43 protein-coding genes and 1 pseudogene are annotated in these 44,460 nt (G+C 53.1%); 11 read left to right on the top strand and 33 right to left on the bottom strand.

What is annotated here, in order from left to right; genetic code table 11:
* Nucleotides 1-25: 25 nt before the first annotated feature.
* A pseudogene (locus BM261_RS10685) lies at nucleotides 26-757 on the top strand (TonB-dependent receptor plug domain-containing protein); the annotation flags it as partial.
* 47 nt (nucleotides 758-804) lie between these two features.
* A complete protein-coding gene (locus tag BM261_RS10680) occupies nucleotides 805-1,080 on the top strand; it encodes a TonB-dependent receptor (RefSeq protein WP_083426685.1) in 276 nt (91 codons plus the stop codon).
* Nucleotides 1,081-1,158: 78 nt separating this feature from the next.
* Here the strand turns inward: BM261_RS10680 and prfH are convergent, their stop codons facing one another.
* The 12 genes from prfH to sdhC form a co-directional block, all read right to left on the bottom strand.
* Nucleotides 1,159-1,776 (bottom strand): peptide chain release factor H, encoded by a 618-nt coding sequence (gene prfH, locus BM261_RS10675; protein WP_074898105.1) that lies wholly within the window; start codon nucleotides 1,774-1,776, stop codon nucleotides 1,159-1,161.
* 3 nt (nucleotides 1,777-1,779) lie between these two features.
* Complete coding sequence (locus BM261_RS10670; RefSeq protein WP_074898102.1) at nucleotides 1,780-2,466, bottom strand: hypothetical protein; 687 nt, start codon at nucleotides 2,464-2,466, stop codon at nucleotides 1,780-1,782.
* A complete protein-coding gene (locus tag BM261_RS10665) occupies nucleotides 2,463-3,599 on the bottom strand; it encodes an RNA ligase RtcB family protein (protein ID WP_074898098.1) in 1,137 nt (378 codons plus the stop codon). Before BM261_RS10665 ends, BM261_RS10670 begins: the two co-directional genes overlap by 4 nt.
* A gap of 347 nt (nucleotides 3,600-3,946) precedes the next feature.
* Nucleotides 3,947-5,380, bottom strand: a complete 1,434-nt coding sequence (lpdA, locus tag BM261_RS10660) for a dihydrolipoyl dehydrogenase (protein WP_074898096.1) — start codon at nucleotides 5,378-5,380, stop codon at nucleotides 3,947-3,949.
* Between the two features lie 169 nt (nucleotides 5,381-5,549).
* The gene (gene odhB, locus BM261_RS10655) at nucleotides 5,550-6,734 is read right to left on the bottom strand and encodes a 2-oxoglutarate dehydrogenase complex dihydrolipoyllysine-residue succinyltransferase (protein ID WP_074898092.1); all 1,185 of its coding nucleotides are present in this window, start codon (nucleotides 6,732-6,734) and stop codon (nucleotides 5,550-5,552) included.
* A gap of 63 nt (nucleotides 6,735-6,797) precedes the next feature.
* A complete protein-coding gene (locus tag BM261_RS10650; protein WP_074898090.1) occupies nucleotides 6,798-9,629 on the bottom strand; it encodes a 2-oxoglutarate dehydrogenase E1 component in 2,832 nt (943 codons plus the stop codon).
* Nucleotides 9,630-9,796: 167 nt separating this feature from the next.
* Entirely contained in the window at nucleotides 9,797-11,080 is a 1,284-nt protein-coding gene (gene gltA / locus BM261_RS10645; RefSeq protein WP_003775343.1) for a citrate synthase, read from the bottom strand.
* A 61-nt stretch (nucleotides 11,081-11,141) separates the two neighbouring features.
* On the bottom strand, nucleotides 11,142-11,390 hold the full coding sequence (locus tag BM261_RS10640) for an FAD assembly factor SdhE (protein WP_049249178.1): 249 nt from the start codon (nucleotides 11,388-11,390) through the stop codon (nucleotides 11,142-11,144).
* 2 nt (nucleotides 11,391-11,392) lie between these two features.
* The gene (locus BM261_RS10635) at nucleotides 11,393-12,100 is read right to left on the bottom strand and encodes a succinate dehydrogenase iron-sulfur subunit (protein WP_074898087.1); all 708 of its coding nucleotides are present in this window, start codon (nucleotides 12,098-12,100) and stop codon (nucleotides 11,393-11,395) included.
* Nucleotides 12,101-12,112: 12 nt separating this feature from the next.
* Nucleotides 12,113-13,876, bottom strand: coding sequence for a succinate dehydrogenase flavoprotein subunit (gene sdhA / locus BM261_RS10630; RefSeq protein ID WP_074898085.1), 1,764 nt, complete (start codon nucleotides 13,874-13,876; stop codon nucleotides 12,113-12,115).
* 16 nt (nucleotides 13,877-13,892) lie between these two features.
* Complete coding sequence (gene sdhD, locus BM261_RS10625; RefSeq protein WP_074898082.1) at nucleotides 13,893-14,237, bottom strand: succinate dehydrogenase, hydrophobic membrane anchor protein; 345 nt, start codon at nucleotides 14,235-14,237, stop codon at nucleotides 13,893-13,895.
* A complete protein-coding gene (gene sdhC / locus BM261_RS10620; RefSeq protein ID WP_003775332.1) occupies nucleotides 14,231-14,614 on the bottom strand; it encodes a succinate dehydrogenase, cytochrome b556 subunit in 384 nt (127 codons plus the stop codon). The genes sdhD and sdhC overlap by 7 nt, the downstream gene beginning before the upstream one ends.
* A gap of 617 nt (nucleotides 14,615-15,231) precedes the next feature.
* Here sdhC and BM261_RS10615 point away from each other — a divergent pair.
* From BM261_RS10615 to BM261_RS10605, 3 genes are all read left to right on the top strand, one after another.
* Nucleotides 15,232-16,209, top strand: a complete 978-nt coding sequence (locus BM261_RS10615) for a malate dehydrogenase (protein ID WP_003775330.1) — start codon at nucleotides 15,232-15,234, stop codon at nucleotides 16,207-16,209.
* A 126-nt stretch (nucleotides 16,210-16,335) separates the two neighbouring features.
* On the top strand, nucleotides 16,336-16,536 hold the full coding sequence (locus BM261_RS10610) for a hypothetical protein (RefSeq protein ID WP_049251429.1): 201 nt from the start codon (nucleotides 16,336-16,338) through the stop codon (nucleotides 16,534-16,536).
* A gap of 23 nt (nucleotides 16,537-16,559) precedes the next feature.
* Nucleotides 16,560-17,000: a DUF4124 domain-containing protein gene (locus tag BM261_RS10605; RefSeq protein ID WP_074898080.1), complete on the top strand. Its 441-nt coding sequence runs from the start codon at nucleotides 16,560-16,562 to the stop codon at nucleotides 16,998-17,000.
* A gap of 77 nt (nucleotides 17,001-17,077) precedes the next feature.
* Here the strand turns inward: BM261_RS10605 and BM261_RS10600 are convergent, their stop codons facing one another.
* Nucleotides 17,078-17,464: an MAPEG family protein gene (locus BM261_RS10600; RefSeq protein ID WP_074898078.1), complete on the bottom strand. Its 387-nt coding sequence runs from the start codon at nucleotides 17,462-17,464 to the stop codon at nucleotides 17,078-17,080.
* A 117-nt stretch (nucleotides 17,465-17,581) separates the two neighbouring features.
* On the opposite strand from BM261_RS10600, the gene BM261_RS10595 reads away from it, so the two are divergent.
* Nucleotides 17,582-18,553 (top strand): phosphatidate cytidylyltransferase, encoded by a 972-nt coding sequence (locus BM261_RS10595; protein ID WP_074898076.1) that lies wholly within the window; start codon nucleotides 17,582-17,584, stop codon nucleotides 18,551-18,553.
* Between the two features lie 145 nt (nucleotides 18,554-18,698).
* The gene (locus BM261_RS10590; protein WP_074898074.1) at nucleotides 18,699-20,015 is read left to right on the top strand and encodes a sulfate adenylyltransferase subunit 1; all 1,317 of its coding nucleotides are present in this window, start codon (nucleotides 18,699-18,701) and stop codon (nucleotides 20,013-20,015) included.
* A 109-nt stretch (nucleotides 20,016-20,124) separates the two neighbouring features.
* Here the strand turns inward: BM261_RS10590 and BM261_RS10585 are convergent, their stop codons facing one another.
* Both BM261_RS10585 and BM261_RS10580 read right to left on the bottom strand, forming a co-directional pair.
* Complete coding sequence (locus tag BM261_RS10585; protein ID WP_074898072.1) at nucleotides 20,125-20,643, bottom strand: hypothetical protein; 519 nt, start codon at nucleotides 20,641-20,643, stop codon at nucleotides 20,125-20,127.
* Nucleotides 20,644-20,772: 129 nt separating this feature from the next.
* The gene (locus BM261_RS10580) at nucleotides 20,773-22,158 is read right to left on the bottom strand and encodes an alanine/glycine:cation symporter family protein (protein ID WP_074898070.1); all 1,386 of its coding nucleotides are present in this window, start codon (nucleotides 22,156-22,158) and stop codon (nucleotides 20,773-20,775) included.
* 141 nt (nucleotides 22,159-22,299) lie between these two features.
* Here BM261_RS10580 and ybaK point away from each other — a divergent pair, with 141 nt between their 5' ends.
* Complete coding sequence (gene ybaK, locus BM261_RS10575) at nucleotides 22,300-22,782, top strand: Cys-tRNA(Pro) deacylase (RefSeq protein WP_074898120.1); 483 nt, start codon at nucleotides 22,300-22,302, stop codon at nucleotides 22,780-22,782.
* 90 nt (nucleotides 22,783-22,872) lie between these two features.
* Here ybaK and BM261_RS10570 read toward each other — a convergent pair whose 3' ends face one another.
* From BM261_RS10570 to gshB, 16 genes are all read right to left on the bottom strand, one after another.
* Nucleotides 22,873-24,198 carry a DUF2868 domain-containing protein gene (locus BM261_RS10570; RefSeq protein WP_074898118.1) on the bottom strand — a complete coding sequence of 442 codons (1,326 nt, stop codon included), beginning with the start codon at nucleotides 24,196-24,198 and terminating at the stop codon, nucleotides 22,873-22,875.
* Between the two features lie 223 nt (nucleotides 24,199-24,421).
* A complete protein-coding gene (locus tag BM261_RS10565; RefSeq protein ID WP_074898068.1) occupies nucleotides 24,422-25,234 on the bottom strand; it encodes a class I SAM-dependent methyltransferase in 813 nt (270 codons plus the stop codon).
* Nucleotides 25,235-25,487: 253 nt separating this feature from the next.
* A complete protein-coding gene (gene lpxA, locus BM261_RS10555; protein ID WP_074898066.1) occupies nucleotides 25,488-26,264 on the bottom strand; it encodes an acyl-ACP--UDP-N-acetylglucosamine O-acyltransferase in 777 nt (258 codons plus the stop codon).
* Nucleotides 26,265-26,376: 112 nt separating this feature from the next.
* Nucleotides 26,377-26,841 carry a 3-hydroxyacyl-ACP dehydratase FabZ gene (gene fabZ / locus BM261_RS10550; protein WP_049249167.1) on the bottom strand — a complete coding sequence of 155 codons (465 nt, stop codon included), beginning with the start codon at nucleotides 26,839-26,841 and terminating at the stop codon, nucleotides 26,377-26,379.
* A 77-nt stretch (nucleotides 26,842-26,918) separates the two neighbouring features.
* Complete coding sequence (lpxD, locus tag BM261_RS10545; RefSeq protein ID WP_074898063.1) at nucleotides 26,919-27,962, bottom strand: UDP-3-O-(3-hydroxymyristoyl)glucosamine N-acyltransferase; 1,044 nt, start codon at nucleotides 27,960-27,962, stop codon at nucleotides 26,919-26,921.
* A gap of 80 nt (nucleotides 27,963-28,042) precedes the next feature.
* Nucleotides 28,043-28,528 carry an OmpH family outer membrane protein gene (locus BM261_RS10540; protein ID WP_172459030.1) on the bottom strand — a complete coding sequence of 162 codons (486 nt, stop codon included), beginning with the start codon at nucleotides 28,526-28,528 and terminating at the stop codon, nucleotides 28,043-28,045.
* A gap of 39 nt (nucleotides 28,529-28,567) precedes the next feature.
* Nucleotides 28,568-30,970 (bottom strand): outer membrane protein assembly factor BamA, encoded by a 2,403-nt coding sequence (gene bamA, locus BM261_RS10535; protein WP_074898059.1) that lies wholly within the window; start codon nucleotides 30,968-30,970, stop codon nucleotides 28,568-28,570.
* A gap of 3 nt (nucleotides 30,971-30,973) precedes the next feature.
* Complete coding sequence (gene rseP / locus BM261_RS10530) at nucleotides 30,974-32,311, bottom strand: RIP metalloprotease RseP (RefSeq protein ID WP_074898112.1); 1,338 nt, start codon at nucleotides 32,309-32,311, stop codon at nucleotides 30,974-30,976.
* A 2-nt stretch (nucleotides 32,312-32,313) separates the two neighbouring features.
* Entirely contained in the window at nucleotides 32,314-33,501 is a 1,188-nt protein-coding gene (gene ispC, locus BM261_RS10525) for a 1-deoxy-D-xylulose-5-phosphate reductoisomerase (RefSeq protein WP_074898057.1), read from the bottom strand.
* An 87-nt stretch (nucleotides 33,502-33,588) separates the two neighbouring features.
* Nucleotides 33,589-34,341: an SIMPL domain-containing protein gene (locus tag BM261_RS10520; protein ID WP_003775292.1), complete on the bottom strand. Its 753-nt coding sequence runs from the start codon at nucleotides 34,339-34,341 to the stop codon at nucleotides 33,589-33,591.
* Nucleotides 34,342-34,355: 14 nt separating this feature from the next.
* The gene (locus BM261_RS10515; RefSeq protein ID WP_074898055.1) at nucleotides 34,356-35,153 is read right to left on the bottom strand and encodes a phosphatidate cytidylyltransferase; all 798 of its coding nucleotides are present in this window, start codon (nucleotides 35,151-35,153) and stop codon (nucleotides 34,356-34,358) included.
* 3 nt (nucleotides 35,154-35,156) lie between these two features.
* Nucleotides 35,157-35,903, bottom strand: coding sequence for an isoprenyl transferase (locus BM261_RS10510; RefSeq protein WP_074898053.1), 747 nt, complete (start codon nucleotides 35,901-35,903; stop codon nucleotides 35,157-35,159).
* A gap of 58 nt (nucleotides 35,904-35,961) precedes the next feature.
* On the bottom strand, nucleotides 35,962-36,519 hold the full coding sequence (gene frr, locus BM261_RS10505; protein WP_049249160.1) for a ribosome recycling factor: 558 nt from the start codon (nucleotides 36,517-36,519) through the stop codon (nucleotides 35,962-35,964).
* 254 nt (nucleotides 36,520-36,773) lie between these two features.
* A complete protein-coding gene (locus BM261_RS10500; protein WP_074898050.1) occupies nucleotides 36,774-37,274 on the bottom strand; it encodes a copper chaperone PCu(A)C in 501 nt (166 codons plus the stop codon).
* A gap of 128 nt (nucleotides 37,275-37,402) precedes the next feature.
* Entirely contained in the window at nucleotides 37,403-37,819 is a 417-nt protein-coding gene (locus BM261_RS10495; protein WP_049249158.1) for a diacylglycerol kinase, read from the bottom strand.
* A 52-nt stretch (nucleotides 37,820-37,871) separates the two neighbouring features.
* Nucleotides 37,872-38,822 carry a glutathione synthase gene (gshB, locus tag BM261_RS10490; protein WP_074898047.1) on the bottom strand — a complete coding sequence of 317 codons (951 nt, stop codon included), beginning with the start codon at nucleotides 38,820-38,822 and terminating at the stop codon, nucleotides 37,872-37,874.
* 92 nt (nucleotides 38,823-38,914) lie between these two features.
* Between gshB and BM261_RS10485 the strand changes: the two genes are divergently transcribed.
* Nucleotides 38,915-39,388, top strand: a complete 474-nt coding sequence (locus BM261_RS10485) for a YchJ family protein (RefSeq protein ID WP_074898045.1) — start codon at nucleotides 38,915-38,917, stop codon at nucleotides 39,386-39,388.
* Nucleotides 39,389-39,450: 62 nt separating this feature from the next.
* Here BM261_RS10485 and argC read toward each other — a convergent pair whose 3' ends face one another.
* Nucleotides 39,451-40,500, bottom strand: a complete 1,050-nt coding sequence (argC, locus tag BM261_RS10480; RefSeq protein ID WP_074898043.1) for an N-acetyl-gamma-glutamyl-phosphate reductase — start codon at nucleotides 40,498-40,500, stop codon at nucleotides 39,451-39,453.
* Between the two features lie 199 nt (nucleotides 40,501-40,699).
* Here argC and BM261_RS10475 point away from each other — a divergent pair, with 199 nt between their 5' ends.
* Nucleotides 40,700-41,116 carry a hypothetical protein gene (locus BM261_RS10475; protein ID WP_143095777.1) on the top strand — a complete coding sequence of 139 codons (417 nt, stop codon included), beginning with the start codon at nucleotides 40,700-40,702 and terminating at the stop codon, nucleotides 41,114-41,116.
* 74 nt (nucleotides 41,117-41,190) lie between these two features.
* On the opposite strand, the gene adhP is transcribed toward BM261_RS10475, so the two are convergent.
* A complete protein-coding gene (adhP, locus tag BM261_RS10470) occupies nucleotides 41,191-42,231 on the bottom strand; it encodes an alcohol dehydrogenase AdhP (RefSeq protein ID WP_074898039.1) in 1,041 nt (346 codons plus the stop codon).
* A gap of 359 nt (nucleotides 42,232-42,590) precedes the next feature.
* On the opposite strand from adhP, the gene BM261_RS10465 reads away from it, so the two are divergent.
* A complete protein-coding gene (locus BM261_RS10465) occupies nucleotides 42,591-44,066 on the top strand; it encodes an aldehyde dehydrogenase family protein (RefSeq protein ID WP_074898108.1) in 1,476 nt (491 codons plus the stop codon).
* Nucleotides 44,067-44,460 lie beyond the last annotated feature (394 nt).

Genomic DNA, 44,460 nt, shown 5'->3' with positions numbered 1-44,460 from the left:
ATCCAAATTCCCCTCACGGCCGAAAATCCTCGCCGTCAGCCTCGCAGGCATCCTCATTGCCCTGCCCGCCTATGCCGCCGACAACCCGCCCGCCGAAGTAACCGAAAGCAGCAACATCGAAGCGCTGACCGTTACCGGCAAACGCAGTGCCGACCAAAAAGGCACGGACGACGTGTATTACAAAAACGTCTCCAACGCCTACGTCGGCAAAGAATACCTCGAACGCTACCGCGTCCAATCCGCCGGCGACGTGCTCAAAGGCCTAAACGGCGTGTACAACATGAACACCCGCACCGCCGGCGGCGCGATTACGCCCAATATACGCGGCATCACCGGCAAGGGCCGTATCCCCGTAACGCTGGACGGTACGGAGCAAACGGTTGATGTCTGGCTCAACAACTACGGCGTGGGCGACCGCAACTACCTCGATCCCGCCCTGTTCCGCAGCATCGCGGTGGAAAAAAGCCCCGCCATGACGCGCGGCGTGAAATCGGGCGTCGGCGGCGCGATGTCCATCCGCACCATCGAACCTTCCGACATCATCCCCGAAGGCAAAAACTGGGGAATCGAAGTCAAAACCGAATTTTCCGGCAACACCGTGGCGCAGAAAAACGACTTGCGCCAATTCTTAGGCCGCGACTACCGCACCCTCTCGCCCATAGGCGCGACGGCGGACGGCACGGGCGGCAGTTCTGATGCCAACTCCATCCTCAGCGGCAAACCTTCCCCCACTTCCCTACGTCTCGATCCCGGCATACCCTCGATGTCGGTACACGCTTCTTTAATGAAAAACTGGAACTGGGCATGCGCGCCATCCATCACAGCAAGGCGGATCGGAAAAACTACACCCGCATGATGGCTTTGGGCGTGGGCGACGTGTACGACAGCAGCGGCAAGCCTTATAGCTGGCACGCCGCCACCCTGCTCGATGCCTATGCCCGCTACCGCATAGGGAAACATATAGACTTGAATTTCGGCGTTACCAACCTTGCCAACCGCTATTACCTAGACCCGATATCCAGCACCCCCGTCCCCGGCCCGGGCAGGACGATTACCTTCGGTATCAAGGGGAAATTCTAGCCGCAAGATAAGATAAATTAGGCCGTCTGAAAACTTGAAATCAGTTTTCAGACGGCCTTTAACGTACCGGCGGCATAATCAGGCGTGCCGTTCGCGGAAGCCCGGTCCTTCGAATACACGTTTCGGATTACCGCGCTCTACCTGATACAAACCGCTGTGCTGCTGTTTGGCATAGTCGGCATTTTGTGCGGTTTGATGTTCGGCCAGTTTGTGTGTCAGAAGTTCCAACGCACGTTTTTTGTTGGCATGCTGGCTGCGTCCGCTTTCCACCCGCACGGAAATACCGCTGGCTTTGTGGGTGGCGCGGACGGCCGACTCTGTTTTATTGACGTGCTGCCCGCCTTTGCCGCCCGAACGGCAGGTTTGAAACTCGATTTCGCTTTCAGACGGCATTTCGGGTTTTTCCGGCAGGCGGAATATGCCGATATACCAGTTTTTACGCGGATGTTTCGGGCGGACGGGGCTGGCACACACCCATTGCAGCGTGCCCTGCCAGCTTTGCGCCAACGTGTCGGCAGCCGCTCCCTCCAGCATCAGGACGGCCGACAGGATGCCGTATTTATCAGCCGTTTCGCCGGCAATCTCTGCCTTCACATTCCGCGCTTCGGCTTCGGCCAGCAGTTTTTTCAGGACGAAGCGGGCGAAGATGCGGCATTCGGCAGGCCCTTGGGCGGTAGAAATTTGCAGATAAATCATGATTTATTTCCTTTTCATCTTCGGGCGGAAGGAATATTTTTCGTCAAATCCCTTGTTGCCGATTTTGGCTTTGTCGGGCACGTTCGGGCTGGTTTCGGACTCGCTTTTAAGCTGCGACAGGTATTCGCTGATGTTCTGCCACACGATATCGGGATCGATGTAGATACCGAGTGCGGAAAGTTGCGGGTTGGCGTAATACGCAAATATCCCTTCCCGCCGGATGCACAATTCAGTGTCACACACCAGCAGCAGCGGTACGGCGTGTAGGGACGGCATATTTTCACCGACCTGCCGCTGGAACATGGTTTCGGCCTGGAATTTCTCGTCCGCGCTCAAGAAGTAGTCTGCATATTTCGGCAGATAATATTCGCTGCCGTCATTGAAACGGATTTTCGGGCAAACATCACGGCTGAAATGCGGCTGCGTGCGGCGGAAAACTTCGGCCACGTCAAACGAGGTATAAACACACGCGCCCGTGTTGAACAGGTACACGCGCAATCTGCCCACATACAGCACTGATACGGCCGCGCACGCGCCGTATTCTTTTTCCCACTCGGCCGGCGGCTTGGGCAGACTGTGCAGGATTTCGGCATCGGACGGATGGCGGCGGTCGAACACCAATACGGGGTCTATGCCGTATTTGGCTACTTTGTGGTCGTAAAAATCTTTAAACTTACTGATGATTTTCATGCTGCACCTCCGCAGTTGCCGCCGGTTTTATAAGTCAATACGGGTTTCAGCCGCGCCACGGGTTCGATGAGTCCGGCATTCGCCATGGCGGCAATGATGCCGTCTATGCTTTTATATGCCTGCGGGGCTTCTTCAAAAATCAAAGCTTTGTCTTCGCACACCACGACGCTGCCGAAGGCGGTACGGCGCAGGCTGTCGGCAGAATATTTGTGCGACAGGCGGCCTTTGCATTCGCCGCGCTGCCATTTCCGCCCTGCGCCGTGTGCCAATGAGTTTAGGGAATGGGTGCAGTCGGCAGCGGGTTTGACCAGGTAGCTGTAATCGCCGCGCGAACCGGGTATCACGACCATGCCGCAGTCGGAAGGGGTTGCGCCTTTGCGGTGCAGCCAGCCGGTTTGGCCGCCGATTTCGGCCTGTTGCAGGAAGTTGTGGTGTACATCGAGCAGACACGCTCCGCCGCCGTGCCACTGCGCCAGCATTCTTTCGGCAATCAGTATGCGGTTGGCGCGGGCAAAGTCGAGGGCGGATTGGTGTTCCACCAGATAATCTGCCGCATCGGCGCTGCTTTCGGCCAAGCCGTTATGGCCGAACCGTTCGACATGGCGGCGCAGTATTTCCTGCCCCAAGCCGCGCGAACCGCTGTGTACCAGCAGTTGCAGGCGGTCGGTTTGGAAACCTGCGGGCAGCAGGCCGGCGTGGTAGACGGTATCGACTGTTTGCAGTTCGGCAAAGTGGTTGCCGCCGCCGATGGTGCCTAAGGCCGTCTGAAAAGGATGGTTCGGCAGGATTTCGTCAATCCGTGCCTGCCAGCCTACGTCCGGCGGTGCATCTATGCTGCCGAGCTGCCTGGCCAGTTTGGCGGGTTTGGCTTTGGCGGCAGGAAGGTCGGTCTGCCACAGGGCCATGCCGCAGCCGATGTCGTTGCCGATGAGCGCGGGATAAAAGCGGCCGACGCTGAAAAATGCCGCCCCCACGGGATAACCGCGTCCGGGATGCAGGTCGGGCATTCCGGCCACACGCAGCATCTGCGGCAGTTTGGCGGTGGTTTCGAGTTGTTGGACGGCTCGCCCCTCTATCCATGTGTCGGAATCGGCGATGATGGTAATGTTGTTGTTTGAAATGGGATTGCCCATGTTGTGCTACTTTCTTGCGGGCGCAAAAAACGTCGCCTGTTTTTTCAGACGGCCGCTGTTGCGCGGAATGATGGAAAGCAGCCCGATGCGGGCGGAAGGGATGCGGCTGATTTACCGCAATAGAAAAGGTGTATGCCTAAACGACCGGGCTGCAAAGTTTGATTGAGCAGGTGATGGTTTGGGTCATGATGTGCTCCTTTCTTTGCAGTGGGTGGATGAAAGAGGCGGATTATAGGTTTGGGAGACCTTATTGGCAAGCATACGGCGTTTTACACGCCATTAACTGTGGCAAAAGGCAAACAGGCCGTCTGAAAGTCTTTCAGACGGCCTGCTGCTTTCAGACGGCCTTAACCGTGCAATGCACGTTTGTCGGCAGCCAATGCGGCTTCATGCACCACTTCGGACAAGGTCGGGTGGGCATGGATGATGCGGGCGATGTCTTCGCTGCTGGCGAAGAATTCGAGCGCAGTGACGCCTTCGGTAACCAATTCGCTGACAACCGGGCCGATCATGTGTACGCCCAAGATGCGGTCGGTTTTGGCATCCGCCAACACTTTGACCGTACCTTTTGCCTTACCCATTGCCAACGCGCGGCCGTTTGCGCCGAAGCCGGAAGTGCCTTTTTTGTATTCCACGCCTTCGGCTTTGAGCTGCTCTTCGGTTTTGCCGACCCAGGCGATTTCAGGGTCGGTATAAATCACGAACGGTACGCTGTTGAAATCGATATGCGGTTTCTGACCGGCGATGCGCTCGGCAACAGCAACGCCTTCGTCGCTGGCTTTGTGCGCCAGCATCGGGCCGCGAACCACGTCGCCGATTGCCCAGACATTAGGCAGGTTGGTGCGGCATTCGCCGTCCACTTTGATAAAGCCACGCTCGTCTTTTTCCAAGCCGACGGCTTCGGCATTCAGACCTTTAGTATTCGGAATACGGCCGATGGCGACGATGAGTTTGTCGAATACTTCGGTTTTGGCTTCGCCTGCGGCAGTTTGGTAGGCAACGGATACGCCTTTGCCTTCAGATTTGATGTCGCCGATTTTCACGCCCAGTTCGATGTTCAAGCCCTGCTCTTTGGTGAAGTATTTAAAGGCTTCTTTGGCGATTTGCTGGTCGGCGGCGGCAAGGAAGGTCGGCATGGCTTCAAGGATGGTGACTTGCGAACCGACGCGGTTCCACACCGAACCCATTTCCAAACCGATCACACCCGAACCGATGACGCCGAGTTTGGCAGGCACTTCGGTCAGGTTCAATGCGCCTTCGTTGTCCAATACGTTTACATTGTCGATGGCAATCTGCGGCAGCGGACGCGGCACGGAACCGGTCGCTACGATGACGTGTTTGGCTTCGATAACGGTTTTTTCGCCTTTGTTATCGACTTCGATTTGGTAGGCATCGCCGTTTTTGCCTTTGAACGAACCTTTGCCGTGCAGGCTGGCCACTTTGTTTTTTTGAAATAAGAAGGCAATGCCGCCGGTGAGTTTGGTAACGATGGCGTCTTTGCGCGCAATCATTTTCGCCGCATCGAATTTAACGTCGCCGACGGTAATGCCGTGTTCGGCAAAATCATGTTGCGCGGCGTGGAAATGTTCGCTCGACTGCAACAGGGCTTTGGAAGGAATGCAGCCGACGTTCAGGCAGGTTCCGCCCAGCGCGGGCGCGTCGCCCGCTTTATTGACGCCCGCATCGATGCAGACGGTTTTAAAACCCAGTTGTGCGGCGCGGATGGCGGCAACATACCCGCCCGGGCCTGCGCCGATTACGGCGACATCGTATTGAGACATTGTTCTATATCCTTTAAAAATATTGTTATTTGCGTTGAAACATGGTTTTCAGACGGCCTCTTTCAGGTTGAGGCCGTCTGAAAGGCGATATATGCCTTATATGCCCTGTATGGCTTGGACGGTAAATTTCAGACGGCCTGTCTGTAACAACAGGCCGTCTGAAAAACGCTTACAAATCCAGCAACAGGCGTGCAGGGTCTTCCAACAGGTCTTTGATGGTTACCAAAGTCAGCACGGCTTCGCGGCCGTCGATGATGCGGTGGTCGTAAGAGAGTGCCAAATACATCATCGGGCGGACAACGACTTGGCCGTTTTCTACCACGGCGCGCTCTTTGGTCGCGTGCATACCCAAAATGGCAGATTGCGGCGGGTTGATAATCGGGGTGGACATCATGGAGCCGAAAGTGCCGCCGTTGGTGATGCTGAAGGTGCCGCCGGTCAGGTCTTCGATGGCGATTTTGCCGTCTTTGGCTTTTTTCGCGTAATCGACGATGGCTTGTTCGATGTCGGCAATGCTCATTTGATCGGCATCGCGCAGAATCGGCACAACCAGGCCGCGCGGGCTGCCGATGGCGATACCGATATCGAAGTAACCGTGATACACGATATCTTTGCCATCAACAGAGGCATTGACCACCGGATATTTTTTCAGCGCGGCTACGGCTGCTTTAACGAAGAAAGACATGAAGCCCAGTTTGACACCGTGTTCTTTCTCGAATTTTTCTTTATATTTCGCACGCAAGTCCATGATCGGTTTCATGTTGACTTCGTTGAAAGTAGTCAGGATGGCGTTTTCCTGTTGCGAAGCCAGCAGGCGTTCGGCCACGCGTGCACGCAGGCGGCTCATCGGCACGCGTTCTTCAGGACGTGCGCCCACAGGAATCGGAGCGGCGGGGGCGGCGGCTTTCGGAGCAGCAGAAGCGTTTTGCACGTCTTCTTTCAATACGCGGCCGTCGCGGCCCGAGCCTTGGATACTGCCGACATCCACGCCTTTTTCAGCAGCCAGTTTGGCTGCGGCAGGCATGGCGACACCGGCCTGTGCATTGGAAGCGGCGGCAGGCGCGGCCGCTTCGGCGGCAGGCGCAGCTTGGGCGGGAGCTGCAGAAACGGCTGCGGCTTCGGTATCAATTTTGGCCAAAACCTGTTGCGAGGTAACGGTATCGCCTTCGTTTACGATGACTTCAACCAAGACACCGGCTTGCGGGGCAGGTACTTCCAATACGACTTTGTCTGTTTCGATATCGACTAAAATTTCGTCGCGGGCAACGGCTTCGCCGATTTTTTTATGCCAGGCAAGCAGGGTGCCTTCTGTAATACTTTCGGCGAATACGGGAACATTTACTTCTACTATCATTTTTTACTCCTAGGTGTGGTTGTATGCGGCCCGGAAATCATCCGAGCCGCGCCTGTACGGCAGTTAGTTGAATGTGAAGGCATCTTCCACCAGCTGTTTCAGCTGTGCGGCGTGTTTGCTGCCATAGCCTACGGCAGGAGATGCGCTGGCTGGGCGGCCTGCATAAATGAGTTTCTGGCCTTCTTTCGCCAAAGCTTCCAAGCGGTGGCGTGTCTGATACCACGCGCCTTGGTTTTTCGGCTCTTCCTGAGCCCACATGATTTCGGTCGCATTCGGATATTTGGCCAATTCTGCTTCCGCTTCGGCATATGGGAAAGGATAAAGCTGTTCGGCACGCACGATGGCCACTTCTTCTTCCAAACCGCGCTCGGCACGTCCGGCAGTCAAATCGTAATAAACCTGACCTGCACAAAGGATGACGCGTTTTACTTTGCCGTTGTCGGCACGTTGTACGGTATCACCGATAACGGGGCGGAAAGTCGTGCCTTCCAGGAAGTTTTCCAGCGGGCTGGTTGCATCTTTAAAGCGCAACAGGCGTTTGGACATGAAGATAATCAGCGGGCGGCGCATTGTCCGTAAAACCTGACGGCGCAGGATGTGGAACATCTGCGAAGCTTCAGACGGCATGATGACCTGCATATTGTGTTCGGCACACAGTTGCAACCAACGCTCCAAACGTCCGGACGAGTGTTCCGGGCCCTGGCCGTCATAGCCGTGCGGCAGGATGACTGTCAGACCGCACAAACGACCCCATTTGGTTTCACCGGAAGAGATGAATTGGTCAATCGCCACTTGCGCGCCGTTGGCAAAATCGCCGAATTGCGCTTCCCAAATGGTCAGCATATCCGGAGCAGAGCAGGCATGGCCGTATTCATAAGCCAGTACGGCCTCTTCATTCAGGATGGAGTCGATAACGGTAAACGGTGCCTGGCTGTCGCTGATGTGCTGCAGCGGAATATAAATGCCGGCATCCCATTTTTCGCGGTTTTGGTCATGCAGTACAGCCTGACGGTGTGAGAAAGTACCACGGCCGGAATCTTCGCCGGAAATACGTACGCCGGTGCCTTTTGTTACCATGCTGGCATAAGCGATGGTCTCCGCCATGCCCCAGTCGATATTCTGTTCGCCGGCCGCCATTGCTTTGCGGTTCTCCACCAGCCGTTTGGAGGTGTTGTGCAAGCCGAACCCTTCGGGAACATAGGTAAATTTATCGGCCAAGCGTTTGATGTCTTCGGCAGACAAGCCGCTTTCCACAGCTTCACGCCAGTCTTTGCCCTGATATTTTGTCCAATCAACGCTGTGTTTGCTGGTGTAATCCGACAGACGTGTCTGCTCGACGTGTTCGCCGCGATCCAAGGCATCACGATAAGCTTGAACATACGAATCGGTTTGTTCTTGGCTGACAACACCTTCTTGAACCAATTTTTCCGCATAAAGTGCGCGTGTGCCCGGATGTTTGGCCACGGCTTTGTACATCATCGGCTGGGTCAATGTCGGATCATCGCTCTCGTTGTGCCCGTTTTTGCGGTAGCACACCACATCGACCACAACATCTTTATGGAATGTTTTGCGGTAGTCCATTGCCGCCTGCATGACCATGCAAACTGCCTCAGGATCGTCTCCATTCACATGGAAAATCGGCGCATCGACTATTTTGGCAATGTCTGTACAATAAACGGTTGAACGGGTATCGCGCGTATCGGAAGTAGTAAAGCCAATTTGGTTGTTCACTACGACGTGCACGGTTCCACCCGTAGTGTAGCCACGGGTTAGCGACATATTGAATACCGCTTGGTTTACACCCAAGCCGATAAAGGCCGAATCGCCGTGAATCAACACCGGCAAGACCTGCTTCTGACCATTTTCACCGCGGCGCGTTTGTTTGGCACGGCTTGAACCTTCAACCACGGGATTGACGATTTCCAAGTGTGAGGGGTTGAATGCCAAGGTAACATGTATCGGGCCTGTTGGCGTGGCAATATCGGAGCTGAAACCGGTATGGTATTTCACGTCTCCGCTCGGCAGTTTGATTTCAGCACGGCCTTCAAATTCGGCGAACAAATCGCTCGGCTTTTTACCCAAGGTATTGACCAATACATTCAGACGGCCTCGGTGCGCCATACCGACAATCACTTCTTCCACACCATCTTTACCGGCATTTTGTACCAAATAGTTTAATGCCAGAATCGAACTTTCTCCGCCTTCCACGCCGAAACGTTTTTGGCCGACATATTTGTTTTGCAGATAACGTTCCAATGTCTCCGCAGCTGTCAGCTGTTTCAAGATATAGAGTTTTTGTTCGGAATCATATTTCGGCGTAGAGGAAATGCTCTCGAAATAATCACGAATCCAGCGGCGCTCGGTGCGGTTGGTTATATGCATGTATTCAATACCAACCGAACCGCAATAAGTCTGCTTCAATTTACTCAGGATTTCCGACAAAGTCAGCTTCTCGTACTGCCCGCCGAAATCTCCCGGGCCTACATTGAATTTAACCGCCATATCCTCATCAGAAAGGCCATGGAATTTGGGATCCAAACCTTCGATATGGATAGGCGGTTTACGTTTCAAGGGGTCCAGCTGCGCCGCACCGACACCCTGAATGCGGTAAGCAGAAATCAAGCGCAAAACACCCACTTGTTTTTTCAGCATATTTTCATCAACAGTACCCACTGCAATCGGACGGGATTTTGCCAATTTGACAAAAGATTCCTGAATGGGGCGGTGAGCCACATCACGTTCGGCAAAGCCGGGCTGAGCAGCCAGTTCGGAAAAATATTGCCTCCAATATTCTTCCACCGAATCGGGATTGTTCAGAAATTCTTCATACAACTCCTCAATATATGGAGCGTTTGAACCGAAAAGATAAGAGAAGTTTTGTTTTTCATCCATCATGGCATGGCCTTTTCTGCTTGAGAAAATTTAATTTGGGAAACTGAATTTACCACGTTAAAACACATTACTCGCATAACGGTAATATTTTACTCGTTATACCTTTCTATGACTACCACGCAGCAAAAAAGAAAGCAGGATGACTCCCGCTTTCCTTGTTTTATATCAGATTACCGCTTGTCTACCGGAGTATAGTCTCGACGCGGCGCACCAGTATACAATTGGCGCGGACGGCCAATTTTCTGATTCGGATCAGAAATCATCTCATGCCAGTGGGAAATCCAACCTACTGTGCGCGCCAAAGCGAAGATAACGGTAAACATGGAAACCGGGATACCCAATGCGGACAATACGATGCCTGAATAGAAGTCAACATTCGGATACAGTTTTTTCTCAATGAAATATGGATCGTTCAATGCGATTTTTTCCAATTCCATTGCCAGCTTGAATTTCGGATCGTTTTCCAAACCCAATTCGCGCAATACTTCGTCGCATGTTTTCTTCATGATGGCGGCACGCGGATCCATATTTTTGTACACACGGTGTCCGAAACCCATCAGGCGGTATTTCTTGGCTTTCACCCCTTCCATGAATTCGGCAACTTTCGATACATCACCGATTTCGTCCAACATATTTAACACAGCTTCGTTCGCACCGCCGTGAGAAGGACCCCACAGGCTGGCGATACCGGCTGCAATACAGGCAAAGGGATTCGCTCCAGAAGAACCTGCCAAGCGGACAGTAGAAGTAGAAGCGTTTTGCTCATGGTCAGCGTGCAAGATAAAGATTCTGTCCAATGCGCGAACCAATACCGGATTTGGCTTGTATTCTTCACATGGCGTTGCAAACATCATGTGCATAAAGTTTGCCGTGTAAGAGAGGTCGTTCTTCGGATAATTGAACGGCAGGCCGTTGGAGTAGCGGTAACACATCGCCGCAATAGTCGGGATTTTGGAAATCAGGCGGTAAATGGCGACTTTGCGGTGTTCGGGATCGGCAATTTCCAAGCTGTCTTGATAGAAGGCGGACAAAGCGCCAACCACGCCAACCATCATTGCCATCGGATGCGCATCGCGGCGGAAGCCGCGGAAGAACCATGTCAACTGTTCATGTACCATAGTGTGGTGCATGACTGTATTAACAAACTTTTCCTTTTGCTCAGCATTAGGCAGTTCGCCATAAATCAAAAGGTAACAGGTTTCCAAATAATCACCTTGTTCGGCAAGCTGCTCAATCGGATACCCGCGATAATAGAGATAGCCTTTATCGCCGTCGATAAAGGTAATCTTTGACTCACAACTGGCTGTTGAAACAAAACCCGGATCGAAAGTAAACATTCCGCTGCCTTTGGTAAACGTGCGAATATCGACCACTTCGTTGCCCAAAGTACCTTTCAATACCGGCAGTTCAAGAGGTTCTTTACCTGCGATTTCTACTTTAATTGACTGAGACATCTCTTACTCCTTTATTCTTCTAAAAATACAAGGTGGCATTTTCAGACGGCCTTACCATAGCTCAGCTTCGCCTGATTTTATCCAGCAGCAATGCAAACTGAGGATTGTCTGTTGTTTCTTTCTGATTGACCAGAGCCAAAAACTCCTGATCCGGCAAATCCAAAATTTCAACGAATACCGACAATTCAGCATCGCTAAGATGCTGGAATTCTTTTTCCATAAACCGCTTGAGCACGATATCGAGCTCAAGCAGTCCACGGCGTGTCAGGAAACGGATGCGCCGTTTCGCTGCATCATCAAAAGTTATCATATCTATACTGCTCGTTTCAACATGATTTCTTTGATTTTTCCGATTGCACGGGTAGGATTCAAATGTTTCGGACATACATCAACACAATTCATGATGGTATGGCAACGGAACAGACGGTATGGATCATTTAAATTATCCAACCGTTCATTGGTAATCATGTCGCGGCTATCGGCAATAAAACGGTAAGCATTCAGCAAACCGGAAGGACCGACGAATTTGTCGGGATTCCACCAGAACGATGGACAAGAAGTCGAACAACAGGCGCACAAAATGCATTCGTACAAGCCATCCAACTCTTTACGCTCTTCCTGGCTTTGCAAACGTTCTTTACGAGGATCAACCGGAGTATCGTTCACCACATAAGGCTTGATTGAATGATATTGCTTGAAGAACTGAGTCATATCAACAATCAAGTCACGTATAACCGGCAGACCGGGCAGCGGACGCAACACAATGGGTTGCGTCAAGCTGCGGATATCGACCAGACACGCCAAACCGTTTTTCCCATTGATGTTCATGCCGTCTGAACCACAGATACCTTCCCGGCATGAGCGGCGGAACGACAAACTATCGTCTTGCGCTTTCAATTTGATAATCGCATCAAGCAATTTGACATCCGTTGGTTCGATTTCCAACTCGTAATCTTTCATGTACGGCTTGGCATCCACATCGGGATTGTAGCGATACACTTGCAGACGTATTTTTTCCATGTGTGCATTCCTTTAGTAAACGCGCTTGGCCGGTTCGATATAATCGACTGTAAGCGGTTTGGTATGAACCGGTTTGTAATCCAAACGGTTGTCGGCCGAATAAAAGAGAGAGTGTTTCATCCAATTGACATCATCACGATCCGGATGGTCGTCCGAAGCATGGGCACCGCGGGATTCTTTGCGTGCTTCTGCCGCAATCATGGTCGCTTTGGCAACCTCCATAAGGTTATCCAACTCCAACGCTTCAATACGCGCCGTATTCCACACCATGCTCTTATCACCGATTTCTGTATTTTTTGCACGTTCATACAGTTTCAGAACTTTATCCACACCTTCTTTTAAAATAGCATCAGTACGGAACACACCTGCATGCAGCTGAACAGTACGCTGCAATTCAGTACGCAAAGCATCTACTTTTTCGCCGTTAGCCTGGCCGTTCAAACGATCCAAACGCTGTTTTGTAAACATTCCCGCATCTTTCGGCAAAGGTTTCCAGTCAGATTGTTCTTTAACGTAAGCAATCATACTGTCACCGGCTGACTTGCCGAATACCACCAAGTCAAGCAACGAGTTCGTACCCAGCCTGTTCGCGCCGTGTACGGAAGCACAAGCACACTCACCTGCTGCGTAAAGGCCTTTGACAGGGACTTCCGGGTTTCCGTCCTTAGGAACGACAACCTCACCGTGATAGTTGGTCGGAATACCGCCCATCATATAGTGTGTGGTCGGCACAACGGGAATCGGGTCTTTAATCGGATCAATACCGGCAAACTGGATGGAAATCTCGCGGATACCCGGTAGTTTTTCCATAATTTTTTCTGCACCGATGTGATCGATTTTCAACAACACATGGTCTTTATTTTTACCGCAACCGCGACCTTCATAGATTTCCATTGCCATTGCACGGGAAACCACATCACGCGATGCCAAGTCTTTAACGGTCGGCGCATAACGCTCCATAAAACGTTCACCATCCGCATTCAACAGGATGCCGCCCTCACCACGCACACCTTCGGTAATCAATACACCCGCACCTGCCACGCCGGTCGGATGGAATTGCCAGAACTCCATATCTTCCAACGGAATACCTGCACGCGCACAAATACCCAAACCGTCGCCAGTATTCATAAAGGCGTTGGTAGAAGAAGCGTAAATACGGCCGGCACCTCCGGTAGCAAACAACACTGCTTTGGCATGGAAAATATAAACATCGCCTGTTTCCATTTCCATAACAGTTACGCCGACTACATCACCATTTTCATCACGGATCAAATCCAGCGCAGTCCACTCAACAAAAAACTGTGTATTGGCACGAACATTCTGCTGATACAAAGTATGCAACATTGCATGGCCTGTACGGTCGGCAACCGCACAAGCACGTTCTACGGCACGCTTGCCATGCTCGGCAGTATGACCGCCGAAAGGACGCTGATAAATTTTACCGCTTTCCACACGGTCAAAAGGCATGCCCATGTGCTCCAATTCAATTACTGCTTCAGGCGCAGCACGACACATAAATTCAATCGCATCTTGGTCGCCCAGCCAGTCCGAACCTTTCACGGTATCGTACATATGCCAATCCCAACGGTCTTCCTGCACATTACCGAGAGATGCGGAAATACCGCCTTGTGCCGCTACCGTATGCGAACGGGTAGGAAATACCTTTGATAATACGGCGGTATTCAAACCGGCTTTAGAAAGTTGCAATGCCGCACGCAAGCCGGCACCGCCGCCGCCTACAATGACGGCATCAAATTTACGGATAGGGAAGCTCATCAATTCACTCCTATGCTTACCAAATTACTTTGAACGAATAAACTGCGCACATCACCAACCAAACAATAGTGGCGCAGTGCAGTGTCAAACGCAGGCCGAAAGGCTTGACATAGTCCATCCACAAATCGCGGATACCGACCCACGCATGCATAAGTAAAGCAATAAGCGTAGTTTGCGTGAACACTTTAACCCAAGTTTTACCGAAGAATGCCTGCCATTGCGAATAATCCTCCGCACCCGCCATTCCGAGCAGGAAGAGGAAGAATACAACAGCATAAATAATCATGATAACTGCCGTAATGCGCTGTGCCGCCCAGTCTCTCAGACCATAATGGGCTCCGGCCAATTTGCGGTCTACCATAATGCCACTCCCAATACCAAAGTCAGCGACAAGGAAATAATCAAAACCAATTTAGCCGTCTTACGGCAAGTTTGAAGTTCCAAACCTTGATGCGCATCCAGCAACAAGAAACGGATACCCGCACACAGATGGTGCAGGAAAGCCCACAAAACACCGATCAGTATCAGCTTGACCAACGGATTGTCAGCCACGGCTTTATACGATTCGAAATCTTCGCCGCTGCTTAACGAACCGTTCAACAACATCAACAAAACCGGAATCATGATGAACAGGATAACACCGCTCGCACGGTGCAGAATGGAGACAATCCCGGGAACAGGCAAATGTCGAACCAACACCTGCAAATCCAGGAATACAGGTCGTTTTTTCGTCTGCATTTCAATTCCTCTTTAAATGAACGATATTTTTCAAACTCTCAAAAACCAAGCAACTTGATGATGCAATCCGACTTTTAACAGATGCTACATCAAGTTACGTCAGACCATAATTTACCCTGTTTGCCGCAAGTTGAATAGCCCTTTCGATATTTTTTTTAATCCGTTTTTACATCAAAATTACAAATAAAAACGGTTTTCAACCATAATAGTTGATATTTCTTTATTTAACATACAGTTACACTCCAACTTAGCATCACCCAAACAGAATATCCGGGCCACAGAATCAAAAATCTACACCACTCCCCTGCCCCTCTCACCATAAAAATAAATTTATTCAATAAAATTCAATTTATTACAATTAAATATGTTTTCTTGCATCTATTTTTAGCCAAACTGAATCCTGTCTGGCATATTGAGACGGAATTTCGTTTTACAGCCCATCCGTAATCAAACTACATAAAACTACAGATTCTCTGTTTTCTTCTTTACACATCTTGATTAAACATTATGCCATCAAGTAAACTCACGTCATGCCCGTCGGTATATAACGCATTTCTATTTGCCGATACGGCCTTTCCTTTCAACCCATTCATCTATGAAAGAGGAGAATTTCTGTTATGAAATCACCCGTTCGTGTTGCCGTAACCGGTGCTGCCGGCCAAATCGGTTATGCCCTGCTGTTCCGTATTGCCAGTGGTGAAATGCTGGGCAAAGACCAACCCGTTATCCTGCAGCTGTTGGATTTGCCTCAGGCTCAAAATGCCGTTAAAGGCGTGATGATGGAACTGCAAGACTGCGCCTTCCCGCTCTTGGCCGATATGTTTACCACCGACGACCCCGAAGTCGCCTTTAAAGATGCGCAAATCGCCATTCTGGTAGGTTCCCGTCCGCGCAGCAAAGGCATGGAACGTGCCGACCTGTTGCAGGCTAATGCCGCCATCTTTACCGTCCAGGGCGCGGCACTGAACAAAGTGGCCGACCGTAACGTCAAAGTGCTGGTTGTGGGCAACCCTGCCAATACCAATGCCTACATCGCCATGAAGTCCGCCCCCGACCTGCCGTCCAAAAACTTTACCGCCATGCTGCGCCTCGACCACAACCGCGCATTGAGCCAAGTGGCCGAAAAAACCGGCAAACCCGTTTCGCAAATCGAAAAACTGTGCGTTTGGGGCAACCACTCGCCTACGATGTATGCCGATTACCGCTTCGCCACCATCAACGGTGAAAGCGTGAAAGACATGATTAACGACCAAGACTGGAACGCCAACACCTTCCTACCTACAGTCGGCAAACGGGGCGCGGCAATTATCGAAGCGCGCGGCCTGTCTTCCGCCGCATCCGCCGCCAATGCCGCGATTGACCACATTCGCGACTGGGTGCTGGGCACCAACGGCAAATGGGTAACCATGGGTATTCCGTCCGACGGCTCTTACGGCATTCCGAAAGACACAATGTTCGGCTTCCCCGTAACCTGCGAAAACGGCGAATACAAACTGGTGGAAGGCTTGGAAATCGACGATTTCAGCCGTGAGCGCATCGATGCCACCTTGAAAGAATTGGAAGAAGAAAAAGCCGGTATCGCCCACCTGCTGTAATTCGACCAAACCGCAAAACCCTCCAAACTGCCGGCCTGACCGGCAGTTTTTTCATGCCTGTGGGAAAGCCGCGCCATTCGCTATATAATTTACCCGTCCCAAAACCGAAACAGAAACGGCCTTACCATGCCGGCGGAAAAAATCTACTATGCGGTCATCATCCTGCTGTCGGCGGTGTCTGTGCTGCTGTCCCCGTTTTTTTATATCCGCCGCAGCCGTAACGGCCTGAAAATCACACCGCCCCGCAAAAGGCAATGGCGGGCGATTGTTGCCGCCAACCTGATTACCTGCCTGATTTTGCTGCTGGTTTGGTATTTTTGGTTTTAACCGACGCAACGAAAGGAAACCCTATGAAACACATTACCTTGGCCGCCCTGCTGTTGGCTGCGATGCTGCCCGTGCAGGCCGCCGTTTATGCCTGTAAAGACGCATCGGGACGTACAACCTACACCCAAGACCCTCGCGGTAAAAACTGCCAAACAAGCGACCTTGGCCGTCCGTCCGTATACTCCTCTGTCAAACCCTCTTCCGGCAGCACCACATACACGCCCCGGCAAACTGCTTATGAAGGCTCGTCCGCTTCAGGCGGGCAAACCGTAGCGGGCGGCATCAACAACGAACAAATCGCCGCTGCGCAACAACGCCTGCAAAACGCCAAACAGGCCTTGGAAGAAGGCCGGAAAGTGCGCTACGGCAACGAACGCAACTACGCCAAATATCTGGAACGGATTTCCGGTTTGGAAAACGCGGTCAAACAGGCTGAAACCGAATTGAACAATCTGAACAAATAACCGTCCCCCAAACCCGAAACATCACAAAGGCCGTCTGAAAATCCACTTTCAGACGGCCTTCCGTATCCATCCCTGCCTCATACCGCAGCGACAAACAGCGCGATAATGCAGACAAATCCGGCACTCCACATCATCGAGCGCAAGCGCGGTTCGTCGGCAATGTAGCAGAAGATAAACAACAGGCGGAACAAAACAAACAACCCCGCCCAAATATTGATTACCGACTGTGCGGCATTGCCGGTGGCATGGGCGACAATCACGGAGGCGGCAAACGGGGCAAACACCTCGAAACAATTCTGCTGCGCGGCATCGGCGCGTGCGGCTGCACCTTCCGCCTTTTCCAAAAACGCCCTCGGATTACCGTTATCCCGAGTAAAAACAAAACCCGCGCTTTTCTTCGCATAAAACGCACAGCCCAACGGCATCAGCATGGCCGCAAAAATACACCAATAAGCAAAAGTCATCACATTCTCCTTTCAAAATGCTTTGCACACGCCGCATTATATAACGACTGCCTTCCTACTGAGGCAAACCCGCACGGCCAAGGTTATAATACCGCGATTCCATTCAGAAAGCCGACCATGCCTCCCGGTATCTCCCTCGCCCTGTCCGCCGCCCGCCTTACCCCCCAGGCGGGTTACATCTTTGCCGCCGTTTTCGCCATCCTGCTCATTGCCTCGCTGATCGGCCAATGGCTGAGACGCAAACACGGCGCGGCCAATGCCACCATCGCCAACCTGAATGCCCGCATTTATGCCTGGTGGCTGATGACGTTTGTCCTGCTGGCCGCTTTCTGGTTCGGCAAAATCGGCGCAGTCATCCTCTTTTTCCTGATTTCCTTTGCCGCCCTGCGCGAATTCATGACCCTGATTTACCGCCGCCGCAGCGATTATTACAGCATGGCGGCCTGCTTCTACATCCTGCTGCCCGGGCAATACTATCTGGTATGGAGCGAATGGTACGGCCTCTTTGCCCTTCTGATTCCGATGTACGCCTTCCTGCTGCTGCCCATCATCGCCAGCATGAACGGGCAAACCGTCCACTTCCTCGAACGTGCCGCCAAAACCCAATGGATGGCCATGGTCTGCATTTTCTGCCTGTCGCACGTCCCCGCCCTGCTGTTTTTGGAAATAGACGGATTTAATAAAGAAAACAACATCCTGCTGCTGATTTTCCTGATAGGCGTCGTACAAGCATCCGACGTATTGCAATACATCTGGGGCAAACTGATCGGCGGCGCGAAAATCATGCCTTCGTTATCTCCGTCCAAAACCGTTTCCGGCACCGTCGGCGGCATCGCCTCGGCCACCGTATTGGCCGTCCTGATGGCACCGATTACCCCGTTCAACCCGTGGCAGGCCGGCGCGATGGGACTGATTATCTGCCTGATGGGATTCTTCGGCGGACTCGTCATGTCGGCCATCAAGCGCGACTACGGCGTCAAAGACTGGGGCAACATGATACAAGGCCACGGCGGCATGCTCGATCGCGTCGATTCCGTCTGCTTCGCCGCCCCCGTCTTCTTCCACATCGTGCGTTACTACTGGACCTGAAAACCCGCAGGCCGTCTGAAAACACCTTTTCAGACGGCCTCATATAGCCGATTCGTCTTTACTTACAAGCAAGCATTCTTTCCCTTTTTCAGACGGCCTGATTACATTACCGTCCAACTTCAAGCCGTCTGAAAAAGGAAACCCCATGACCACGCCCGAAACCGCCCCCGTCTTGCGCTTCATCACCGCCGGCAGCGTCGACGACGGAAAATCCACCCTCATCGGCCGCCTACTCTACGACAGCAAAACCCTGCTGACCGACCAAGTCGCCAAACTCGACCAAACGGCGCAAAACGGCCAAACGCCCGACTTCGCCGGCCTGACCGACGGCCTGGCCGCCGAACGCGAACAAGGCATCACCATCGACGTCGCCTACCGCTACTTCGCCACCCCGAAACGCAAATTCATCATCGCCGACACCCCCGGGCACGAACAATACACCCGCAACATGGTTACCGGCGCGTCTACCGCCGATGCCGCCATCATCCTGATAGATGCCACCCGCGTCGATTTCAACGGCGAAGAGCCCGCCCTGCTGCCGCAAACCAAACGCCACAGCGCGATACTCAAACTGCTCGGCACCCCGCACATCATCGTCGCCGTCAACAAACTCGACCTGCTCGGCTTCGACCGCGCCGCCTACGAAAAAATCGTTTCCACCTACCGAAAACTGGCCGCGCAAATCAGCCTGAACGCCGACATCCGCTTCATCCCCATCAGCGCGCTGGGCGGCGACAACATCGTCAATCCCAGCGCAAACACCCCTTGGTATCAGGGCGAACCGCTACTGCCCCTGCTCGAAAACCTGCCTGCCGCCCAAAGCAAAACCGAACACCAGCCCGCCTGCTTCCCCGTCCAGCGCGTCGCCCGGCAAGACGGCAGCAGCAGCGACGACTTCCGCGGCTATCAGGGCAGGCTTGAAGCAGGCCGTCTGAAAACCGGCGGCGAAGTCAAAATCCTGCCGGCCGGACACACCGCGCGCATCGCCCAAATCCACACCCCGCAAGGCCCGGCAGAAGAAGCGGCCGCAGGGGAAGTATTGACCCTAACGCTAGACCGCGACATCGACATCTCGCGCGGCGATGCCATCGTTGCCGCCGACAGCCCCATACAGCCGGCCAAGCAAATCCAAGCCGCCGTCTGCTGGTTCGACGACACCCCGCTCAACACCGGCCGCCGCTACCTGCTCAAACACACCACCCGCACCACCGCCGCCAAAATCAAAAGCATCAGCTATGTGTGGGACGTACACACCCTGAGCCGAGTAACCGCTGCCGACACCCTGAAAACAAACGACATAGGCCGTCTGAACATCGCCCTGCAGCAACCGCTCAATGCCGTGCCATATACCGAAAACCCCGCATTGGGCGCATTCATCCTGATAGACGAAGCCACCAACCACACCGTAGCCGCAGGCATGATAGGCCGCGAACACGGCGAATCCGATAGCTTCGAAATCTGAATTTGCCGCCACGCGAACTTAAAGGCCGTCTGAAAACATGCTTTCGCTGTTTCAGACGGCCTCTTCTATGCCTTTCAGCGCAACGGCATTCCGGCCAACGCGCAACTGCCTATTTTTTCCGATCCACTAATGCGCAAACGGCTTTGGCAAGCGGCAGGTCCCTATTCAGTTCGTCCGACTCAGCCAATGCTTCTTGGGAATACTCTTCCCGAGGGTAAGGCCCGTCCACGCTTAAAACCCGGTTCTTGGCATCAAACATTACCGTAGTCGCCGCAGAAGCTTCTTCAAACCGGTATTTGCCGCAATGCACAACTGTCAGGAAACGTGCATAACTTGCTTTTTTATGCCGCATGCCGGAAGTATCTTTGCTGCCGTATTTGATTTCTCCGACAATAGTGTAGATGTGCTTTGCCTTATCATCCAAACGCAAAGTGTCGGGATAGATGCTATTTTTATCCCCGTCTGCGGCAAAAAGCGGATGCGGATCAATCGCCTGCGCTTTACCCAAACTGCCGCCGTCCTGCAACATGGCGACGACCGGGTCGTTTTGCCAAGCCGCACCGCCTTTGGCAAATACGGGCGACACGGCCAACATGGCACACAGGCAGCAAACTTTTTTCAAATCCATCTGTCGTTCCTTAACAAAAAATCTTTACGTCAGCCCGATTACAGTCAAATAAAGCAGGCTGACAACCAGGCCGTCTGAAAACATCTTTCCCCGTTTTCAGACGGCCTCTTTAATACCTCGAAACTGCTTTTAATAATCCAATTCGCCGCTTGCCCGTTTGGCTTTGAAGTCGCGCGTTTCCTGCACGATTACCTTCGACAGCAACAGCAGCGCAATCAGGTTCGGAACCGCCATCAGGCCGTTGAAGGTATCGGCAGCCGCCCACACCATATCCAAGCTGAGGACTGTGCCGAGCATGACCGTGGCGACGTAAATCACGCGGTACATCGGCACGGATTTGTCGCCAAATACATAAGTGGCGCATTTTTCACCGTAATAACACCAGCCCAGCGTAGTCGAATAAGCGAAGAAAATCAGGCCGATGGTAACCACCCAGCCGCCGTAGCCGGACAACATCGCATCGAAAGTGGCGGTCGTCAGCGCCGCACCTTTCAGGTCGGGGACGGCAAATGCACCGCCGTTGCTTTGCAGTATGCCCATCACCAGCACGATGCCGGTAATCGAGCAGACGATGATGGTATCCAAAAACGTACCCGTCATCGACACCAAGGCCTGACGCACGGGATGGTCGGTTTTCGCGGCGGCGGCGGCAATCGGCGCCGAACCCATACCGGCCTCGTTGGAAAAGACCCCTCGTGCCACGCCGTAGCGGATAACCGTACCGACCACGCCGCCGGCCACGGCCTGTCCGGTAAAGGCGTCTTGCATGATGACTTTCAACGCAGGCAGCAGCAAATCGAAATGCATGGCGACCACCACCAGTCCGCCGACTATATACAGCACCGCCATAAACGGCACCACCACCGAGCTGACGCGTGAAATACTTTGAATGCCGCCCAACACCACGAACGCGGTAATCAGCGTCAGCACCACGCCGGTAATCCAAGTATCGATGCCGAAGCTGCTGTGCACCGCCTGCGCCACCGAATTGGCCTGCACCGTACTGCCGATGCCGAATGAGGCCATCACGCCGAAAAAGGCAAACAGGAAGGCCAGCCATTTCCATTTTTTGCCCAAGCCGTTTTCAATGTAATACATCGGCCCGCCGGACATTTCGCCTTTGCTGTTGGTAACGCGGTATTTCACTGCCAGCACGCCTTCGCCGTATTTGGTGGCCATGCCGAAAATGGCGGTAATCCACATCCAGAATACCGCGCCCGGCCCGCCGGTTACCACGGCCGTGGCCACGCCGGCGATGTTGCCCGTACCGATGGTGGCCGATAAGGCCGTCATCAGCGCGCCGAAATGCGATACGTCGCCTTCGTGGTCACTGCCGTCGTCCTTCTTAGGATGCGGGCGGAAAGCCTGCTTCAAGGCATAAAACAGCATGCCGAACTGCAAGCCGCGCAAGATAAGCGTCAGCCAGATGCCCGTGCCGACCAGCAGCACCAGCATGACCGGCCCCCAAACGATGTTGTCGTTTAACCAATGGATGAATTTTTCAACCTGCTCCATCTTGCAGATTCTCCGAATTGTTTACAATTTGACCAAGCGGCGCATTTCAGCACACAATGTAAATTTATGCAAGCAAAAAACGGCCGCCTTTACCTGCGCCGTGGTAAGATGGCCGCTGTTTTTCTTCCCCGCCGAACAGCCATGAGCAAAACCGACCACCCCGTTACGCCCGCCGTCCGCTTCCTGCGGCAGCATAAAATCGAGTTCGTCCCGCACCTTTACCCATACGAGGAACGCGGCGGCACGGCGCATTCGGCACACTGCCTGAATGTGGACGAGCACGCCGTCGTCAAAACCATCGTGCTGCAAAACGAAGCGAAAAAAGGGCTAATCGTGCTGATGCACGGCGACAAGCAGATTTCGACCCGCAAACTCGGCCGCCTGCTCGGTATGAAGCACATCGAACCTGCCGATCCGCAGCAGGCAAACAAATGGACGGGCTACCTGGTCGGCGGCACCAGCCCCTTCGGCTGTAAAACCGCCCTGCCCGTCTATATGGAACGTTCGATTGCCGCGCTGGACAAAATCTACATCAACGGCGGCAAACGCGGTTTTTTGGTCGAAATCTCCCCGATTGCCTTAAACGCGCTGGCGGCGAAAGCCGTGGATGTGGCGGCAGACTGATTGAAAATAAATTGATTGGAAATAAACAGAGGCCGTCTGAAAGCTTGGTTTGGCTACCGAACCGGGCTTTCAGACGGCCTCTTCCCCTTTTTAGCCGCCCGTTTGCGCGATATGCGGCGGATTGAGCCAGGCAATGCCGCGTTTGTCCAATGCGTCATGCCATTGCGGCAGCAGGTTGCCCGAATGAACGGCCGTATCTTGCAGCAGCTGTACCACCGCGCCGCCCTGCGCCGCTTCGGCCAAAGCGGCAATCTGCCGCAACACGCCCCGGTCGGGCACGGTATGGGCGCGCACGCCGATTAAAAGCTGTGTGGGTGTTTGCCGCAAGGCTTCCGTCAATGCCGCCACGGCATCGCGGCTGTCGGCACAGCCCTTGTCCTGCCATTCTTGCGCCAGCACGCTCCGATACCAGCCGGAATCCTGCCATTCCGTTTCCAGCATCACCGCCCATTTCGGGTCGCCGTTCAAAACAAATTTCCGGCCGACTGCGGCAATGTTTTCCTGAAAATCGTCGGCATCGACAATGCTTCTCTGCCAACCTTCGATAATCTTGCGGTAATACGGCGCATCCAGCGGCAGGCCCGATTCGGCACGGCGCAGCAGCCATACGCAGGCCAACCATGCGGCAAGGCGCGGCAGGATGCCGTAGCAGACAATGCTGCCGATTAAAAGTCCCGCCCAAGCGCGGGCATCGGCCGTACTGCCGTTCAGACGACCCGAGGCGACCGCGCCCGCATCCGGTACGGCAAAACCCATTTTCTCAGGCAGCCAGGACAAGGCGGCCATGGTTTTCACCAGTGCATCGGCATTCAGCAGCGTACTTTCCCAGTTGAACGTATATTGGCGCACCAGCAGCAACAGCAGGACGCATACCAGCACGCCGGCGAGCGTGGACAGCCACAAGCTGTGCGCCGCCGCCCCGATGCGCCAGCGGATGGCGGGTTTTGTCCATTCGCCGCCATAAAGCCTCAGCATGGCCTGATTGACCGGGTCTTTGCCGCGCAGCCAAGTGGAGGGGCTGGAAAACGGCAGCACGGTTGTCCGGCGCAGAAAAACCACCGCCGCCAGCCACAGCAGCAGCATCGCGCTGTTCAAGCCCAACGCGCCCGCCAATACCAGGAAAAAATTCAGCCCCTGCTCGTCCATCAGAACGAAGGTGGCGGAAAAAGAGGAGGTGAACAACAAGGTGGCGGCGACCACCCACAGCCAAAACACGCCGTTGCGGTTGCGTTGCAGTGCATCGGCCAATCTGCCGTTGCGGTCGATTAAGGCCGCACGGCGCAAAAGCCGCGCTTCCGGCCCGTCGTCGCTGTCGCGTAAGGAATCTGTGATTTGGGCGGGGTCGGCGGCAAAAATATAACCGTCTTCTTCAAGGATGCGGACCAATTCGGCCAACAGTCGTTTCGGGTGGAGCAGCATGGGCGGATACCGTAAGGCCGTCTGAAAAGGCGGCGATTTTAGCATAACTTTTCAGACGGCCTCAGATGGCGGTTTTCATACAAACCCGCACAACCGGAAATGCCGTCCTGAAATCGGCCGTGCCTCCCCGACATTGGCCCGCAGGGCGGCTGAATAAGCTTGCCGAATCCGCCCGTTTGCCGGTTTGCTCCCGAGGCAGGATTCCTGCAACGCTCGCCGTTCAATCAATCCGGTAATGCAGCAGGCGGAAGGAATTTTTAAATACCGGGATCAGCCGCATAATCCAGTAAGACAGCCCCAGCCGTTTCCAGGCAGGAAAATCCGTCATCATATATTTGGCTGAAATCAGGTGCAGGTTGTCCGCCCAACGCTCGATTTCGCGGTCGTCGTCGCAGCCAAAGGCAAAACGGGCGCGGGTATGTTTGACGGCATCGTGTTTGCCCGAATTTTTCACCATCCACGAACTGGATACGTCAAACACCGCTTCGCCATGGTGGAAATAATGGGCCAGATTTTTAAACAGGCCGCCGACGGTTTCATTGTCGAAATACGTCAGCACGCCCTCCAATATCAAAAAGAACTGCGCGTCGGGATGACTGCCGCTTACGTCCTCCATCCAGCCCGTATCGAAGGCGGATGCCTCAATCAGCGTTTCCCCTGCCTGCGGCGGCAGCAGTTTCCTGCGGATGGCGATGACTTCGGGCAGGTCGAGTTGGTAAAACGGCACATTGTCCGCCGCCCGGCCGATCCGCCCGCGCCTGCCGTCCAATCCACAGCCGATAACGACGATAACGGGATTGGGCTGACGGCGGATGAAATCGGCAGCCAGTTTGTCGAAATAATCGGCCCGAATCGCCGTGCCGATTATGCTGCGCTCGGCATGGTCGAACTTGGAGAAATCATAGTCTATTTCCGCCACCAAACGGCTTGCCGATTCGTCGCGGATAATGGGATCGGGACGGTTTGAAGCGAGGTGCCTCATGTAGAGGGTAATCAGCAACGTTTCGCTGACGGCATCTTCGATTTTCAACATAAGCAACTCCTTTCGGGATAAGGCGGTTTGACCACCACTATTTGCGAATGGTTTTCATAATTGTATTTTACGCCCTTCACGCTTTGCTGAATATATAGTGGATTAAATTTAAATCAGGACAAGGCGACGAAGCCGCAGACAGTACAGATAGTACGGCAAGGCAAGGCAACGCCGTACTGGTTTAAAGTTAATCCACTATAAAAAGGCCGTCTGAAATGATTTTTCAGACGGCCTTCGATTCCAATCAAACGTTTCAGCGGATGATGCCGCGCGTAGATTCGGCAAAGAAGTCTTTGAACACTGCCAGTTCGGCTTGGGTTTCGGCACGCTGCAAAATATCCGCTTTGGCCTCTTCGAACGGGATTCCTCGGTGATAAATGGTTTTATACACATCTTTAACGGCAGAAATTTGCTCGGCGGTAAAACCGTTGCGGCGCATGCCTTCGCTGTTGATGCCTGCCGGTTCGGCGCGGTAGCCCGCAGCCATAAAGTACGGCGGTACGTCTTTATGCACGCCGGCGGCAAAGGCGGTCATGGCGTAGTCGCCGATGCGGCAGAACTGGAACACCAGCGTGTAGCCGCCGAGAATCACATAATCGCCGATGGTAACGTGTCCGGCCAATGAAGCGTTGTTGGCAAAGACAGTGTGGTTGCCAATGACGCAGTCGTGGGCAAGGTGGCAGTAAGCCATAATCCAGTTGTCGTCGCCGATGCGGGTTTCGCCTATGCCCGTTACCGTGCCGAGGTTGAAGGTGGTGAACTCGCGGATGGTGTTGCCGTTGCCGATAATCAGGCGCGTGGCCTCTCCCGCATATTTTTTATCCTGCGGGATTTCGCCCAAACTGGCAAATTGGAAGATACGGTTGTTTTCGCCTATGGTGGTATGGCCGTTAATCACGGCGTGCGGGCCGATTTCGGTATTCGCACCGATTCGCACGTTCGGGCCGATAACGGTGTACGCACCGACTTTGACGCTGGAATCCAGCTCGGCCTTGGGGTCGATGACGGCGGTCGGGTGGATGAGGGACATGGGTTTCCTTTCATGTCTGGGGGCTCTCCGGCGGCTGTACCGTTTCAGGTAAACCGCCGGTACGCCCCGCATTCGGTTTTCAGACGGCCTCTATCGGCAGGCCGTCTGAAAATCAGTCTTTCTCGACAATACGCTGCGCACACATAATGGTGGCTTCGCAAGCCAATTCGCCGTCCACTTTGGCAACGGCGTTGAATTTGCCGATACCGCGTTTGTGCGCCAACAGTTCGACTTCAAACTGCAGGCGGTCGCCGGGGATGACCTGGCGTTTGAAGCGCACGTTGTCCAAGCCGGCAAACAGGGTGATTTCGTTTTCACGACGCTTGGTGCTGCCTTGGGACAATACGGCCAATACGCCGCAGGCCTGCGCCATCGCCTCCACAATCAATACGCCCGGCATGACAGGCGATTCGGGAAAGTGGCCTTGGAAAAACTGTTCGTTGAAGGTTACGTTTTTGATGGCGGTCAGCGATTTGCCCGGTTCGGCGGCGATGACGCGGTCCAGCAGTAAAAAGGGGAAGCGGTGCGGCAGGATTTCCTGTATTTCGCGTGCTTCAATCGGTAGTTTGATTTCCATTCGGTTATTCCTTGATAGGTTGGCGCCGCCCGCATATTTTTCAGACGGCATGTTTCGGTTGTAAGGTTTCAGACGGCCTATTTATCGTTTTTCAACTCGGCCAATTCCTGTTCGAGCTGTTTGATGCGTTTGCCGGTTTCGTTCAGGCGGTGGATGTGGACGGCATTGCGCGCCCACTCTTTGTAAGACGACATCGGGAAAATACCGGCAACGTGCTGCCCGCTTTCGGTGATGCTGTGGGTAACGGACGTGCCGCCGCCGATGGTGGTTTTGTCGGCGATTTCAATATGGCCGACCGTACCGACGCCGCCGCCGATGATGCAGTAATTGCCGACGGTAACGCTGCCGGAAATGCCGGTTTTGGCGGCGATGACGGTATGGGAACCGATTTTGCAGTTGTGGCCGATTTGGACCTGGTTGTCGATTTTGGTGCCGTTGCCGACGGTGGTGTCGCTCATGGCGCCGCGGTCGATGTTGCTGTTCGAGCCGATTTCCACGTCGTCGCCCAGCGTTACCGCGCCGGTTTGCGGGATTTTGAACCACGAGTCGCCGGCGAAGGCAAGGCCGAAACCGTCCGCGCCGATGACCGCGCCGCTGTGGATTTCGACGCGGTTGCCGAGCGTGCAGCCGTAATAAACCACAGCATTGGGGTGCAAAACGACTTCGTCGCCCAGTTTGCAATCGTGTTGGACGACGGCATTCGCCAAGATGCGGCAACCTTCGCCCAATAGGGTATTGGCGCCGATGTAGGCATTCGCGCCGATTTCGCAACTGTCGGGCACGGTAGCGCTCGGTTCGACAACGGCGGTCGGATGGATGCCACCGCGTGCTTTGACAACCGGTGAGAACAGGCGGGCGACTTTGGCAAAATAGAGGTACGGGTCGGCGGCGACAATCAGGCTGCGGCCGGTAAATTCTCCGGCGGCTTTGTCGGATACGATGACTGCGCCCGCTTTGCTATCGTGTACTTCGTGTTTGTATTTCGGATTGGCCAGAAAGCTGATGTGTTCCACACCGGCCTGAGCCAAAGGCCGCACGGCGCAGACGCTGATGTCTTCGCCGCGCACTTCGCCGCCGAGTTCGGCGGTGATTTGGGATAAGGTATATTGTTTGACTGTCATGTGATTCGGATGAAGATATCCAATTTTCCAAATTATTCAGACGGCCTGACGAAAAGGCCGTCTGAAAACCCAATCAAGAACTAACGGTTCATTTCGCGGATCACCTTGTCGGTAATATCGAATTTGGCATCAATGAAGATCACGTCATGAACAATCAGATCATAACCTTCTTTTTTGGCCAGCTCCAAAATCACTCGGTTGGCATTATTCTGCAATGCGGCGAATTCCTCGTTGCGCCTCAGATCATACTCTTCGGCCAATTGCGCCTGACTGCCGCGAAATTCGCGCCTTTGCCGTTCCAATTCGGCCATAGCGGCCGCACGTGCTTTTCCAGCCTTCAACTTGTCTGCTCTTTGCGCTGAAACCTCGATGTCGTTTTGAAGTTTTTCCAGCTGCCGCTGACGCGGCGCAAACTCGGTATCCAATTTATTTTGGATATTTTGCGCCTGAACCGATTCGCGATGAATACGGTCCACATTGACAAAACCGAGTTTGCGGACGGTTTCCGCACCTGCAGGAACAGCAAGGCAGGCTGCAGCGGCAAATGCCGCCGCCCATTTTTGGATTTGAGATTTTTGAATCATACCGTTCCCAAATTTAAGCTGTTAGAACGTCGTACCCAACTGGAATTGGAAACGCTGAACCTCGTCGCTTGCCTTTTTCTTCATCGGATAGGCATAACTGAATTTCATCGGCCCTAAGGGGGACATCCATGTTACGGCCGCACCGGCGGAGTAGCGCAACTCTTCCTTGAAGCTGGATTTATGGCGATTGCCTACACCGTATACGTTTTGTATCGTTGAGCCGTTATACAAATCACTGCTGTCATCCGTGTAAGTTTTTCCATCCCATACACTGCCGGCATCGGCAAACAGGCTCAGACGGACGCTGCGGCTGTCCTTAATTCCGGGGAACGGGAATAGGAGTTCTGCCGTGCCGGAAAGCATTTTATTGCCGCCATAGCTGATTTTATCGCCGTTATTGTCATAAACTTTCGGGCCGAGCGTACCGCTTTCATAACCGCGCACGGAACCCAAGCCACCGCCATAGAAGTTTTGGAAGAACGGCAGTTCTTTGTTCTTACCATAACCATCGGCCGCTCCTACTGAACCGCCAAGCATCAATGTAAAGTTTTTACTTAACGGGAAGAACCATTTTTGGTTATGCGTCAGGCTGTAATATTGCAAATCGCCCCCGGGCAGACCGGCTTCCAGATTGACATCTGTTAAATAACCGCGTGTCGGCCACAATGCATTATCTGTTTTGTTTCGACCCCAACCGACAGTGCCTTTGAGCGTCCAACCTTTATATTTTCCGATACCGGTATTGCTATTGCCGTATTGGCTGATAAAGTCGCGATAACGTTTCGGCGCGCCGGTAAAGGTTTGAACCTGCATATGCTCGGCACCTAAGCCGAAATTGACACGGTCGTATTCTGTAACCGGCACACCCATACGGATACCGCCGCCTACGGTAGAAGTTTTATATTGGGCGTTGCTGGCGCTGGATGAAGATTTACGGGGGTCGTAAACTTTTCCATACAAATCGTAGCCCAAGCTGACCCCTTCAGGAGTGAAATACGGATCGGTAAACGACAATGAGGCGTTATTCGTCGTTCTGCTTCTGGACACGCGCGCCGAAATCGATTTTCCGGTACCGAACAAGTTATCCTGGGCGACGCCGAATGCCATAACCAAGCCGGTATCCTGAACCCAGCCCGCACTCAAATCCAAAGAACCGGTCGCACGCTCGTTCACACTCATGTCGATATCAACTTGGTCAGGCGTTCCCGCAACCGGACGCGCTTCGAATTTCACATCGTCAAAATAACCCAGAAGCTCCACACGTTCTTTGGAACGCTGTAATTTCGACATATCGTAAGGTGCAGCCTCCATTTGACGCAATTCGCGGCGTACGACCTCGTCCCGGGTCTTGTTGTTTCCCGAAATATTGATTTTATTCACGTAGACTTTACGATTAGGCTCGATGTGCAGTACAAAATCTACAACACCCGTTTGCGTATTGGGTTGCGGTTGAACATTCACTTCGCTGAACGCATAACCTGCGGTTCCCATGCTCTTTTGGATTTTCTCCAAGCTCTCCAACATTTGGGCACGGTCGTACCACTTTCCTTCTTTCATTTTCAGATGGCTGTAAAGCTCTTCTTTCGGTACTTCCTTGGTATCGCCTTCGATGCTTACCTTGCCCCAACGGTAACGCTGACCTTCGGATACCGTTATCTTCATGGTTTGGTGTTTCTGATCTTCAGACATCTTGACTTCGGTATCAACGATTTGGAAATCAAAATAACCGTTGTTTTGATAGAAATCGCGGATACGCTCCAAGTCCTGCGAAAATTTATCAGGATTAAACCGGTTAGACTTTGTCAGCCAGGTAAATGCACCACCTTCGCTCAAAGACATCTGTTTGCGCAGTCTGCTATCCGAATAATGCTGGTTGCCTTCGAATTCGATATCACTGATAGTCGTCGTTTTGCCTTCGTCGATTTTTAATTCGACAGCAACGCGGTTACGCGCCAAACGGGTAACAGACGGCGTAATCTGTACCGAATATTTACCCTGTTTTTGATACTCTTCTTTCAATCCGGCAACTGCTTCGTTCAGACGGCCTTGATTAAAAGGCTGAGACTGTCCCAAACCAAATGCGGTAAGATTTTTCTTAATGGCATCATTCTGAATCAATTTGCCGCCGCTGACTTCAAAACTGCTGATAATCGGCCGTTCGACTACAGTCAGCAATAACTGGTTGCCCATACTTTCGACACGCACGTCGTCAAACAACCCTGTTGCATACAGATTGCCGATAATCTCTTCACCTTGCCCATCGTGGAAGGTATCGCCCACTTTAACGGGCAAATAAGTAAATACTGTGGCCGGTTCTGTATGTTGCAAACCCTCCACACGGATGTCCTGAATAGTAAAATCAGCCGATGCCAAGGAAGACAAGCCGAGCATCATTAAAGTCAGGGTTAGTTTTTTCAGTTTCATACGTTATCCAAACAAACGGGTAATATCATTAAAAAAAGCCAAAATCATCATCGCCAGCATCAATGCCAGTCCGATACGCAAGCCAATCATCTGCATATTGCTGCCCAACGGCTTACCCCTAAGCCATTCGATGCTGTAATACATCAGGTGTCCGCCGTCCAATACCGGTATCGGCAATAAATTCATCACACCCAAACTGACGCTTACCAAAGCCAGAAATTCAACATAAGGCTGCCAACCGAGTGCGGCGGATTTGCCTGCCACATCTGCAATAGTCAGTGGTCCGGATACATGTTGCAATGAAGCCTGACCGCTCAGCAAACGACCTAAAAATTTCAATGTCAGCGTTGTGTAGCCTGTCATTTTATCCCAGCCCATCTTAAAGGCCTCGGCGACAGTGGGATAATACTGGAAACGTATCATCCTGCTCCACTCTTTATCTTCGCCGGGATACAGCCCGACTTTTCCGTCAAGCATACCGTTATGCCGCTCTGCCCTTGGCCGGATATAGGCAGTCATTACTTTGTTGCCCCGCTTATATTCAAGCTGCAACTTTTGACCTGCACTTTTCTGCACCAAATCTACCCATTCCTGCCAATCTGCCAATGGTTTCCCATCCACAGACAACAATACGTCTCCGGCATTTAACCCTGCTTCCTCGGCGGCACTCTCCGGAACGACCTTAGAGATAGAAAGGGTGAGGCGATGAGCCATCAATCCGATATGGCCATGCTTTTTCGGCACATCGGCAGCTTCGTCGGTGCCTGCGATGTCGATAGTCCGAACGGCCTGCACGCCTTGTGCGTCCGTCACTGCCACTTCGACTTTCCCGGCCTCCAAATCTAAAACTATGCCTCTCTGCGCGTCAGACCAACTCTTAACCGGCACACCGTTGACACTGTTGATTTTATCCCCTGCACGGAAACCTGCCTTTGCTGCGATGCTGTAAGGCTCCACAGTACCGACATACGGTTTTAACTCCGTCACGCCGAAAGAAAAGCTCAGCCCGTATAGCAAAAATGCCAATACTAAATTGGTCAGCGGTCCGGCTGCGACAACGGCAATTTTTTTGGCAGGATGCTGCTTATCGAAGGCATATGGCAAATCTTCTTCCGCCACATCTCCTTCCCGGGTATCCACCATTTTGACGTATCCGCCCAAAGGAATCGGGGCAAGGCACCACTCAATATTCCGCCAACGCTTGTTAAAAAAGGGTTTGCCGAAACCTACCGAAAAACGCAACACCTTGATGCCGCACCACCGCGCCACCAACAAATGTCCTAATTCATGCAGGCTGACCAGCAATAAAATAGCGGCAATAAACGCCAAAATCGTCAAAATCATTATTTCGCCAAACCGTTAATATAGTCCCGCGCCTGTTTGCGCGCGTACCCGTCTTGGGCCAGTAAGCTTTCGAGGTTATTCAAGCCGTCTGAAAACTTTTGCTCCAAACAGTGGGCGATGACCGGAGCAATATCGGTAAAGCGGATTTCCTTGTTTAAAAAAGCCTCAACTGCGGTTTCATTGGCCGCATTCAATACGCACGGAGCCATACCTCCGGCATTCATGGCTTCATAAGCCAAACGCAGGCAAGGAAAGCGGCGTAAATCAGGCCGTCTGAAAGTCAGGGCGGACAATGTTTCGAAATCCAACGGTGCCACACCTGATGAAATCCGCTCCGGCAACCCCAAACAGTAGGCAATCGGCGTACGCATATCGGGATTGCCCAATTGGGCCAATACCGAACCGTCCCGATAACGAACCATACTATGCACAACCGATTGCGGATGAATAACGACTTCCAATTTGTTAGGCGGGCAGGCAAACAACCAATGCGCTTCAATCAGCTCCAAGCCCTTATTCATCATAGTGGCCGAATCCACCGAAATTTTCCACCCCATACTCCAATTGGGATGTTTAACCGCCTGTTCGGGCGTAATAGAGTCAAACTCGGTCAAATCTTTGTCTAAAAACGGACCGCCAGAAGCCGTCAATATGATGGAATCGATACCGTGTGCATCCAACCCCGCTTCATAATCTCGCGGCAAAACCTGGAAAACGGCATTATGTTCGCTGTCTATCGGCAAAACCCTTGCCCCGTTGGCACGGGCAGTTTCCATGAATAATTCGCCGGCCACCACCAAAGTTTCTTTGTTGGCCAAATAAATGGTTTTGCCTTTTTGCGCGGCCGCCAAAGCCGACGGCAAGCCTGCCGCACCGACAATGGCGCACATCACGCCGTCCACTTCGCCGGCAGAAGCCACATCAATCAAAGCCTGCCGACCGTACAAAACCTCGGTCGGACACCCTTCTGCAGTCAGAATCGCTTTCAAATCGGCTGCCGCAGATTCGTCGGCCACCACAGCAAAATCCGGCCGAAACTGTATGCACTGTCGGGCTAATTTGGCCGTCTGTTTATGACCGGCCAGGGCAAATATGCGAAACCGATCGGGATGACGAGCCACCACATCCAAGGTATTCACCCCGATGCTGCCGGTACTGCCCAAAACAGTAAGAACTTGTATACTCATTACTCAAAGATATTATATTTATGCGGTTCTTTGTTTATTGAAGGCCGTCTGAAAATATAGGCGGACGCTCCAGGCAAAACAACCGGCTTATTCGATGGCGTACTCTATGGTTACGACCAAACGCACTTGTTTCCCAATAGTCGATTTATCGTAAGTGCCGCCGTAATCTTCATCTTCACCCGGACCGTTATCGGAATAAATATTGAACGACCCTTGCGATGCGGAACGCATGGCACCGACTTTACCTCCGCCCGTTTTGGCGAATTCGACCGCCCGTTTTTGCGCGTCTTCCGTAGCCTGAGTAATCAAATCGCGCTTAATGGTTTCCAAATTGCCCAACAGATATTGCGGCTCGCTAAATTCGATAAAATCGTTTTTCGCCCGCAAATTGCGGATAGCCTGCTCTGCGGTTTGAATTTTGTCTAACTTTTTAGTATTGACGGTAACCGACAAACTGCCGTCGTAACCATTCGGCCTGCGCTCTATTATTTCGCCCTGATCGTTTTTTACATCTTCGTACGCACGCTCTACAGACGGCAGCCCGCTACGGATTTCAGCATCATCAAAGCCTTGCTTCCGCAAAAAACGCACCAGTTTCTCACGCTCCTCTTCCAAACTGTCCAACACGACCTGATAAGTATTGCCGTGCAATGACACACCGGTACGCCAAGTAGCGCTGTCCGACTGGAAATTCTTTTCCGCCAAGCCTTTGACGGTAATTGTTCCGGGCTGACGGAAGTTTTTGAACTGCACGCCGAGAATAAATGCAGCCGCCATCAGTCCGACTGCCAAAAGCACACCCAAAACCGACAACGATGAAGTTCCGTTTTTATCCGCCATACCCTACACTCCAATCAAGATGCGATAGAAACAATCGCCGCATAAACGCTTAATACGGCAATCATGCTATCCACACGGTCGAATACACCGCCATGCCCCGGCAACAGATTGCTACTGTCCTTAACTCCGGCAACCCGCTTCAACCAGCTTTCCAGTAAATCGCCGCAAACGCTGACCGCCGCCAGCACAACACCGGCCAACATGGTCGGAAGCCACGGCAAATCAAAACCCAGCCAGCCGGCTTCACGGACAACGCTCAGATAAATCAATACGCACAGCACCCCGCCAAACGCACCTTCCCAGCTTTTACCCGGACTGATGGCGGGAGCCAATTTATTTTTACCAAACGCCTTGCCGCAGAAATATGCTCCGATATCGGCTATCCATACCAAACCCATCACGGCCAATAGAGACAATGCATCTTCTTCAGACGACCTTAACGACACCAGCGCAAACCAAAACGGCAGCATCAGCATCCAACCGACGGCATACGCCTGCCAGCCACCGCCCAGCCGCCATTTGCACTTCAACCACAAGGGCATGACAACCAACCAAAAAGCCAACACCAGACACCAGCCGATTGGCGGCAAAACCCAGCCGCCGCAAGCAGCAAGCAACATAAACAAAGCGGAACCCGCCAAATACGGCACTCGCTCTTTATCGCCGATACCGCACATCCGGCTGTATTCCCATAATGCGAGAACTGCTATCAGGCCGGAAAACGCGGCCCACAGGCCGTCTGAAGCCCAAAACAGCATACCCAGCATAATGGGCAACAGAATCAAAGCGGTAATGACGCGCTGTTTCAACATGGCTTAATTCCTTTGCTGTTCCTGCGGCAGTTGTTCGGAAGTACGGCCGAAACGGCGTTCGCGTTGTTGGAATGAGGCAATGGCCGTCTGAAAAGCCTGTGAATCGAAATCGGGCCACAGGGTATCCGTGAAATACAGTTCGGCATACGCCATCTGCCAAAGGAGGAAATTGCTGATACGCATCTCGCCGCCGGTGCGGATAAACAAATCCGGTTCGGGCACATCTCCCAGCATCAGGCCGACATTCAAATCGCTTTCGGTTATTTCTTTCTTTCCGGCCGCCAACAGCTTATTGACCGCCTGCAAAATATCCCAACGGCCGCCGTAATCGGCGGCGATGGTCAGCGTCAAACCGCTGTTTCCGGCAGTCAGGCTTTCCGCCGCTTCTATGCCCGCAACGATTTCTGCGTTAAAACGGCTACGGTCGCCAATCACTTTCAGGCGCATATTGTGTTCGTGCATCCGTTTGACCTGTTTTTGCAATGCCTGCAAAAACAGACCCATCAGAAAGCCGACCTCGTCTGACGGACGCCGCCAATTTTCAGTCGAGAAAGCAAACACGGTCAGATATTCAACCCCTGCGGCAGAACATTCCGCACAAAGGTTTTCCAATGCATCCAAACCTTTTTTATGCCCCATCACGCGCGGCATAAAACGTTTTTTCGCCCAACGGCCGTTACCGTCCATAATGACGGCGATATGGCGCGGAATCCGGTGGTGCTCCGGAATGGCTTGAGTGCTGGTTTTCACAAAATATCCTTTTTGACGGCTGCCTGCCGATGACCGATTGTTTTTCAGACGGCCTCTTTTATACCGCCATCAGGTCTTCTTCTTTGGCTGCGAGGATTTTATCGACTTCGGCAATGTTTTTGTCGGTCAGCTTCTGTACCGCTTCTTCGCCTCGGCGCGCTTCGTCTTCGGAAACTTCTTTGTCTTTCAGCAGACGCTTGATGTGGTCGTTCGCATCACGGCGCACGTTGCGGATGGACACGCGGCCTTCTTCCGCCTCACCGCGCACGACTTTAATCAAGTCTTTGCGACGTTCTTCCGTCAGCATGGGCATGGGCACGCGGATCAAATCGCCGACCGAAGCAGGGTTCAAGCCGAGATTGGAATCGCGGATGGCTTTTTCGATTTTGCCTGCCATATTGCTTTCAAAAGGTTTGACGCCGATGGTACGCGCGTCCAGCAGGGTTACGCTGCCTACCTGGCTGACGGGAACCATGCTGCCCCAGTATTCCACTTCAACCTGATCCAATAAACCGGTATGGGCGCGGCCTGTGCGTACTTTGGCCAAATTTTCCTTCAATACTTCCAACGAACGCAGCATTTTGCTTTCGGCGGTTTTCTGAATATCACTAATCATTTTGTTCCCTGTTCGACTTTAAAGCTGAAAAATCAAAGGCGGGATACTACATGGCTTTTAGATGGCGGGCAAGTTTGGCATTGAGCGGTACGGCCTGGCAACAGGAGCAATTTTATCTCCCGTCGGCTTGCACACACCAAATACCCATCCTTCGGCAAACGCATCTAAACCAAGTATCCCGCAGAGAATCGAAAAGGCCGTCTGAAAAACTTTCAGACGGCCTCCTAATCAGTTATGAACCGTTAATAGCTGGTTTAATGACCGTGACCGTGATCCATATCGGAGTGTGCACCCGGGCTGCCGGCATTGGCACGAACTTCAACCTGTACGGTCTGATCCGGTGCACCTTTGAATTTTAAGGTTACAGGGAATTTCGCACCTGGTTTCAACGGCTGTTTCAAGCCCATCAGCATCACATGGTAGCTGCCCGGTTTCAGGGTAACGCTTTCGCCTTTAGCTACTTTCAAACCACCAGGAACAGCCTGCATTTTCATGCCCATGGCTTTTTGACCGGTTTTCGGGTCTTTAATTTCAGCATGAACGTGCTCGTGGATTTCAACACTTTTCGCTGCAGGGCTGGAACCGCCGACCAACACGATGTCTTTGGCGGTATCGTTTTTCAGTTCCATAAACACGCCGCCGTTTTTCATACCGCTAACGGTTTCGCGCGCCCATGGGCTCTGTGCCTCCACGCCTGCGGCAAACGCGGCTTGACATGCGGCAGCAGCGGCTACGAGTGCAAATACTTTCTTCATAATGCTTTCCTTTCACAACATGGTTAAAGTTACCTGCCACCCGTTCTGTTTCCTAACACAGGTTGTGCAGGCCGATGGGAATACATCATCGTTATACAATAGCATAAAACAAAAAACTTTGACCAGCCTCAAAAAACGTTAATATCGTATTCTCTCCACAGGGCAAGCAGCCACAGCAGGGCAAGCAATAGCAAAGCCAAGCCCTGCGCGGCGGAGCAAACGTCTTTCGCCCGCTTGGCCAGCGGGTGTTTTTCCAGCGATGTGTGGTCCACGGCGGCTTCCACGCCTGTATTGAAGAGTTCGACGATAAGCGACAGAAAGGATGACGCAATCAATATCATCCGGGTAGCCAGCCCAAAGGGTAGGATAAAGGCCAATACAATCAACGGAATATTAAGCCACAGCAATTGGCGGAAGCCTTGTTCTTCACAAGCGGCTTTGAAACCGTCGCGCGTATAGCCGCAGGCGTTGATAATGCGGCGCAAACCGCTTTTTCCTTTAATTTGTGCGGCGTAGCTATTGGGATCTTGTTCAGGGGTTTGCATGATGGTTTTCCTGATGCGGGCCGTCTGAAAACAGCCCGCGTCTCGTGTGCGTTCAGACGGCCTGTTCTACGGCATCGATAAAGCGGGCGGCCACGTCCCAACCTTTTTGTTTGCTGATTTCCTGAAAACCGGTCGGGCTGGTTACGTTTACTTCGGTCAGGCACTCGCCGATGATGTCGAGTCCGGCCAGCAGTATGCCGCGCCGTTTCAGTTCGGGGGCAAGCGTTTCGGCGATTTCGCGGTCGCATGCGGACAACTCTTGCGCCACGCCGCGCCCGCCGGCCGCTAGGTTGCCGCGTGTTTCGCCGTTTTGCGGGATGCGCGCCAAGGCATAGGGTACGACTTCGCCGCCGATAACCAGCACGCGCTTATCGCCTTTGACGATGTCGGGGATGTAACGTTGCACCATGATGGTACGGGTATCCAGGTGCATCAGGGTTTCCAGTATGCTGCCGATGTTGGGGTCTTTTTCGGTCAGGCGGAAGATGCCCATGCCGCCCATGCCGTCCAACGGTTTGACGATGATGTCGCCGTGTTCGGCCAAAAAGGCGCGCACGTCTGCTGCGCGAGTAGTCACGATGGTAGGGGAAACGAATTGCGGGAAGTTCAGGATGGCGAGTTTTTCGTTGAAGTCGCGCATGGCCTGCCCGCTGTTGAAGACTTTCGCGCCTTGGCTTTCGGCCAAGGTGAGCAGTTGGGTGGCGTAGAGGTACTGCATGTCGAACGGCGGATCGGTACGCATGATGACCGCGCCGAATTCGCTCAAGGCCGTCTGAACGGGGCTGCCCGCCTCAAACCATGCGTGGTCGTGGTCGTCTTTCGCGCCGAGAAATTCAAACGGTGCCGCCGCCGCATACACGATGCCGTTTTGCACCGACAATTCCGCCGACAGGGTGTGAAACAGGCGGTGCCCGCGCCTTGCGGCCTCGCGCATCATGGCGTAGGTGGTGTCTTTATAGGTTTTGAAACCGGCCAAGGGGTCGGCGATAAACAAAATGTCCATTCGTTTGCTCCAAGGATAATCGGGCGCAATGATAGCAAGAAAAGCCGTCGGCTGTTAGACTAGCCGTATTACGTTTGAAGGCCGTCTGAAAAATGTCCGCCCAACCCTGCCCCTGCCAATCAGGCCTAACCTACGCCGATTGCTGCCGCCCGCTGCATCAAGGTATGCCCGCTGCCGATGCGGAAAAACTGATGCGGTCGCGTTATGCGGCCTTCGTTTTGCAAAACATAGACTACATCGTCCACACCACCGTCCCCGTGCAACAACCGCTGCTGGACGCGGCAGCCTTGGCGCAATGGGCGGCACAAACCGAGTGGCTGGGTTTGGATGTGCTGCGCCACGAACCGAATGCGGGGGAACATCACGCGCTGGTCGAATTTGCCGCCTATTTTGCGGACGCAGGCGGTAAGCGGGAAACGCACCGCGAACGGTCGGCCTTCGTACTGGCAAACGGCCGTTGGTATTTCATCGACCCTACCGTACCTCTGCCATCCATGAAATCGGCCTGCATTTGCGGTTCGGGCAAAAAGTTTAAACACTGCTGCGGGAAATGGCTGGATGACTGAATAAGGCAGGCCGTCTGAAAACCGATTTCTGCCTTTCAGACGGCCTGCCTATATTTTTGCAATCACGGCAATAAAGCCGCGCCGCCCAGCCCTGCGTTTTCATCCCAGCCGAACATCACATTCATATTCTGCACCGCCTGGCCCGCCGCGCCTTTGACCAAGTTATCCTGAACGCTCAACAATATCCACAAATCGCTGTCCGGCGCGCGCTGCACGCCGATGCGGCAAACGTTCACGCCGCGCACGCTGCGGGTTTCGGGCGTGCTGCCCGCAGGCATCACATCAACCGCGAAACTGTCGCGGTAGGCCGTTTCCAGCAATTCCTGCGGCGATACGCCGTCTTTCAAGTGAACATAAATGGTGGCGTGCATCCCGCGTATCATCGGCGTGAGATGCGGCACAAATACCAATCCCTCCGCCACGCCGTGTTGCAAGCCGGAAATGGTTTGGCGGATTTCGGGCAGATGGCGGTGGCCGGAAACGCCGTACGCTTTGAAATTATCGCCCGCCTCGCACAACAGCGTGCCGACCGCCGCCTTGCGCCCTGCTCCGGACACGCCCGATTTGCAGTCTGCAATCAGCGGAAGCCCCTCACGCAAAGCACCTGTCTGCAACAGCGGCAGCAAAGCCAGCGATACGCAGGTCGGATAACAGCCGGGGTTGGCTACAAGCTGAGCGGCGGCAACGGCTTCCCGGTTCAATTCGGTCAGCCCGTACACGGCACGGGAAACCCAGTCGGGACTTTCGTGTTTCATGCCATACCATTTTTCCCAAACGGCAATGTCTTTCAAACGGAAGTCGGCCGACAAATCCACCACGCGCACGCCCCGCGCCAATAATGCGGGGGCTTCTTTCATGGCAATGCCGTTCGGGGTGGCGAAAAACACCAAATCGCACTGTTCCAGCTTTGCATCTTCCGGCTTCTCAAACACCAAATCGTAAATGCCGCGCAGACTGGGGAAGTAGTCAGCCAGTTTCACACCCGCTTCGCTGCGGCTGGTAACGGTGCACACTTCGGCATACGGATGGGCGGACAGCAGGCGCAACAGTTCCACTCCGGTGTAACCCGTCGCCCCAATGATGCCGATTTTGATTTTTTTACTGTTTGGCATGGCGGTTTCCTTGCTTTTTGGCTAAAAGCACAGTGTAAACCCGTTGGCAGGGGGAAGAAAAGCCGTTTGCACAATATGGGGCATTGCGGCATACAATAACTGTCTTCCGTTTAATCTGAACAAGGAATCATGATGCAAAACCGTCTCAATCCGCATCCTACATATAGCCCTGCTGTTTCTGTTGTCCGTCGGCTGCCTGTTGCCGCACGCCGCATACGCCACTCCGCTGCAGGACGATCTGATTGCCATCCGCACCGCCATGCAAGCCGAACTGGCATCCGACCGCGACTACGGTGAAATGAACCGGCAAGCCAAAACATTTGAAGAAAGGTTGGCCATTTTGTGCCTACAACAGGCGGAAGCGGAAAGTATCGTCCGACATTTGCGACAGATTAAGATGCACAGCAAAGAGGGCAGGACCATCCGCGACAAAATGGCAGGCAGCTTTGAAAAGATAAGCAATATTATGACCGTCGGCATCACGGTCAAACCGGAAGATATCCCCGCCTTTTCCACTATGGCGGAAAATATGAAAACAGCCAGCCGCGAAACGCTTGCCGTTATGCGCGAATACGCCGAACTCGCGGAAAAACACGGTGTCGCAAACAACAAATGATGCCGCCGATAAAAACAGGCCGTCTGAAAACCCGATTTCAGGTTTCAGACGGCCTTCCTTAAGCTAACATCGAATCAATGGGCACAGCCGCAACTTTTCTTCATATCGATGACCATGCGGCCGGTAATTTTGCCGTCGCGCATTTCTTGGAAAATATCCGGTGCTTCTTCCAAAGCACGCAGCTGCACCTTAGGCACAACCAAACCTTCCGCACCGAATTGGAAAGCTTCTTCCAAATCTTTACGCGTGCCCACCAACGAGCCGACCACTTCGATTCCGTCCAAGACCAGACGTGGGATGGACAGGTCCATGGATTCGGGCGGCAGGCCGATGGCAACCACGCGGCCGCCAGCACGGACACAATCCACGGCGGAGTTGAACGCAGCGGCGGATACCGCAGTTACAACTGCCGCATGTGCACCGCCGGTTTTTTCCTGAATCACTTTGGCTGCGTCTTCTTTGGCGGCATTAACCGTAAAGTCCGCGCCGCATTCTTTAGCAAATGCCAGTTTGTCATCGTTGATGTCGATGGCGACAACGTGTGCGCCGAATACTTTTTTCGCGTATTGGACACCCAAGTTGCCCAAGCCGCCCGCGCCGTAAACGGCAATCCATTGCCCTGGGCGAACGCCGGAAACCTTCACGCCTTTGTAAGTGGTTACGCCGGCACAAGTGATGCTGGAGGCTTGTGCGGGGTCGAGGCCGTCGGGTACTTTGACGGCATAGTCCGCATCGACGATACAGTGCGTCGCCATGCCGCCGTCGGCGGTATAGCCTGCATTCAATACTGAACGGCACAAGGTTTCGCGGCCGGTATTACAGTATTCGCACGAACCGCAACTACGGAACAACCATGCGATACTCACGCGGTCGCCGACTTTCAAACTCTGCACATCGGGGGCAACCTCTTTTACCAAACCGATACCCTCGTGGCCCAGCACACGGCCCGGTTTTTTGCCGTAATCACCTGCCGCAACGTGCAGGTCGGTGTGGCACACACCGCAATATTCCACTTCCACCAAGGCTTCGCCGTGCTCCAGCGGACGAATCTCCCGCTCCACAATCTCAACGTTGCCATCGCTGTTTTGCGTTACTACTGCTGCTTTCATTTTCATGACAATGCTCCTATCGGTTGGTCGGATTCGCGTTTAAGTATGAATAAACCGCAACGGCAAGGTCAAGCTATCAAAACCTGACAACTGTTTGAAAGAATTAAAAATGTTACATTATATCGATTTATTGCCGATTTAAACTACCAGGAACACAATCAAAAAAACTCATTGCATGAAGAAAATACTCAAATTAACATTTAAACATGAATAATTGTCATATGTAAAAATCTTTTACATTCCACATGCAGCTTAACCCCTTGCATAAAGTCGGTAAAAAGTCATATGCTGGGAAGCGACACCCTTGGCAGGCTGTCATTATGCTGATGTACTGCTGTTATTTGTTAAAACTTTTGGAGACTATCATGGCTAAAAACTTAAATGTGTTTGACAAAGAATACGGTTTGCTGATTAACGGCGAGTGGACGAAACCCGGCGCGCTTTTAGATTCGTACAATCCTGCCAATGGCGAAGCATTGGCGAAATTTACTGACGCGACTGACGCCGATGTCGATGCCGCTGTCGCCGCAGCGCAAGAAGCGTTCAAAACATGGCGCAAAACCACCACTACCGAACGCGCCGCCATACTCAACAAAATCGCCGATGTGATTGACGAAAACTTGGAATTGTTCGCCTTGCAGGAAACGCTGGACAACGGTAAACCCATCCGCGAAACCCGCGCAGCCGACATCCCGCTGGCTTCCGACCATTTCCGTTATTTCGCCAGCGTCATCCGCGGCGAAGAAGGCACCGCCACCCAGCTTGACTCCGAAGACCTGTCTATTGTCCTGCGCGAACCCATCGGCGTAGTCGGTCAGATCATTCCGTGGAACTTCCCCTTCCTGATGGCAGCGTGGAAAATCGCGCCCGCACTCGCCGCAGGCTGTACCATCGTTATCCACCCGTCTTCCAGCACTTCGCTGAGCCTGCTGTCGTTCGCTCAAAAAATCAACCACTTGCTGCCTAAAGGCGTGTTGAACATCATCACTGGTCGCGGTTCTAAATCCGGCGAATACATGCTGCGCCACAAAGGCTTCAACAAACTCGCCTTCACCGGCTCGACCGAAATCGGCCGCCACATCGGCATCGCCGCCGCTGAAATGCTGATTCCCGCCACCTTGGAGCTGGGCGGCAAATCCGCCAACATTTTCTTTGACGACATGCCGTTCGACAAAGCTCTCGAAGGCGCGCAAAAAGGTATTTTGTTCAACCAAGGCCAAGTGTGCTGCGCCGGCTCGCGCATCTTCGTACAAGAAGGCATTTACGACAAATTCGTCAACGCCTTGGCGGAAGAATTCAAAAAAATCAAAGTCGGCCTACCTTGGGAAGACGACACCCAAATGGGTTCACAAGTCAACGCTGGTCAGCTTGAGACCATTTTGAAATACGTCAAAATCGGAGAACAGGAAGGCTGCCGCATCATCACCGGCGGTAAGAAAATCGAAGGCGAATTGGGCAAAGGCGAATTTGTCGAACCGACCTTGATCGAAGCCGGCAGCAACAACGCCCGCATCGCCCAAGAAGAAATCTTCGGCCCGGTTGCCACCGTGATTAAATTCAAAACCGAAGAAGAAGTCATCAAAATGGCGAACGACAGCGAATACGGCTTGGGCGGCGCAGTTTGGAGCAAAGACATCAATCGCTGCCTGCGCGTTTCCAATGCACTGGAAACCGGCCGCGTTTGGGTGAACTGCTACAACCGCCTGCCCGCAGGCGCACCGTTCGGCGGCTACAAGACTTCAGGCATCGGCCGCGAAACCCACAAAATGATGCTCGCCGCGTACACGCAGGTGAAAAACATCTACATTTCCACCCGCGAGGAACGCGAAGGCTTCTATTGATTGCCTGCCAAACATCGTTGATTGATATAGCGACAAACGCCGTCTGGAAGCCGAGTCAAGCTTTCAGACGGTCTCATCATATATTGCTCCCCAACTAAAAAGCAGCTGCCACAACCATCGGAATGAAGCAAAGCAGATTTGATCCATACCCTTACTGTCAGCACAATATGGTCAGCGCGGCTTCACAACACCGACCACATAAAGCATAGGCCCACACGCCTTACCCCCGACACCCCGCATCACATCCGAGCAACAGCACCCGAGATTCCCTTGCCGTAAAAGCCAAAGGCCGCCCCCTTTTACAAGACAAGAGCGCGGCCTTTCTTCCGAAGCGAATCGGCCATCCCTACTTAGCCGCATTTTTCCCTGCTGCGGGTTGAGCGGCAGGTTTCAC

Source organism: Neisseria elongata subsp. elongata, from assembly GCF_900113545.1.
In the GTDB taxonomy this organism is placed as follows: Bacteria; Pseudomonadota; Gammaproteobacteria; order Burkholderiales; family Neisseriaceae; genus Neisseria; species Neisseria elongata.
Note: the sequence above shows the minus strand (reverse complement) of the source record. Positions and strands in the feature narration are given on the sequence as shown.

Coding starts and splice junctions, on each gene's coding strand:
- BM261_RS10680 (WP_083426685.1), top strand. CDS start 805: ATGCGCGCCATCCATCACAGCAAGGCGGATCGGAAAAACTACACCCGC.
- prfH (WP_074898105.1), bottom strand. CDS start 1,776: ATGATTTATCTGCAAATTTCTACCGCCCAAGGGCCTGCCGAATGCCGC.
- BM261_RS10670 (WP_074898102.1), bottom strand. CDS start 2,466: ATGAAAATCATCAGTAAGTTTAAAGATTTTTACGACCACAAAGTAGCC.
- BM261_RS10665 (WP_074898098.1), bottom strand. CDS start 3,599: ATGGGCAATCCCATTTCAAACAACAACATTACCATCATCGCCGATTCC.
- lpdA (WP_074898096.1), bottom strand. CDS start 5,380: ATGTCTCAATACGATGTCGCCGTAATCGGCGCAGGCCCGGGCGGGTAT.
- odhB (WP_074898092.1), bottom strand. CDS start 6,734: ATGATAGTAGAAGTAAATGTTCCCGTATTCGCCGAAAGTATTACAGAA.
- BM261_RS10650 (WP_074898090.1), bottom strand. CDS start 9,629: ATGATGGATGAAAAACAAAACTTCTCTTATCTTTTCGGTTCAAACGCT.
- gltA (WP_003775343.1), bottom strand. CDS start 11,080: ATGTCTCAGTCAATTAAAGTAGAAATCGCAGGTAAAGAACCTCTTGAA.
- BM261_RS10640 (WP_049249178.1), bottom strand. CDS start 11,390: ATGATAACTTTTGATGATGCAGCGAAACGGCGCATCCGTTTCCTGACA.
- BM261_RS10635 (WP_074898087.1), bottom strand. CDS start 12,100: ATGGAAAAAATACGTCTGCAAGTGTATCGCTACAATCCCGATGTGGAT.
- sdhA (WP_074898085.1), bottom strand. CDS start 13,876: ATGAGCTTCCCTATCCGTAAATTTGATGCCGTCATTGTAGGCGGCGGC.
- sdhD (WP_074898082.1), bottom strand. CDS start 14,237: ATGGTAGACCGCAAATTGGCCGGAGCCCATTATGGTCTGAGAGACTGG.
- sdhC (WP_003775332.1), bottom strand. CDS start 14,614: ATGCAGACGAAAAAACGACCTGTATTCCTGGATTTGCAGGTGTTGGTT.
- BM261_RS10615 (WP_003775330.1), top strand. CDS start 15,232: ATGAAATCACCCGTTCGTGTTGCCGTAACCGGTGCTGCCGGCCAAATC.
- BM261_RS10610 (WP_049251429.1), top strand. CDS start 16,336: ATGCCGGCGGAAAAAATCTACTATGCGGTCATCATCCTGCTGTCGGCG.
- BM261_RS10605 (WP_074898080.1), top strand. CDS start 16,560: ATGAAACACATTACCTTGGCCGCCCTGCTGTTGGCTGCGATGCTGCCC.
- BM261_RS10600 (WP_074898078.1), bottom strand. CDS start 17,464: ATGACTTTTGCTTATTGGTGTATTTTTGCGGCCATGCTGATGCCGTTG.
- BM261_RS10595 (WP_074898076.1), top strand. CDS start 17,582: ATGCCTCCCGGTATCTCCCTCGCCCTGTCCGCCGCCCGCCTTACCCCC.
- BM261_RS10590 (WP_074898074.1), top strand. CDS start 18,699: ATGACCACGCCCGAAACCGCCCCCGTCTTGCGCTTCATCACCGCCGGC.
- BM261_RS10585 (WP_074898072.1), bottom strand. CDS start 20,643: ATGGATTTGAAAAAAGTTTGCTGCCTGTGTGCCATGTTGGCCGTGTCG.
- BM261_RS10580 (WP_074898070.1), bottom strand. CDS start 22,158: ATGGAGCAGGTTGAAAAATTCATCCATTGGTTAAACGACAACATCGTT.
- ybaK (WP_074898120.1), top strand. CDS start 22,300: ATGAGCAAAACCGACCACCCCGTTACGCCCGCCGTCCGCTTCCTGCGG.
- BM261_RS10565 (WP_074898068.1), bottom strand. CDS start 25,234: ATGTTGAAAATCGAAGATGCCGTCAGCGAAACGTTGCTGATTACCCTC.
- lpxA (WP_074898066.1), bottom strand. CDS start 26,264: ATGTCCCTCATCCACCCGACCGCCGTCATCGACCCCAAGGCCGAGCTG.
- fabZ (WP_049249167.1), bottom strand. CDS start 26,841: ATGGAAATCAAACTACCGATTGAAGCACGCGAAATACAGGAAATCCTG.
- lpxD (WP_074898063.1), bottom strand. CDS start 27,962: ATGACAGTCAAACAATATACCTTATCCCAAATCACCGCCGAACTCGGC.
- bamA (WP_074898059.1), bottom strand. CDS start 30,970: ATGAAACTGAAAAAACTAACCCTGACTTTAATGATGCTCGGCTTGTCT.
- ispC (WP_074898057.1), bottom strand. CDS start 33,501: ATGAGTATACAAGTTCTTACTGTTTTGGGCAGTACCGGCAGCATCGGG.
- BM261_RS10520 (WP_003775292.1), bottom strand. CDS start 34,341: ATGGCGGATAAAAACGGAACTTCATCGTTGTCGGTTTTGGGTGTGCTT.
- BM261_RS10515 (WP_074898055.1), bottom strand. CDS start 35,153: ATGTTGAAACAGCGCGTCATTACCGCTTTGATTCTGTTGCCCATTATG.
- frr (WP_049249160.1), bottom strand. CDS start 36,519: ATGATTAGTGATATTCAGAAAACCGCCGAAAGCAAAATGCTGCGTTCG.
- BM261_RS10500 (WP_074898050.1), bottom strand. CDS start 37,274: ATGAAGAAAGTATTTGCACTCGTAGCCGCTGCTGCCGCATGTCAAGCC.
- BM261_RS10495 (WP_049249158.1), bottom strand. CDS start 37,819: ATGCAAACCCCTGAACAAGATCCCAATAGCTACGCCGCACAAATTAAA.
- gshB (WP_074898047.1), bottom strand. CDS start 38,822: ATGGACATTTTGTTTATCGCCGACCCCTTGGCCGGTTTCAAAACCTAT.
- BM261_RS10485 (WP_074898045.1), top strand. CDS start 38,915: ATGTCCGCCCAACCCTGCCCCTGCCAATCAGGCCTAACCTACGCCGAT.
- argC (WP_074898043.1), bottom strand. CDS start 40,500: ATGCCAAACAGTAAAAAAATCAAAATCGGCATCATTGGGGCGACGGGT.
- adhP (WP_074898039.1), bottom strand. CDS start 42,231: ATGAAAATGAAAGCAGCAGTAGTAACGCAAAACAGCGATGGCAACGTT.
- BM261_RS10465 (WP_074898108.1), top strand. CDS start 42,591: ATGGCTAAAAACTTAAATGTGTTTGACAAAGAATACGGTTTGCTGATT.